The sequence below is a fragment of the Spiroplasma cantharicola genome (assembly GCF_001281045.1).
Classification (GTDB): Bacteria; Bacillota_I; Bacilli_A; order Mycoplasmatales; family Mycoplasmataceae; genus Spiroplasma_A; species Spiroplasma_A cantharicola.
This window is the reverse complement of record NZ_CP012622.1, coordinates 461,374-519,044: the sequence shown is the minus strand read 5'-3', so window position 1 is coordinate 519,044 and position 57,671 is coordinate 461,374. Positions and strand designations below refer to the sequence as shown.

The following is a 57,671-nucleotide window of genomic DNA, read 5'->3' as shown; positions in this document are numbered from 1 at the left end:
TAATTGTATTAATATCATTTTCAATATATATTTTATAAGTTTCCAAAAAATTATTTTTATTATATTTTTTTTGAGAATATAATCCAAAAATTTTTTTTGTAATTTCAAAATCATACATTTTTAAATAAGTTATTTTACTTTTATAATTTCCAAATAATTCATTTTTTGAGCAGATAATAGTGTTAATAATAACTTCTGTTGATGATTCATTGACATTTATAAATTCAACAATATTTATATTTAAAACCTTTTTAATTTCATCTAATGACATTATTTTATTGAAAGTTATTTTTTTATTTAATAATAAAAAGTTATCATCTTTATCTAAAGATATATTACAGAATTTAATACTAAATGAAAGATCATTAAAACTTATTTTAAATTCATTATTTATTTCAATGGCCTTAATTTTCTTACTTAATAATAATTTACAAAATAAATAATCTGTTAAATATAATTTATTTAATTTGATTTCTTCTATTATAAATTGATTATTATTATAAATTTCAAATAATTTTGTTCAATTTATTTTTTTTATTTTATTAGAGTGTTTATTCATTATCATTATATTATATTTATCTATAATTATTTTTATTAAATATGGAAAAAATAGCAGAAAAATTAATAATAAAGTTCCATTTCCAAAGTCAATTAATTGGAGATAATAATTATCACTTAAAGCAAATAAAATTATTATAGTTACAGCAGCAATTACTACTATAGCAAAAAATATTATATATAATCAAAAATTATTTCTTTTATCTTGAATATTATTTTTATATTTTTTTGGAATTTTTTTGGAATTTAATTCATCTTCTAATTTATACATCTCTTTTTTCATTTTATATCCCCTATTACATCTAAATTAAAATCTATAAAAATTATTAACTGTCTATTCCAAAATATTATTTATTAATAATTTTATATTCAAAATTTGATTAGCATATTTTTTATAAAAAAATTAAATCTCTATTTATTTTTTTAAAGTAATTCAATATATTTTTTTAACTTTTCAATTATTTATCTAAAAATGGACACTTACTTCTTTGATAATTTTTTTATACATTAAATGATACTGCACATCTTTATTAAGGCTAAAAATTTAAAAATCTTAGGTACCTCTGATTCTAATTGATAAAAATAATTTGCCTATCAATTGGAATATAAATTGTATTTCTCAAAAAAATGTAAATAATTTATTTAAAAATTAAAAGCAATATACTCACATAATTCTGATTGTCTTGTTGAACAATAATTAGAAGGAACTGTAAAACTAGATAATTGACTATGATAGTATTTTCTATTGATTTTCAAATAATAGTGAATTTTATAATTTTTGCACTTTATTCCATTGTTGCATCTCTTTTTATAAAGTTATCCTTTTGACCACTTGAATAAAAGTTCATTTCACTTTTTTCTATTTTCTTATAAGTATATGTAAATTGCACTTCTCCTGTAAGAGTTGGTTGATCGCGACCTTCCATAACTCTGATAGTGCACAATTTAATTGTTGGTTCATTAACAAACAAAATATCTTCTATTGGTACTGCTCATCCTCAATCCACAACATTTTCATGTGCCTTTGTAATTGCATTATATATAATTTCAATACTTGGAATATCTTCATTTCCCGATATTGTTCCTAAATCAAATATTACAAATTCATCTTTAAAAGTATGATCAATGATTGGTCTTGTATCAAAACATGATACAACAGATGATGATGAAGAAATAACTAGGGAAATTTCTCCTAATAAACTTAATATTTTTCTCAATTGTTTTACCTCCTTTTTATAGATTATCTACTAAAAATATTTTATCATTTTAAAAATATTTTTTTAAATAAAAAATATATTAAAACTGTCATCCTTACAAATAAAATTTGAAAAAACAAATTGATTTGTCGCAAGTTTTTCATTAATTTAACAATTTCAGTAAAGTTAATAATGAGATTTTTTATATGTCAAATGGTTTTAATAATCCAAATTTAACTTTTTAGAGATTAGATTTTTTAAAATAAAAACTAATTTCATTTATTAATTAGTAATAAGTGAAATTAGATATTATTTTATTAAAAATAAAAATATAGCTTAGATTACTATTTTATATAATAAGAATCAAATAATATATCTCCATTATTTATTTTAAAAACATAATTTTCATACTGTGCTTTAGGTGAAAGCTGTTTAAAAGTCATAGACTTATTTACATCAGAATAATAAGTCATTTTATGATTTTCTCCAACTGATAATTCAATCCTATAACCTTCTTTATAGTCCATTCCATTTTTTCAAAAATTTGTTGATTGATATTTAGTAATTGATTCATTTCCTTTAATAACTTCATTTTTAAATAATTTTCCCTTTTCATCATAAATATTAATCTCATAATATTTTTTATTATTATATCCGTCATTAACTCATTTTCCAGAACCATTTCCTAGTAAAAATAATTTTTTATCGATTGTATTTAAATACATTTCTCCATATTTATTTGTTCCAATTCCATAAAATTCTATTTTTGTTTTAATATCTTTAAACTCAGTATTAATATAATATTTTTCAGGTAAAAAACCATCTTTATTTAATACAAACTCAACTACACCATAATTTATTTTATTTACCCTTATATTTTTTGAGTTTCATTTATTATTTACAAGTGAATTATAATTTGATGAAGTTGGTGAATAAAAATACTTTTCAACATCTTTAGCAGATAAAAATGTTGTTCCAAATTCTGGAGTTAAATTACTTCTTTGATAAATCTCAATTTCTTTTTGTTTCTCATATTTTTTTGAAATATCTTCTTGAACAATTTTAATATTAGGCTCAGTGTGATTTAATCAAATTTTTTTATCAAGAGGTTTAAATTTTGAAATTGCTTCTCTGGTTTCTGAAGTCATTTTCAATCCTCACTCATCAAAAAATTTAGAAAGATTATAGCCACTTACAAATGAAGTCATATAAATGTATTTATTGATTTTATCAAAGTCTTTTTCAACTAAGAATTGTGCCCTATAAAATTGTGACAAGTATGGATAAAATTTAGGTCCAAATGAAGTTTGCAATTGATAAAACATTGTTAATGATTGTGTTAAATCTCTAATACTTTGAAAGTCCTTTTCTTCATTAGGTTTGCTCAAATACTCCTTTACTCTCTTTTGGTTAGAAGCATTATCAATTGATAATCCAATACCTAAATTTTCTTGAATATAAAGTGCTGATAAATTTACAGTAACTTCTAACATTCCACTTCATATATAATCTGGAGTTTGGTAAGTATGACCTAACTCATGATATAAACCTCATAAATTATCCACTTGTCTTTCAAATAAATATTTTACATTACTTTTACCTCAAAAACCTAGATATTGATTTGCTGCAAAAGCTGCACCTGGACCTGTATCTGGATTTGCAAGATGAACATAATTATTATATTTTTTATTTATTCCATTTGAGTTTTGATCTAATCCATAAAATTGATTTGATCATTTTCAAAAATTATCGAAATAGGTTAAACTTTTTTCTAGATTAATTTTATTGCGATCTACTTCTTTAAATCATCTTGTTTGAATTGTTGAAATAGTATTTTCACTAATAAATTCAATAAATTTTGACTCTGTTTGATCTACTTCTCAAAGGAATTCATTTAAATTAGTTTTCCCTAAAATATAAGTTGGTATTTTAATAAAATTATTTCCGCTAATAGTTTTTAACGAATAAGTTCTATTGCCTAAATTATCATAAATATATAATACTCCATCTCTATCAGCAACAAATTCTATTTCATCACTTTCTTTATCAATAAGAAAATGTTGAAAACCCGAAACTAAATTTGAATTATCATATCTACCATTTTGTCCAATACTAATTCCAATGTTATCACTCTCTGATACTTTTTTATTTAACTTTATTTTATATTTTTCTCCACTTTTTAAAAAGTAACCTGTTGGCACTAAATATGAATGTGACATTTTTAAGTTTTCTTCTATATGATTTTCTAAAACTTTTGAATTATTAGTAAGATATTCATTTTTACTTGAATAAATATTTTCATTTTCTATACAAACATTATTCACACTAGTTAATACTGGATTTGATAAAAGCAATAAATTCAATAAACTTATTTTTAACATTGTGTATCCTTTCTTAAAAATTAAATAATTTAATTTAATTTTTTTACCTTTCTTAATTAAATTTCTCCTTTCAATTAAATCTATACCTTCATAATAATGAAGAAATGAAAAAAAATATTTTAATCTTTAAGTATTGAAAATATTAGTTGTGTCTTAAAAAAGTTAATTTAAGAAACTATTAAAGTGTTTTATTTTATTGTAAGCTAGTATTTAAGGGATATTTTTTTTATGAATTGAACATAGTTAATATAAAAATATTTTTATCAATAAAAAAATAATTAAAAAAAATGAATAAGTTGTATTTATATTTAATAATAATTTATTTTTTCACTTATTAGGTTTTATACAAAATAAATTTTATATATTTAGAAAGGTTTGTTTGTTTGTTTGTTTTTTTTTTTTTTTTTAAAAAAAAAAAAAAAAAACAAGACTCTTTACTATTCTTGTTTTTTAAGTTTATAAATTTTCACCATTACTCTTAATTACTTTCTCATATCAATAAGAACTTTTTTTTCTAATTCTTCTTGCTGTTTTAATATCTTTTTCTTCACGATCAATATAAATTAAACCGTACCTTTTTGAAATTCCTTCATGAACTGAAATTAAATCAAAAGCACTCCAACAATTATAACCAAATACTTGTGATCCCTCATTAACAGCTTCTTTAATAGCTTCAATATGGGACTTTAAATAATTAATTCTATAATCATCATTAATTTTTCCCTCTTCTAATTTATCATAAGCACCAATTCCATTTTCGGTAATAATTACTGGTAAATTGTATCTCTCTTGTAATTCTAGTAAAGTAACTTTTAACCCCTTTGGATCAATTTCTCATCCAAATTGAGTTTTTGCCAAATTTGCATTTGAAACTGTTTGACCAAATCCTGGAAAACCAAAAACACGCTCTTGATCTGGTAATTTATAATTATCAATTTTTTCATTCATTTTAACTGTTGTTGTCGTGTAATAGTTAAAAGCAATAAAATCTGGATTTGCCTTTTTTATTATTTCCATATCTCCTTGTCTAATTTCAAACATAGCATTTTGCTCTTCTAAAAGGGCTAATAAAATACGATTATAAATACCTTTTACAATAATATCAAGATAAAATCAATTTCTTAAAACAGCAATATTTTTTGAAGCAACAATATCTTCTGGTTTACAACTAGCAGGATAAATTGACGAAATATTTGGGGCTGTTCCAATTTTAACTTTACTATCAAATCTTTTATGACATTCTTCCATCACAAGAGCTTGTGCTACTGTAATATTGTGATTCATCTGAAAAACATGTTTTAAAACATTACAATTTTGAGGTCTTTTAATTCCCACAATAGGTCCTTGTAATAGTAAAACATTTTGTTCATTTATTGTAATTCAATATTTAATACGGTCACCAAAATTATCAAATAAAACATTTGCATAATTAACATAAGCAGTGATCACTTTGCGATTTGCTCATCCCCCAATTTTTTCAAGTTCATTTGGCATATCAAAGTGAAACATTGTTACTACTGGTTCAATTTTATGTTTTAATAACTCATCAATTAAATTACTATAAAATTCCACTCCCTTTTTATTGATTTCACCAATTCCATTAGGAATTATTCTTGTTCATGAAATTGAAAAACGATAAGATTTAAACCCCATCTGAGCCATTAAAGTCACATCTTCTTTTCAATGGTTGTAGTGATCTGAAGCAACTTTAAAATCTGAGGTTTCTTTATTTAAAATTTCCTTTACATCTTGAATTGATAAACCTTTACCATCACTATCAAAACCTCCCTCGAATTGATATGCACTTGTTGATGCACCTCATAAAAAATCTTTACCTATTTTTTTCATATTTTCTCCTTTTATTTTCTAAATACATACAATAATTTATTTTTAAAATTTAAATTAGTAACTTCCAAATGACTTTCCATTTTTTCTCTATTATTATAAATATTAAATAATGAGTTTAAACTATTTAAATAATCGTTTCTTAAAATAAGAAGTTCATTATTCTTAGACACGTAAGAAATCTCTGTTAAATAATTATCAATTACTTTTATCATTTTTTTGTTAAAATCATTAATCACAATTTCTTGCTCTTTTAAATTAACCTTAATATCATTTATTTTATTTTCAAAATTTTTATTATTAATCTTTCCAGCTGCACTATTTTCAAGCTTTTGTTTTAATTTAATTTCTTCCAATTTTAGTTTTTCATATTTATAATATTCTTTTTTGTTATTATTAAGGTCAACTATTATATTTTTTTCTTTATCATTCAATAATAAATTATACTCCTTTTTAGAAACTCTATTATTTATAACTAAATATTTTTTAATTGATCAATTTAATGTTTTCACTTGTTTTAATTCAGTTTTTCTCTCACTAAAGAATGTTAAAGTTAAAAGGCAAGCAATTGTAATTGTTATAAGCAATACCATTAAATAAAGAATCATTTCTAATATGCTATCTGTAAATCACATTATTTGCAAAAAACCACCACCACCAATTACATCAGCATCTAATTTTAAAATTCCTGATAACATACCTCCAAAAAAAGCCGCAATTGATCCACAAACAAATGGTCTAATTTTTGGTAGATTAACTCCAAAAATTGTAGGTTCACTAATACCAAAAATTATTGAAGGCATTGCTCCTACTGCAGCTTGCTTCAGTTTTTGATCACGAGTTCTTAAGAATACCCCAATACAAGCTCCAAATTGAGCCAAGATGGCAATTCCAAATCCAGCAGCTAACATTGATGAACCTTGATTTGCCATAATTGGAAATTTTACAGCATTAGCAACTGCAATATGAACACCTGTCAAAACCAAAATTTGTCAAAACCCGCAAAATATTGCAACACCTAAACCAATTGGTAAATCTCCAATTGCAATAACACTTTGACCGAGTAATTGTTCAATTATTCCTGTAATTGGACCTATTATAAATAGTGTTGCTACAAATGCTGTCATAAAGACAATTGCTGGTCTAAATACAATGTCAACTGCGCCTGGCATTCATTTTTTAACAAACTTATCAACATAAAATAAGAAAATACCACCAGTTATTAAAGGAATAATACTTGATTCATAGCCTTTAATATAAATTTTATTACCAAATAATTGAAATAAATAATATCCCTTACCATCATGTTGTCAATTTAAAGCCCCCTCACCAAAACCAGAACCTAAGAAGTGTCTTGTGGTTAAAGCAATTCCTAAAAAGATTCCCATTATTGGATCTCCACCAAGATACTTGACAGTATTATAACAAAAAACAATTCCTATCATTTCCAAACCAACTTTTGAACCAATAAATAAAAGCATTGAAAATAAGTTTAACTGTGTTTCAGGTAGTTCAGCACTTGGAACTTGAACTCAACCAAATTGAGCAAATAAAGCTTGAATTCCTGCAATAATACCAGTTGCCATTAAAACTGGTAGTGCTGGTATCATTACATTTGAAATAAACTGAGTTATTGTTCTTCAAGCACCTTTTTTCTCTGTTTTAATATTCTTTGATTTTAAAATAAAATCAAATTCATCTTTTACTTTATAAGCATCTCCACCAATAATAATTTGAAGCTCATTGCCACTTCAATTGATTCCTTTAACCTTAGCAAGATTTTTTAATGTATCTTCATCTACTAACTGTTTATCATTAATTTTTATCCTTAATCTTGTCATACAATTGTAATAGGAATTAAAATTATTATTTCCCCCAACATTCTTTAAAATATCTTCACTAATATCTTTTCAAAGATTACTTTTTTCTGTTTTTATTGGACTTTTTTTAACTTCCAAATAACCTATTAATTGTCCTTGTTTAATTTGATTCTTTGATATTTTTAAATGTAATATTGATTCACCCTTTTCTGAATCAATTGCAACTATAATTGCTTTATTTAAGTTTCTTTTTTCCAAAAGCTCAAAATCTATTGACGTTAAAATATCATTTTTTTTAATTTTTTGATTTAGTGTAACCGCTGTTTTAAATCCATCACCATTTAAAGCAACTGTATCAATTCCAATATGAATTAATAATCTTGTTTTTTTATTTTCAATATAAAAAGCATGTTGGGTTTCAAAAATCAAACTTACTGTTGCACTTTCAAGTGGTGAGCAAATAGTATTAGTTATTGGTTCGATAAAAAAGCCATCACCTAAAGCTTTTTGCGAAAATACACCATCATTTAAATCTTCAATCGGATGTATTATTCCATCACAAGGTGCATATAAATTAATTTTCATATCCTTTTTCCTTCTCCTTCATTAACTATTTAATAGTGAAATACGATAATTACAATAAAAAAAATACTACTTTAAATTAATGCAAAAACATTAAAGTAGTTTAAAAAACTAAATATTTATTAAAATAAAATTTAATAAATAATAAATATATGAAGAACGAGCAGTCTCATAAATTTCGTGCTTTTCAATATTTTGAATAACTATTAAAGAATCAGGTTCTTTAAATTTATATGCTTGACTATTAGAAACAACTACAATTCTTTTGCAATTATTTTTAAATAATCTTTCATAATAATTAACTAAGCTATTATTATCTAATCCAGATACTAAAAAAAAGGCAGCATCTTCTTCTGTTAACTCATTAACATAATAACCATTAGTTTTTCGGTATTTAGAAAAATGTACATCTTTCCCTTGTATTTGCATAATATTAAACAAAGATTCTGCATTATTAACTTGATCATAACTACTCAAAATAAATATTCTTTTAGCATTTTTAAGAAAGTCAATGGTTTTTATTATTTCTAAATTTTGAGCATCAATTGAACTCAAAGTTTTTTCAAACTCTTGTCGATAATTTCCAATTGAGTTATCTTCTAATTTAATTGGATTATCCATATTATATAAATCACGCTCCAATTTTAAACGAGATACTAACTCACGATAGCCTGTATAATTCATCTTCTTGGCAAAATATGTAATTAATGATTCTGAAACAAAACATTTATTTGCAAGCTCTTTTTGACTTAAAAAAATATAATTATCATAATTTTTTATAATTTCTTTTGAAATTATAGTTGATGAATCATTAACATTTGACTGACTTATTTTAATTAATTCCTCTCTTATACTTTTTATCATTGCTTACCTCATTACATCTTATATATATTATAGACTTTCAATAGCTTTAATTGTTAAAAATAAAAATATACTAGCAATTGCTAGTATTCCATAAAATAATTTTACAAAGAGATTAATTTAAATAAGAATTATTTAAATTTCAAATTACTTTTTATAAAAAAAGTGAATAAATTTCTAAATATTTTTACTTTTAGATTTTTCATTTTTATTAAATTTAATGCTCTAGGTTTATAATAAAATTTCTAATTCTTTTTCTGATATAAAATTGAACTTTTCTATATATATTGTATTTTAGCAATTTATATAAAGTCTTTTAATTTAATTAATTAGTATAAACTTATAGTTGTTTTCATTAAATTTATATAAATAAACTTTTTAAAAATCTTGACTTTTTTATAATATAGCAATTCAATTAATTATTTTGATAATTTTCTGTAAACAATATAAATGTTTATAATAATTTTTATAAACTATACTCAGTAGATTTCATTATTTTACAAGAGTTAATTAATGAAGTTTAAACCTACTAAAAGTAGTGCAATAAATAATATTAAAAATTCAATAAGTTATGATAAATATACATTACAAATAATATATATTTATCAATTATTAAATTTGTAAATATTTTTTAAATAATTTAAATGAGATTAATAACAGTGAAAATGATATTATATAACACAAAATAAAATTAATTATTATTAGAAAACTCAAATTCTTTACATCAATTTTTTTAACCATTGACTCATTTGGAAAATTTGTATCTTGTAAATTATCTTTTAGAACAAAGTGATAATAAGTATAATTTTCTGATGGAAAAGCAGAAGAGTTAGATAATAATATATTTTGTTGATATTTATTATTAAAATAATTAAATGTTTGGATTTCATTAAGAACAAAGAATGGATTTATAAAACTTTTTCAATACAATTTTTTTGTTTGAGAAATGGCAAATTCATTATTATTTTCGTTTATTTCATGGCTATAGTTTTTATTTACATTATAGTAAGCATTAATTATATCTAATAATCCCTTTTCAAAGATCATAACTCCTGGATTCATATTTGTATCAATAACAGTTTTAACTAATGATTCACCATAAAGAAATTCTCTATCCCCTAGTTCTAAAAAAGAAAGATCTCTATTTACACTTAAAACATTTATACAATAAAAATTAACTAAACTAATAATTTCTAATTTTTCTTGATCATTTTTGTAAAAAACTTTAAGTTTTTTAATTAATTCATTAAAATTATATTTTCCATCTAAAACTATATTTTCTTTAGAATTAATTGAATAGTAACTATCAGCTCATATTTCTTCAATACTTTCAGAAGAATTGTTAATTGGTTTTACAGATTCAAGCTCAAATAATTTATTACTTTGTTCAATAAATTGAAAAATTAAGTTATTTTTAAACTCTTCTTCATTGAAATTATAAAATCTATTATAAGGAAATTTTTCTTTATAGAGTGAGAAAAAATAGAATGCTCCCTTATCTGCTAAAAATTGAGCATAATCTTCTTCGGAGTCTATTATTATATAAGTTTGTGATTCATTATTAAGTTTTAAATAACTTGGTAAACTAGAATATTGGTCAACTAAAAGTTTGAAATTGGAATTAGATTTATATAATTCATGACTTCTTTTTGTAGTTTCGTATTTAATATTATTTTCAGCTGTGACATAACTTTCATTTGAGAGATTAGTTAAAAGATTTATGAAACTATTAAACGGCAAAACTAAAATAAAAACTCCAGCTATAACACCAAATGTTACTTGTTTTTTAAATTGAGAAACTATAATAAAAATTGAAGAAACAAAAATATCAACTGATATAATCCCTATTAAGACAATAATTTGATTTAATAAATTAATTTGAAAATAAATATTTTTTACAAACGAGAAAAATAAAACATTTATGAAATAAAAAGATAATAACATTGTCAATAAAATTAATTTATTTGAAATAAATCTTATTCAAAATATTTTATTAATAGATATATCATTACGATATTCAATATTTAATATTCCATTACTTTTATCCTTCATTCAAAACCTATTTGCAAAAAAGATTTCAAATAATAATATAAAAAAAGTAAGAGTTGCATAAATAATATAATTATAGGCAACAACTTTATCTGGTTGTGATTGCGTTCCCTTAATTTTTATTAAAAAAAGAATATCAATAATAAAAGTAGTGAATATTAAAGTACAAAATGTAATTCAAAAAAACTTTGACTTCATTGTATGTTTCATTATTCTTGAAGATATTGGGTTAAAAATTGTCATTATTTTTTTATCTCCTTTAGTTTATCAAATACCATATTCTCATTTTCAGCGCCTAAATGTTTATGATATAAATCAATTAAAGATTCCTTTGATTTGTCAAAATTATTTTCATAACAAATTTTACCATTCTTTAAAAAAATAATTTTATTAATGTAATCTTCAAGTTCATTAATATTATGTGAAGTTATTAATATCATAATTTTAAATTCTATTGCTAAATATTTAATAAGTTTTAGAAACTCCAATCTTGAATTAACATCCAGATTTTCTGTAGGTTCATCCAAAATAATAAGCCTTGGCTCCGTTAATAATAAGGGAATTAGAAGTGCTCTTTTTTGCATTCCTGATGATAATTTTTCAAATGTATTATTTATATACTCTTCTAATCCAAGCATACTAACTAAATTTTCAAATTTAGTTTTAATATCTTTAATTTTTATTTTTTTTAAATCTAGAATATATTCACAATAATCATAAATCTTTTCTGACTTTGGAAAATTATTTTGATCAGGAAAATATCCAATTAATAATCTAAAATTTTTATTTTTCTCAAAAAAAATTATTTCTCCTTCGTCTAATTTATAATCTCCCATTATAGATTTAATTAAAGTTGTTTTTCCTGCTCCATTATCCCCAATTAGTCCTGTTAAATCACCATCTTTAATTGAAAATGAAACATTAAATATTCCCTTATTTTTTTTAAAAATTTTAGATATATTTTTTATTTCTATCATTTTATTATCTCCTTAATTAAATATTAATAATGGACAATTATTTTAATTGTCCATTATTAATATTTGGTTACTAAAATAATCTATTTAAATTAATTTTGTAACGCAACTATTTGCTACTTCTGCTGTTCTTGCATAAATTTAATAATCAACTTTAATTGAAATAGTACTATAATAAGTATTTTTTGCTACAACTGTTAATTTAATTCTTGAAGTATTACGTGATTCATCCTATCCTGTTGATAATTCAACTATTGTATGACTTTCTACTTGCTTTTATTCAAGCTAATTTTCTTTATATTTAATATTAAATTATCCTTTTCATACAATTTTTATAAATACCATACTTGAAATTATCATAATCAATAATATTTGAAGTATCTTTGAAGTCACTCTCTCAATTAGTATTAGAAATAATAATTGAAACAGTTTCATTTTTATTTTTGACTTAGGTTCCTATTACTTTTGTTATAAACTCACCATTTACACTTAATGATACAATAGCAAAATACGTATTTACTTAGAAATTTTCTTAACCATTTTCAAACAAATGATTATTTAAGATATTTACATTACTTATTAAAAGTGTTTAATTAAACCTATACAGATAATAATTTTGATGTTTCTTTTTTTCTTTTATATAACATTTTTAAATAATATAATATATTTAAAAATGTTATATTATTTACGAGAATTAAAAATAACTTTTTAAATTTAATTACTATATTTAATTATTTGAAATATATTAAAAACATCTATCTATTTAAAAATGCTGGATTTATATTACAAATAAATACTATCATAAAATATTTAATAAATAGTAAAATATTTTACTATTTATTAAATATTTATATCATCTTTCCCTTTTATAAATTCCTTTTATAAAAGGTAATACATTAAAAATTTTGTACTAACTAAGCTATATTTTTAAAATTTAAATAATCTATATTAATTTTTTTAAATATAAAAAATAGAGAATTAAATCTCTATCAATTTAAGCTACTATAATAAGAAATTATATATAAGTTGCTAATCCAACAAATAAAACAAGTATTCCTGAACAAAATAATGTTATGGGTAGAAATTTAATAAATGATTTATTTTTGCTTTCAGCTTTAAAATTAATATTTTTTTTATTTTTATTTATAAAAATAAGAATAAGTGAAATTGCAAATAGAATAAGAGCTACAGTAATGAATATAATTAAACTAATCAACATAATCAAAAACTTCCTTTATTTCACTATTCATGTAATATTTTTTAATATTTCGTATTTGTTTAAAAATTAGATTTAAATTGTCTTCTAACTCTTTTGTAATTTCCTTAACATTATTAATTTTAATATTGTTATCTTGTCCAGTACTAAAATTTCTACAAGAAACATTATTTATTTTTACACCCTTTCATATCTGTTTTAATAATTCTTTTGTTTTCTTTGTATTTAAAGTTGAATTATGATTTAAATAAAAATATCTATTTATTAAATTTAATATTTTTTGTTTTCCTAAATTAAATTTAAATAATTTATTTAATTTTTTATTATAAATATTTAACTCAGAATATTTTAAATCTATAAATCCCATCTCATTTGAGATATTAGAATAAAATTTTAAAATATCAATAGTTTTTAAATTATTTTTTTCAAAAAAATAATTATTGTTATATCTATTTACTATAATTGGAAAATTAAGTAATTGATACTTATCTTTAAAATAATTTATGAATAAAATAAAATTGTCTTCTGATAAAATTTTAGAATTTTCTGTAAAATTTATTGCAATAAAGTTTCCCTCACTTTTTGAATGTTTAATTGCATCTTCTCCAATAAAAAGTAGTTGATAATTTTTTAAATCTCGAAGTATTAAAGAGCTTTCTCTAAAAATTTCTATAAAATTTTGGTCATAAGCAATTACATTATTTCAATCGAAGTCTATATAACTAATATTCAATTAAATCACCTCATGTCATTTTAGAAATTTTTTCAACGTTTGTGTATGGAAAATTATTTTTTAGATATTTATATATTCCATAATTAACTTTAATATATGGATAAAACTTTTTTATATACTCATTTAAAGCTACTTCAAAATTATTTTGATTTAAAATTTTACAAATAACTAAATATATAAATATTGTTGACGCACTTCTACTAACACCAAGCTGACAGTGTGTATAAATTAAATTATCCTTAATATTTTCATTAATAAATTTAATTGCTAATGCAAACTTATAATCATTAAAATCATCTGGATCATGAGAATCTAATAAATTGAGAGCTAATTTATTTTTTGTTTTTACAAAATAATCATTGTAAAAAACATTAGATTCATTTGAATAATTTTTTTTAAAAATATCATAATACATATTACTTATTTTTAATTCCATATTTGGTTGGTCAAGTTTATTTGAAAATTGATCTCCTAAATATAAATTTTTTGTTATTTGTGCAAAAGGCATCTAGTCTTCAACTCCTAAATATTCTCTAACTTTCGTTGCAATATTAGTAACTCTGGGTCCATAAATTATTTGTTTTTGATCACCCATATCTTTTATACCATAGCAATTTGTTTTATTAATTATTTCAGCATTAAATTTATCTTTATCAACTAAAGTAACTCTCAATCTTGTAATGCAATTGGCCATTATTTTAATATTTTCCTTACCACCACAACCATTAATAATATTCAAAATAAATTCCTCATCATATTGCTCTTTTTTATTAGATTTTGCTTTGTCTTTTAAATCTTTATTTTCTAAATTTTCTTGATCTTTAATTGGATTATTTTTTGTAATCATTACTGCAATTTCACCATCTCTTCCTGGTGTATTGTAATTGAATTTTTTTATTAAATAATAAAATGATCCAAAATAAATTGCTCCAGCAATAGGACCTACAATAAATAATCCCCAAACATTTTGTATGTTTTTAAAGTTCATGGCATCCACTGCAAGTCAAGTAATAATTCCACTTCCCCTTGTAGAAACTTGTGCAAAACCGCATATATACATTGTCATATAAGTTAATCCTGTAAATATAATATGTAAACCATATAATACAGGAGCTGTAAATAAAAATGTGAATTCAATTGGTTCAGTAGTTCCTGCTAATGCAGATGCTAACATAGCTGAAATAATAGCTCCCCCAGCTACTTTTCGATTTTCTTTTGGAATACACATATACATAGCCAATGAAGCTCCTCCTAAACTAAAAATATTTGTAGGAAATGTTCCATTAACAATTCAAGTATCTTTTGCAGTAATAAAGACACCTTCTCCTAATTTTGCAATAGCAACATTATAAATTCCTTCAATTACAACTCCTTCTCCATTTACTCAAGTAGCTCCAACTGATGTATAGTATAAAAAATAATTAATTACTTGATGTAAACCAAATGGAATTAAAGCTCTGTTGGCAATTCCATATAGTAAAGGTGCTCCTGCTCCCATATGTTGTCAAGATTCACCAACTGATTTTAATCCTTGATTAATATATATTCAAACAACACCTATTGGCATACCTATAATTCATGCTACTAATGTAGATGCTACTGGTGAAAATCTTGGTCCACCAAAAAATGATAAAAATTCTGGAAATTTTAATTTATAAGTATATTTGTGAATATAATACCCTATAAGTCCTGCAACCATTCCTCCAAAAGCACTATATTGAAATGAAATAACTCCAAATCTTGTAATTAAACCATATTCTTTAGCATTTTTTAACATTTCTGGGTATACAACTTGAAGCATTAAGTTTGCTGCAAAATGTAATGCTGCATAAGCCATAATTCCCGATAAAGCTGCAGATACTTTTTCAGATTTTGCAAGTCCTGCTGCTAATCCAATTGCTACTAAGAAGTCTATATTAGTAATAGCTATCATACCAATGTTTTTAATAGCATCAAGTGCGATTTTTGTTCCCCCACTATATGTTCCAACTTCAGTTGCAATAGCTTGACCAGCATAACCAATTGAACCAATTAAAGCTAAAAGTGGAATAACTGTTACTGGAACTAAAATAGCTCTTCCAAATTGTTCTAGTCCACTTCTCAGAGTGGTAAGAAATTTTTTGAATTTTGTTTTTTTAATCTCTTTCTTCATAATTACCTCCTAAATAAATTTTATTCATTTAAAGGTAATTTATATTTTTAATTAATTTATATTTTTTACACAAAATATAAATTAATTAAATTATTCTTTATTTTTAGTTGAGATTTTTTCTCTCATTTCTAAATTCTTGACACTTGATTTTGAAATAATCATTAATAAAAGTGCATCACATATTAATTGAATTGTATATTTTTCAATTAATGGAGTTGATCTACTATTATCTGTAAAAAAACTTTTTACAGTTCCAAAAATATGATCATCTAATAAGTCATTTGCAAAACTCTCATTTGTGCTTATTCCTATTATTTTTAAAGCGTTTTTTTCTTTAATTAAATTTAAATACCTAAAGACCTTTGAATTATTTCCAGAAATAGTAAAAATAATTATCAACTTATTTTTAACATCATATATTTCATGATTATATAGAGAAGTTTCCAATTTTACTTTAAAATTTAATTCTAATAAATTGAAAAAGAAAGGTTCAATAATTTTTGCTGTTTTACCTGTTGCAAAAAAAATTATTTCTGGATTAATAGATGTAATTAGATTTGATAATTTTATTATTGAATCACTATTAAATGATTTTTTAAAAGAATTAATATTTTCAATTAATTTACTAAAATAAATATCAATATTTTTCTTTTCAATGAGTTTATCATCAATTGAATAATATGAATCCTCAAGTAAGAGTTTTAATTTTTTAAACCCTCCAATTCCTATTTTTGATAATGATTTAGTTATGACACTTTCTTGAACGTTTAATTGTTTAGATATATTTTTTATTGATATATTATTAAAATTATTTAGGTTATCTTTTATAAAAAATATAACTTTCCTCTCTTGTGGAGATAATTCATTCTCATTTTCTTTTATTAAATCAATTATATTCATAGCTAAAATTTCCCCTAAATAAACTAGATTAAGTTTACTTCTTACTTTTCAATAGTTAGAAAGTATAAATAATAATTAATATAAAATGGTTATAAATTTAATGATACTTTTTTATACTTATATAATACTATAAAAATTACGCAATAAATATTATAGCATTATATAATTTTAGAAATTACTAATTAAAAGTCTATTTAATCTTAATAATTCTAGAATATGTTTGTCATTTCCAAAAATATATTCTTTATAGTTTCATTGATCAATTCTTTTTTAACAGATATTATTGTCTTTAAATAATGAATTAAATTATATATATAAAAAAAGTAACATCTCAAATGATATTACTTTTAATATTATGTAAAATTCTTACTTTATTTTTTATTTGATTTAATTACTGGAACTACAATTGATATTGCAGTAATTAAAAATGTTGACAAAACAAATATTGGAATAGTGATTCATAGTCACATAAGTTCAGTTATAATTTTTTTATCAATTGTTATTATTATAAATAATGAAGGTATATAAGAAAAAAGTGTTGTTATTATGCATAGTAAAATTGATTGTTTAACTATATGTCAAATAATATTTGATGTTCTATATCCCATTATCATAAGTGATAGATACGTATTCTTGTTTTCAAGTATAAAAATAGCAGTACTAGATATTGACATGGCAAAAGAATAAACACCAACAACTATAAAAATTATTTTTCCCAAGAATGCTAAGCCATTTGCATAAATTTCATTTGGATCAATCTCCAAATATGCAATTGGTCTTTCACTTTTAAAGTTCAAAAATGAAAAGGAATAAGAGGCAAAAAATGCTGTTATTATATACATTATTGAAATATTTAGTAATTTGTTTTTTGAATGTTCAAACTCCTTTAAACAAAATACTGTTGTTTTATTCTTACAAAAAACTATATTTAAAAAGTAAATAATTAATTTACATAAGGGTTTAATAATCACTGCAATAGACGCAATGAGAAATAACCCACCAAATAAATATGTTGCCCCATCAATTGTTGGTCCTGATATATAAATCCCTATAGAAGATGCCAATAGAAATAGTGAAATTATAGTAGAAATTATTATTGAAATAATTTCTTTTTTTCTTGTAATTATTTTTTTGGTATTAATAATATTTATTTTTTTAGTTGATATAAATAATAGTAGTAATACAAATAAAGTTGCTAATAAAATATAAATTATAATTTGAATTGGATTTATAATAAGTTTAAAAGATTCACTAAAGATTGCATCTCTTTTTAATTGCTCAATAAATAACATTGATAAAGGATATGAAATAATATATGACAATATCATAAATGGTAAAATAAATATAATGTTTTCATAAAATATTATTTTTCTTATTTGACTATTTTTAAATCCTAAAATTCTAAGATCATAATATTGATCTCTCTTTAACTCAAAATTCATGTTAGTAGTTATTTTTACCATTATCACAGATATTAATAAAACCATTGAGAAATAAATTACAGCAAATCCTGCAGTATTAAACTCATCTTCTGTTTGACCCAATGTTGATAAAAAAATATTTAAAAATGTAGAAATAAAAGTTGAAGAAATAAAAATTATAAAGAATGTAGATAATGAAATTTTTCAATTTCTTTTTACTTGTTGAACAGCTGTTCTAAACATTTTTAAAAAGTGATTCCATTTTTAATTCAATATCATTAACATTCATTCTTTCATTTATTGATTCAATCTTATGATCATCAATAAAGATAACCTTTTCCATTCATTTTGCTACCATGGGGTCATGAGTTACAACTACTAAAGTTTTATTAAATACTTTAGAGTTTTCAATTAATTCCTTTATTATTACATCTCTAGTCATCATATCTAAAGCTCCTGTTGGTTCGTCTGCAAAAATAAAATCATTATCACCAATTAAAGCTCTAGCAATTGCCACTCTCTGCTTTTGACCACCTGAAAGTTGACTTACTTTTTTATCTAATAAATTTGTAATATTTAATTTTTTACAAATATTATCAAATTTGTTTTTATTTATTTTAATTTTATTTATATCTTGTATTAATGTAATATTTTCATTTATAGATAAATATTCAATCAATTTATAATCTTGAAAAATATACGAGATATTTTTTGATCTAAATTCTGTTAAACGTGGTTCTTTTATCAAGTTTATTGTTGTGCCGTTAATAATTATTGTTCCTGAATCAGGAGTATCTAGTCCAGACATTAAATTCAATAACGTTGTTTTACCTGAACCACTATAACCCATTATTGCTACTGTTTGTCCTTTAATAATTGATATGTTAATATCATTTAATATTTTGTTTTTAATTACATTTTTTAATAAAATGTTTGAATCGTTTTTCATTTTTCTCTTCTCCTAAGTTATTTTTCCTAATTTATTTTAATTTTAAATAGTTAACTTTGGAGGAGAAACCACCTTGTTTATTGTCAATTTATTCTTTTGATTTATTTTTGAAATAATTATTAAATAATTATTATAAAGCCAATTTTTTAAACTAAATATTTCTGTACTCAGATTCTCTTGCTTAATAAAAAATTGATTAATTATGAATTTGAAAATTTTATAAATTACTTTAAAAGATAAAAACATTAAAAAAATAATATATATAAAGGCTATTATATTTAACAATACTATTGATATTGAAACACAAATTAATATTAATCACCACAATATAAAAATTATTGGCGAAAATATTATTAAGAGACTGTATTTAATTATATTGTCAACTGCTTTTCTTGATGGTTTAAATAAAATAATTTTATAAATAATAAATAATGGAATCAAAATTGAAATACTGAAATTCAAAATTGAAAGAATTAATATAAGAATTAATATTTTATTAATATTTTTTTTATCATATTTTAAGTTCATAACTTACCTCAATATAATTAACTTACTAAAATAAATTTTATATAACAAGTTGTGTTCTATATAAAGCAAAAGTTGATTTAGCTAATATTTTTTTATTTTGAACTTGTTAAATTATTTATCATTATAAATTTTTAATATTTATTTTCTTTAAACTGTTTTAAATAACTTTGAATTAAACTAATATATAAAGTCATTATAATACTATGAAATAAAAGATATTATTCAAATATAAACGAAAATAAATTATATTTAATTTTTAAATAGAAAGCACTCAGACTAGATTAACCTGATAACCTGATAACCTGATAACCTGATAACCTGATAACCTGATAACCTGATAACCTGATAAGCAGATAAGCAGATAAGCAGATAAGCAGATAAGCAGATAAGCAGATAAGCAGATAAGCAGATAAGCAGATAAGCAGATAAGCAGATAAGCAGATAAGCAGATAATCTGAATAAGTACTCACTAAAAAAATTAAGCATAATTTATTTTAGTTTTATTATTATATCATATCTCTATATTTAAATAGTTAATATAGTAAATTTTACAAAAATATACAATAAAATTAAACAAATTATGAAGTAATTTGATTAATTTTTTGAAAAAAACATATTGTTTTTCAACTGGTTATTTTTAAAGTTTATCGTGAAAAATTATTTGTAAAATTTATTTCATGAAATACATAGAAAAGAGTTATTAATAATGTGAACTAGAGTAGATTAAAAAAACTAATAAGCAAACAGTATTTTATTTCTTATGATTATAAGCTAACCTATTTATTAAACTATTTTCTTCTTAACCAATATCATATTCTATTTTGAAAAAATACAACTAGTACAATATCATATTATTACAAAGCAATTTATAATACTAAACAAATTGAAACAGAAAAAGTATTATTTCTCTCAAATTTCATCTTCTTCATTAAAATATTTGACAGGATTTTGAAAATGCATAAGCAATTTTTTATTTAAATAATGATTGTCTCTTTCTTCATTTAAATCAGTGACTGTAAAATGAATTTTAGATTTTGTTTGATTAGAGCAATTACACAATAATCATTCTTTTGGTTTAAATACACATACAACTTTTTTATTTGCAACAACTAATACTAAATTAACATCACTAATTATTTGCATTTTAGCAGTTCAGCACCCTTTTGCAATATTATAGACTTCATCTCTACTCATTGAATCATTATACGTTTTTGAGCAATTTAAAATAACAGCTTTCATATTTTTTTTACCTCTTTGTTCTATTTAATAATATCTTATATGATATTTTGCAATAATTAAAGATTTCATTTATTTGAGTGCAAATAATTAAGTTACTCTATCCTTCAGGAAAACTATCAAAAAAATTAAAGTTTTTCAAGTTTAAGCAATCTCTTTTAACAATATCTATCATTTTCTTATGCAAATTCTTATTTGACATTTTTCTCATGGAAAAAAGACCAGGGATAATAGAGATTGTATTTACAAAGTTAAACTGATCTACATATTTGCTATTCAAGTTTTCTAGGTCATTATACCTATTAATATTTTTATAAAAAGTAATAATTATATTATCATTATTTTTTTCTAATTTATATTTATTTTTTTTATCAAAGAAATTTTGAAAATCATTAAACTCAATATTTTTTGAATCTGCATTAAAGAATTTTATTTTTATTTTACAATAAATTTTATTTGTTTTTTCATCTAAAAATATTTCATTAAATATAATTTCTATTTGTTGTTTTTTAATTTTAAAATTTATAATATTATTTATTTTAAATCTATTTATAAAATGTTCTTCATTCATCATATCCTCTAAAATATTAAAACCATCATTAAATATTAAGTCATTTTTTACAAATAGTTTTTCCATTGGTACAAAAAAAGTTTTAATATCAACATTGAGAATCTCAATGTTTTCTATTGAATTATTTTTATAAAATGTAGATCAATCAAATAATCTTAATTTTTGATAATTTCTATTTATTTTTTTCTTTCTATACTCTTTAATAAATTTTTTAGTGACAAAGAATAGTATTATAAAAGGTATTCAAAATGATGTTAGAGCAATTAAGTAGATGAAATTAATATTTAAAAAATTAATAATAGCTAAAGAAATAATTAATATAATTAGCGAAATGAATCCAGAAATAGATATGACTCAAAAAAAATCATACTCATAATTTAATTTAAAATTTTTTGAATTAACTGATTGATCTTTGTTTTTCATAAATATTTTCTTTCTATTAGAATTTAATAATGAATTTAAATACTATTATTAAAATAATGTTTAATTTACAAAAATGAATTTTAGCAAAAATTTTATTAATTTTTTTACAATATTTTTTATTAGGTAATATTATAAAACAAAAACATTATAATATTGATTAATGTAATATTATATAACTTTTATCCTTTGAACCTTAGAATAATTTTTATTAAAATATTAATTAACTTATAATGTACTTCTTTATTAATTATAAACTACTTTTTTTATTATTGAAATTTTTAAAAAAATTTGAATTTACTAATATTTAAAGAAAATTAGTAAATGTGTATTATAAAACCAGTAAATAAATACTGGCTTTATAATACACATCTATTCGTAAAATAAATTATCAAAATGGTATATAAAAATATTTTCGCTTAGTTTTAAAAAACTTCCAAAAAAGAATTTATAAGTAAAGTCTGTAATTGAAGGTTCCAATATACCTAAATAATCAGAGTTTAAATTTACATTAATGTACATGTCAATATTATTATTCTTAGATGATATTTTGTGGTTAATTAATTTATTTTTAATAGTTTCAAATTGACCACAATAATGAAACTTATCTACTTCTGGGTTTTCAGATGCAGTTATTTCACAAAATCCTTTATTTGGATTTTTCTTATAAAAATTTTTGAAATTATATTTACTATTATATGGTGTAATATCTATAAAACTATTACTTAGATTTTTATAAATAAGGCTTTTTGATTTTTTCATTTCTCAATATCAATTACCAAAAATATCTTCAGTTTTCTCAATAAAATCAAATTGAGCTTGTAAGCTGTAATCCTCAGGTTCTAATCCCAAAAAATTTGGTATTGTATATTGATAGTTCTTTTTAAAGATAAATTCAACTTGTTGTTTATTAAAAGAGTTATGAGTATCTCAAAGTTTCAAAATGCTTTTTTTATCAATTCAATAATTTTTAACAGGATAAACTATATTTTTGGTATAAGTAAACTCATCACTTAATTTGGAAAATATAATTATAGAAAAATTCCCCAGATGATAATCTCCTATTTTTATTTTATTTTCATCTAAACTGTAAATATTATTAAATGCACATTGCTTTCCATCAAGTGTTAAACAATTATAATTTTCCTCTTTTTTAACTACTTCAAAATAAATATCATCTGCTTTATATTTAACATTTTGTAAAAATTTTCTCTTATTTATTTCAAAAAAATAATTAAGCTTGTTAACTGTATTTTTTATTATTTGCTTATTTTCTATATGATATTCAAAAGAATAAAAATCAAGTTTGGGATTAATATCATTCCCATATTCTCCAATTAAAAAATTTTCAAAATCTTTTATTGTATTTCTATAAACTTGTTCAACAATTTTTGAAGGAATAGCAATAAATTCAGGTTCTATTATAATATTTGGAGCACAACTTATTGCTAAAGTACTTGGAATAATTGCTGTAATAATTGAATAAAAAATGGCTTGTTTTTTCATAATTAACTAAACCTAATTTCTAATATCGCCATACTTGCTTCTGCTCTAGCCCAATAAGCATTTCAAGCTGTTGCTCAAACCCAAGTATTTACATTTAATCTTATTTCAAATTTAAAATCACTTAATCATCTAGTAGTCAATGTTCCAAAAGTTTTTTCTTGATTTACATTTTTATACATTAATTCAAAAGTATTAATGGTTGTGTTTTCATTGAGATTTATTCTTTTATATTTTGGTTTAACATGATTAGTATTTTTATACGCCTCATATTTTGGATCAATTTGTGTTTGATTTATAGTATAATTGAATCTTCCCATTCCCTGAGTATAATAATTAGCATTTAAACTATAATCCATATATGTATAAGAATTTAGAAAATTATTTTTTCCTAAATCAATATCCAATTCTATTGCACTAGTTTTAAAATTTGACTGTTCTGAATTATATGCATCAGATTGTGCTAATTCTGTTGCAGTATTTTTGATATTTTTAAAAATATCATCAAAAGTTATAATTACAAATCCACTATAATGTGAAATTTCAGTTGCCTTAGCAATAGCACTTTCATAAGTTATTGTCTGTATTGAAAAATAAGTTTCTTTTAAACCATATTTAATATTTTTCTGTAGAATATTTTCTTCTAAAATTTCTTTATTTAATTTTGAGATATTGTTAATATCTGTGTCTCTTATTATATTGCTTAATTCATATTTTGTGTTTTTATTTTTATTTATTAAAGATATATTTTCAATATTTAATATTCCCACAATGTCATTATTCTCCCCTAAATATAACATAGATAAATTTCCAGTTGTTTTGCTTCCTTCAATTAAAGGCAATTGGGGCAGAGTTATTAATCAATCTTCAAAGTTTTTTACAATAGATTTTATAAGTTCAGTAATTTCTTGTTCTTTATCTTTGTTATCATTATTTTTAATTAATTCTACTAATAAAAACATTGTCACTTCTTTTTCATCATCTAATTTATTTCTAATTGTATATAAATTTACTTCTCCAATTTTTAAATTTAGCTCATCTAAATTTATAGTTGCATACTTCGAATAAAGATGATCTTTTTCTTTTTCATCTAAAATTAGTTGATTGTTTTCCAAAGCTAATGTGGGAATAGAAGTAATTAATAAACTTATACTAGATAAAATACTTAATAGTTTATTCATATTTTTTTCCTTCCAATACAATTTGTATAAACTCATATCTTAATTACTTTATTTTTAAAAAATTAAAAAGATAACAAAATTTAAAAAATTGAAATAATTAATAAAAATTTATTATTATAAATTAAAAGATTCATAAATTTTAAATAGCACAATAGATAAAACAATAGTAAAGATATTAGTTTATAATATTTTTACTATTCTACTAGTCATTAACAGAATAATATTTATACTTATTCTTTTCAAGAAATTTAATTTTACCAAAATACATTTTAAAACTAGATTTCATATTTTCAGGCTTTAGTATACCCAAATATTTCTTATTTAATGGTACATTAAATGATATTTCAATTTCATTATTTTCTGAATTTAAGCTATTTAATTCACTTTTAATTTTTTCTAACTGAGCGCAGTAATGAAAACTATCCTCATCCAAATTTACTTTAGGATTTATTTTACAGAAATTTACTTTAGGATTTTTCTGATAAAAATTTCTTGCATTATATCTGGATGTAATAGGAACAATATTTCTAAGTCTATCACTAAACATGCTATATATAAAACTACTTGTTTTTTTAATATCTCAATATCAATTTCCAAAAATGTCTTCAATATGTGTAATGAAATCAAATTGATCTTTTAAATGTAATCCTTCTGGTTCCATTTTTTCAAAATTTGGAATTGTAAAGTAGTCATCCTTACTAGAAATATTTTGAATTTTGATTTCATTAGTTGAATTATGTCTTTCTCAAAGATCTGTAAAATTCTTTTTATCAATTCAGTAATTTCTAATAGGAAAAATTAAATTTTTTTTATAAAAATAAAATTTTGTTTTGGAAGATGTAATCTTTATATTAAAATTTCCAAAATCATATTCTCCAACTTTAAATAATTTATCATCAATTTTGAAAAAGTTTCAATTGAAACATTCCCCACTTTCAATTATTTCGCAGTGATTTTTGATTTCTTTTTGTTTTAGAAACACCTTTATGTCATCTTTGGGATATTTTTTTCTATCTAAAAACTTATTTTTATTTATTTTATATATAGTTTCAAGTTTATTAAACAAATAATTAAACATATTGTTTTCTTTTACATCATCTTCAAAATCATAAAAATTTTTTTTTGGGTTTTCATTACTTCCATAGGTTTCTAATAAATATGTTTCAAATTCTTGAACAGTAGTATTAATTACTTTTTCAATAAGCTCCTGAGAAATTCACGAAATATTTTCTTCGGGTTTAACTACAAATGTTGGGCCGCACCCTACAATCAAACTTGTTGGAATGATTGCAGATATTAAATATGAAAGTAATAATTTTTTTTTCATATTTAACTGAATTTAATGTCCGATAACGACAGTCTTGCTTCTGCTCTAGCCCAAGTTGTATTTCAAGCTGATGCTCAAACTCAGGTATTTACATTTAATCTTATTTCCAATTTAAAATCGCTTAATCATGTAGTTATTAAAGACCCTTGATCTTTTTCCCAATTTACATTTTTATAAGTTAATTCAAAAACATTAATAGTAGTATTTTCTATTAATTCAATTATTTCATAACTTGGTTTAAGATGACTTTTATCTTTATATTCATATTCTATTGTTTCTGGATTATTCTTATTAACTATATATTCAAATCTTCCCATTCCCTGAGTATAATAATTTGCACCTAAATTATAGTCAATATATTTAAATTTTTCTAAAAGCTTTTCTTTTCCTAAATCGATATCTATTTCTACAGCACTAGTTTTAAAATCTGATTGCTCTGAATTATACACATCAGATCTAGCTAAATTTGCTTCAACTCTTACAATATCCTCAAGTACACTTTCATATGTAATTTCTACTTGCCAACTATATTTCGATTCTTTAGTAACTGTAACTATTGCATATTCATAATTTATTGTATCAATTGAAAAATCTCTTGTTTCTAATCCATATTGAAGATTTTGAAATAAAATTTTACTTTCCAAATTTTCTTTAGTTAGCTTTTTAATTTTGTTTATGCGAGTTTCTTTAATAACACTTGTAAGACTTAGTTTTACTGCTACACTTTCATTTGATAATAAAAGATTATCAAGCATCAGTATTCCCTTAAATTGATTACTTTCTCAGATATATGTAAGTGAAAATAATCCTACTGTTTTTTTATTTTCAAGAGGCAATTCAGGTATGATCACAATTCAATCTTCAAAGTTTTTTGCAACTGATTTTATAATTAGTGAAAATTCCTTATTTTCTTTATTTGAGTTTGATAAATCCATTAAAAGTTTTAGTGTAACTTTTTTTTCATTGTCTAATTTATTTCTAATTGCATATAAATTTACTTCACCAGTTTTTAAATTTAGCTCATCTAAATTTATAGTTGCATATTCAGAATTAAGGTAATTATTATTTTTTTCTAAAGTAATTTGATTTTTTTCAAAAACTAATACTGGAACGGCAGCTATTAATAAACTAATACTAGATAAGATACCTAAGAGTTTATTCATTTTTTTCCTTTCGTGTATGATTACTCATACACTTATATTTTACTTACCATTTTTAAATATATTTAAAAAATATGATTAAAATTCACAAAAAATGAACTTTTTAAAAAAAATATTTCATTTTATTTCTTTATACTTTTCAATGCAAGAAAAATACAAATTGGAGATAAGATTATTCAGAAACATAATGAAATAATGGCAAAAAGAATTTGAATAGATGATAAAGAAATTGAATTAATGACTTTATTATATAGCATAAATAAAGAACCAAAAGGAGTTAAAACTTCTAGATAATAGTAATGTTTTCACATTATTTGCAAAGGTAATGTAATTCCAGAAATAAAAATTATAGTTCAAAATACAAGCATTGATAATGGAATAATACCATTAATTGAATTAATAATACTTCCTAAAATAATTGCGATGATAAAGCCAAACGTATAGGAAATAAGTGGAAATGTCAAAAACATTAAAATGACTTTATAATCTACATTAATTTTAAAAAATATGAATGAAAGTAAAAAAATTATTAAAGAGACTAATTCAAATATAATTAAATTAACAATATATAAAGCACTAATATATTTTTTCATTGCTTTATTAATAATAAAATAATGTTTTATTCTTTTTTCTACTTTATCAGAGCAAAGATTAATACTAATTGGCATTATTGTACATGTTAAAGAAACAATTAAAATTATTGCCATATATCCATACTCAATTGATTCCCTTTCTAATAAAAAACCAAAAATAAGTAATAAAGCAATTGGAAAAATTAAACTAAATACTCAATTAATTGGAGTTTTAATAAATCTCATTATTTCAACTTTATACACTTTCTTTCATCAACCTTTCAATATCTTTCTGTCTTTGTTTGTATGAACCTTTCAAATTAATATCAATAATTATTTTTCCTGTTTTCATAAAAAGAACCCTGTTGCAAATACTTGCAATCTCTTTTGGATCATGAGAAATAAGTAGTAAAATTATTTCTTTTTTAATTTCCAAATATTGATTAATAATATCAACAATTTTATTTCTTCATATATAATCAAGCGAGGTTGATATTTCATCTAGAACCAATAAAGTTGGATCATTTAAAAGCGAAATTAAAAATTTAAATTTTTGTTGTTGCCCACCTGATATATTTTTGAATTTATTATTTTCAACATCAAGTAAATTAAATTTTTGAAAATATTTAAAATGACTTTTTTTTATTGAATACAGATTACAATATAAATAAAAAATTTCTCTTAGATTTATATCTGAAATAAAATTTGAATCTTGAAAAACAGCATTTGATATATAGTTCCTATCAAAAATTACTTCTCCCTCATAAGGTTTTTTTAATTTTAAAATAATTTCTACAAGAGTAGTTTTTCCTGCCCCATTAAGCCCAACTATAGCAATTTTTTCTCCTTGTTTAATTATTAATTTGCTAATATCTACTACTTTTCTATTTTTGTAAAGATAAACTAAATTTGAAATCTTTATCATTCTTTATTCCCTTCTCTGATAACATTCTACTAAATTCATTGTATATTTTTTTTAAAAGATAGAGATAAAAGATAAAAATTAAAAATGTTTTATCTAAAAAAATATAACTTAAAATTCTGAATAAATTAAAAATGTTGCACAAAGTGCAACATTTTTAAAATTAATTTGAGTCTAATTATTCTATTCGTGAATGACTTCTTTTTTTGCTCATTTTTGAATTTCTAATATATAATCTTTTGTATTATTATTTAAAGTTTCATCTTTTTGTCGATAACCAACAAAGTCATCAAAAATAGAGAGATTATATATGATATAAGTCTGTTCAGGTATTTTTTTAGACTCTAAATAGTCATATCCTAATTGTGTCATTTTATAAGATAAAAAAGCTAAAATAAATGCTTCATAGATTGAATTTCTTTGTCAAGCTTCACTTTTCAATTTTATTGCATTTTGTTCATCTTCACTACAATATTTACATTCCTCAAGTTCCTTTGATCAAATCCCTCTCGTGCGCTCTTGCTCAATAAAATAATTATCTAAACTATTTACAATATCTTCTCCATTTTTTGGTTGATCTGGTAAATAAAATCCCTTTTCCGTTTCACAAGAAATAACAGAAAGCGAGGTTGAAGCAAATAATGTAAATGCTGTAAATAAAGTTAATATTTTTTTCATAATTTTCTCCTTTAAAAATAAATTAATAAATATTTGATGATTCAATTTCTATAATCTTATTTATAGCTGACATAATATCATTGTCATAAACTAATAACGGTATAGTAAACCTAAACTTGTTTGATAATTATATAAATATGTTTTATAAACTTGTACATTTATATTACTCTTTTGTTTAGCACTTTTTTTAACAGCTTCAATCACTAGATCTTGACTTTGATAATAAATAAAGTTTGAACTATAAGTTACATCCTTAATTGGATAAAATGCGCTACAACTTTTTTGAATGTCTTGAAAAAATATTTCTTTGATATTTTTCTTGATTTAAAATTTTTAAATATTTATGACTTTTATTCCTTTTTATATCTATAATTTTTGTTTCCTTTTCTTTATGACTATTCATACACTTATATTTTACTTACTTTATTTAAATTTATTTAAGAAATATGAAGAAAATTCTTAAAAAATGAACTTTTCAAAAAAATATTTCATTTTGTTAAATAAAGTACAAATAGAAGATATAGATTGTTCAGAAACATAATGAAATAATGAAAAAAAATAATTTGAATAGATAATAAGCAAATTAACTTAATGACTTTATTATACAGCAGAAATAAAGATCAAAAAGAGTTAAAACTTCTAGATAATAGTAATGTTTTCACATTATTTGCAAATGTAACATAATTCCAAAAATAAAAATTATAATTCGAAATGAAAGCATTGATAATAGAATAATACCATTAATTGAATTATTAGTACTTTCTAAAATAATTGCGATTATAAAGCCAAATGTATAGAAAATAAGTGGAAATGTCAAAACATTAAAATTACTTTATAATCTACATTAATTCCAAAAAATATGAATGAAAGTAAAAAAATATTAAAGAAACTAATTCAAGTATAATTAAATTAACAACATATAAAACATTAATATATTTTTTCATTCACTTACCAATAATAAAATAATCTTTTATTCTTTTTCTACTTTATCAGAGCAAAGATTAATACTAATTGGCACTACTGTAAATGTTAAATAAGCAATTAAAAATTATTGCCATATAACCATACTCATTTGATTCCCTTTTTAATAAAAATAGCTCTGCTGCAAATACTTGCTATTTCCTTTGGGTTATGAGAAACAAGTAGCGAAATTATTGCTTTTCTAAATTTCAAATATTGATTAATAACATCAATAATTTTATTTTTTCATTTATAATCAAGCGAAGTTGGTATTTCATCTAGAACCAATAAAGTTGGATCATTTAAAAGCGAAATTAAAAATTTAAAATGACTTTTTTTTATTGAATACAGATTACAATATAAATAAAAAATTTCTCTTAGATTTATATCTGAAATAAAATTTGAATCTTGAAAAACAGCATTTGATATATAGTTCCTATCAAAAATAACTTCTCCCTCATAAGTTTTTTCAATTTTAAAATAATTTCTACAAGAGTAGTTTTTCCTGCCCCATTAAGCCCAACTATAGCAATTTTTTCTCCTTGTTTAATTATTAATTTGCTAATATCTACTACTTTTCTATTTTTATAAAGATAAACTAAATTTGAAATCTTTATCATTCTTTATTCCCTTCTCTGATAACATTCTACTAAATTCATTGTATATTTTTTTTAAAAGATAGAGATAAAAGATAAAAATTAAAAATGTTTTATCTAAAAAAATATAACTTAAAATTCTGAATAAATTAAAAATGTTGCACAAAGTGCAACATTTTTAAAATTAATTTGAGTCTAATTATTTTATTCGTGAATGGCTTCTTTTTTTGCTCATTTTTGAATCTCCAATATATACTCTTTTGTATTATTATTTAAAGTTTCATCTTTTTGTCGATAACCAACAAAGTCATCAAAAATAGAGAGAGTAATTATGATATAAGTCTCTTCAGGTATTTTTTTAGACTCTAAATAGTCATATTCTAATTGTGTCATTTTATAAGATAAAAAAGCTAAAATAAATGCTTCATAGATTCAACTTCTTTGTCAAGCTTCACTTTTCAATTTTATTGTATTTTGTTCATCTTTACTACAATATTTACATTCATCAAGTTCCTTTCCTGAAATCACTTCCATGCGCTCTTGCTCAATATGGTAATTATCTAAACTATTTACAATATCTTCTCCATTTTTTGGTTGATCTGGTAAATAAAATCCCTTTTCCGTTTCACAAGAAATAACAGAAAGCGAGGTTGAAGCAAATAATGTAAATGCTGTAAATAAAGTTAATATTTTTTTCATAATTTTCTCCTTTAAAAATAAATTAATAAATATTTGATGATTCAATTTCTATAATCTTTTTTATAGCTGACATAATATCATTGTCATAAACTAATAACGGTATAGTAAACCTAAACTTGTTTGATAATTATATAAATATGTTTTATAAACTTGTACATTTATATTACTCTTTTGTTTAGCACTTTTTTTAACAGCTTCAAGTGCCAAATCTTGACTTTGATAATAAATAAAGTTAGATGTATCATTTATATCCTTAATTCGATAAACTACATATCTAACATCTGAAATAATTTTACTACTTATTTCTCATAATTCAAGGGAAATAAGAAGTATTTGCAACAGAGTTCTTTTATGAAAAGAGGAAAAATAATTATTGATATTAATTTGGAAGGCTCATATAAAAAGAAACAGAGAGATATTGACAGGATGATGAAAGAAAGTGTATAAAGTTGAAATAATGACATTTATTAAAACTCCAATTAATTGAGTATTTAGTTTAATTTTTCCAATTTCTTTAATACTTATTTTTGGTTTTTATTAAAAAAGGAATTAATTGAGTATGACTATATGACAATAATTATAATTCTTTCTTTAACATGTACAATAATGTCAATTAATATTAATCCTTGCCTTTGACAATAATGTGAAAACTCTACTATTATTTAGACGTTTTAACTCCTTTTAGATCTTTATTTATACTTGATAAGTATATTAAAATTTTTAGTGTGACCTCCCTTTAATCATCTAATTTATTTCTAATTGTATATAAATTTACCTAACCAGTCTTTAAATTTATCTCATCTAAATTTATAGTTAATATTCAGAATTAAGGTAATTATTACTTTTTTCTAAAGTAATTTGATTTCCTTCAAAAAACTAATCTTTGAACAGCAACTATTGATAAACTAATACTAGATAAAATAACTAAAAGTTTCTTCTTTTTTTCATTTTGTGTATAATTAATTATACACTTATATTTTTATTTACTTTATTTAATAAATATGAAGAAAATCCACAAAAATAAAATTTTTAATTTATAACTTTAAAATAAAAAAGCTATAAATAAAATTAAATTTATTTATAGCTTTATTTTTTGAAAGATAATCAAGTATATAAATATTTATTAAGTTATTTATAAAAATTCATTTTATAGAATACATAGGAAAGAACTATTAATAATGTGCAATAAAGTAAAATTAAAAAAACTAACAAGGCAGTATTTGGACCTCTATAATTATAATCTTTAATTATGAATCTTTCAATTGAACTTTCATCTTCTTGATAAATATCATAATCCAATTTTAAAAAATTATTTGTTTGAATAAAATGTGAACTATTAATCGTACTTATATTATCAAATTTCTTTTCAACAAAACCAAATTTTGCAAAAAATTCTAATCATAAAAATGGACTTGTATAATAATTAGACATTTTATAGAAATTTGGTATATAGTCATTTGGTTTTTGAACTTTATTTGTATATAACTTATCACCCTTATAATTATTAATTATATAAAAAAGAATTGATTGATGAACAGATTTTCCATTTGATATATCTTGCAATTCAAAAACTTTTTGTCTTTTTTCTATTGGACTTAGTGATATAAAATCTTCTCTAAAAATATTATAATCGTCTTTTGATACTTGACCTATAGAATTACTTAAAAAATACAATTCATTTTTAAAATAGAAACCCTTTTCGTACATGTCTAAAATAACATTATTTATTTTTTTTAAATCACTATAGTAGTAATTTAACTCCTGATTATTTTTAAAATATTTTTCTAAATTTTTAATATAAAATTTTAATTCTATAAGAATATTAGAACTATTTATTAAATAGTTATTTTTTTCAAATAAATCATATTTAGATTTTTCAATATCAAAGTTATATAATTCCTTAAATAAAATATTTTTTTCTATTAGATCCTCATTAAATTTTAATTCTCTATAGTTTGCAAAATTTACTAGAAATTCTTTGTTAAATTTATTAAAGAGATCAATATCATAGAAAAGACCCCCGCTTCTATAAAATGAATTATAACTTAAAAAATATCTATAATATTTTTTAACATCACAAGTAAGTTCATTTTTTTCTAATTCATTGCACTCAAGATTTTCTTCTCCATCATAATATAATAACTCTTTTAAATTTAAATTTTCACTATTATATTCTTCTAAATCCAGCAATAATTTATTTTCGCTCTTATTATTTTTTTTATAATCTAAAATGTAGTAATTGAAATAAATATCATAATTGGATATTTCAACATTGTTAGAACCAGCAGCTTCTGGATTATAGCTCTCAAAGTCATACACAGCAGCATTAAAAAAATGAAATAAACTAAGTAAGCCTAGAAAAAAACTTGAAAATATTAAAGTAAGTTTTTGCATATTAAGACATAAAATTATTAAATTTAAGCTAAATATAAAGAAAGGAACAAGAAAAATTAAATACAAATTAACAAAAATTAATTTTGTAACATAAATATTTTCACTAAAAATAATTAAATTCTCTATTACAACAATAGTTGAGATACAAAACGATACTAAAAATATCATTAATATTATAGCAACTAACTTTGAAAAAAATATTTGTCAAATTTTCATTCCATTTTTGACCTCTATTGTTTTAATTCCATTTCTCTTTTGATTATAGAAGAAATCATTTGAAAATAAGAGCGAAAGAACTGTTATTTGAATCATAATTATAATAATATTGATATATTCTAGTAAAAATAACTGTGCCATTTCGCTTTGTGAAATTCTTATAAACAATCCAAAAGATAAGTTTAATAAAATAATTAATAATAAAAATATAGAATTAATTGCTATAAAAGTTTTTGATTTAATAATACTTAAAATTGAAAATTTAAAAGATGTATAAAAAAACATAACTAATTATTTCACTCCAATAATTTATCAAAAGACTTACTTTCATCTTGTCCCTTTATAATACTAAAATATAGTGTCTCTAAATTTTCTTTATTTTTATCATATTTCTTATCTAAAACTATTTTTCCAGAATCAATAATTATAACTCTATCTATTATATTTTGAAGTTCATCCAAAATGTGGCTTGTGATAACTATTGTTTTATTTTTATCTTTCATATTTTTAATTAGATTAATTAACTCTTTCCTAGAATTAATATCTAAGTTTGCAGTTGGCTCATCAAAAAAAATAAATTCAGGATCATTTATTAAAGTCGCTGCAAGCATTGCTCTTTTTTGCATACCTGCAGATAAAGATTTAAAAGATTTATTTTTATATTTTTCTAAATCTAATATTTTTAGTAAATGTTCCAATCTTTTTTTTGCATCTTTAGATTTAATTCCAGATAACTGTGCATTATACATACAAAAGTAATTTAGAGAAACATTTTTTGGAAAAAGAGAATGATCTGTAAAGAAACTAAATTTTTTTAAATCTTCATTTCCAATATTATAAATTATTTCACCACTATCCTTTTTGTACTCTCTAAAAATTAATTTTAATAGCGTAGACTTTCCTGCACCATTTGGTCCAAGAATGGCAGTTATTTCACCAGAATTTAACTTTATATTTATATCATGTAGACCTATTCCATTTTTAAAAATTTTAGTTAAATTTTTTATTTCTATCATATTCTTATCCTTTCAATATTATTTTATTAAAATAAATAATATATAAGTAATTTCAAATAAAATTACTTATTTACTATAAAAAACATTTTTAAGCTAAAATAGCCTCATTAAATTTAAATGCTGTATATGCAGCATGTCAATTTGTTGAACCTTTGTTATAATCCAATGATGCTTGAGAGCTAAAAGTTATTTCATATTTATATTAACCTACTCAATGTCCTTTTAGATACATTTTAATTCTATGTTTAGAACTAGATGAATAATTTTATTCCTCATCCATGATAGCTAAGTTCATACTATTATTAGTTAAGTTAAAATGCTTTTAATTTCTCCTTACAGGGCTCTCATTTTTGATATATTAAATTTTGTACTTGCCCTTTATATTGATTAAATCAATTGTTTTTTTAATTTTTCATTAAAAATATTTATTTATTTTTCATCATTAAAATCTGATGACTCTCCAACTTTTTTTGGATTTCTTGGCAAAATATTTCTTTGATATTTTTCTTGGTTTGAATTTTTAAATATTTATGACTTTTATATCTATAATTTCTACTTCCTTTTGTTTATGACTATTAATACACTTATATTGTACTTGATTTATTTAAATTTATTTAAGAAATATGAAAAAAATTCATAAAAAATATTTCATTTTGTTAAATAAAGATAGAAGATATAGATTGTTCAGGAATATAATGAAATAATGGCACAAAGAATTTGAATAGATGATAAGAAAATTAAATTAATGTCTTTATTATATAACATAAATAAAGAGCTAAAAGGAGTTAAAACTTCTAGATAATAATAATGCTTTCACATTATTTACAAAGGTAATGTAATTCCAGAAATAAAAATTATAGTTCAAAATACAAGCATTGATAATGGAGTAATACCATTAATTGAATTAGTAATACTTCCTAAAATAATTGCGATGATAAAGCCAAACGTATAGGAAATAAGTCGAAATGTCAAAAACATTAAAATCACTTTATAATCTACATTAATTTTAAAAAATATGAGTGCAAGTAAAAAAATTATTAAAGAGACTACTTCAAATATAATTAGATTAACAACATATAAAGCACTAATATATTTTTTCATTGCCTTATCAATAATAAAATAATGTTTTATTCTTTTTTCTAGTTTATCAGTGCAAAGATTAATATTAATTGGAATTATTGTACATGTTAAAGAAGCAATTAAAATTATTGCCATATAGCTATAATCAATTGATTCCCTTTTTTAATAAAAAACCAAAAATACGTAATAAAACAATTGGAAAAATTAAACTAAAAACTCAATTAATTTGAGTTTAAATAAATCTCGTTATTTCAATTTTATATACTTTCTTTCATCAACCCTTCAATATCTTTCTGTCTTTGTTTGTATGAACCTTTTAAATTAATATCAATAATTATTTTTTCTCTTTTCATAAAAAGAACCCTGTTGCAAATACTTGCAATCTCTTTTGGATCATGAGAAATAAGTAGTAAAATTATTTCTTTTTTAATTTCCAAATATTGATTAATAACATCAACAATTTTATTTCTTCATATATAATCAAGCGAGGTTGATATTTCATCTAGAATCAATAAAGTTGGATCATTTAAAAGCGAAATTAAAAATTTAAATTTTTGTTGTTGCCCACCTGATATATTTTTGAATTTATTATTTTCAACATCAAGTAAATTAAATTTTTGAAAATATTTAAAATGACTTTTTTTTATTGAATACAGATTACAATATAAATAAAAAATTTCTCTTAGATTTATATCTGAAATAAAATTTGAATCTTGAAAAACAGCATTTGATATATAGTTCCTATCAAAAATAACTTCTCCCTCATAAGTTTTTTCAATTTTAAAATAATTTCTACAAGAGTAGTTTTCCTGCCCCATTAAGCCCAACTATAGCAATTTTTTCTCCTTGTTTAATTATTAATTTGCTAATATCTACTACTTTTCTATTTTTATAAACATAAACTAAATTTGAAATCTTTATCATTCTTTATTCCCTTCTCTGATAACACTCTACTAAATTCATTGTATATTTTTTTTAAAAGATAGACATAAAAGATAAAAATTAAAAATGTTTTATCTAAAAAAATATAACTTAAAATTTTGAATAAATTAAAAATGTTGCACAAAGTGCAACATTTTTAAAATTAATTTTAGTCTAATTATTTTATTCGTGAATGGCTTCTTTTTTTGCTCATTTTTGAATCTCTAACATATACTCTTTTGTATTACTATTTAAAGTTTCATCTTTTTGTCAAGAATCAACAAAGTCATCAAAAATAGAGAGAGGAATTGACATATAAGCCTCCCCAGGTCATTTATTAGACTTTAAATAGTCATATCCTAATTGTGTCATTTTATAGGCTGAAAAAGCTCTAATAAATGTTTCACAGATTCAATATCTTTGTCAAGCTTCACTTTTCAATTTTATTGCATCTTGTTCATCTTTACTACAATATTGACATTCTTCCTGTTCCTTTGATCAAATCCCTTGCATGCGCTCTTGCTCAAAAATATAATTATCTAAACTATTTACAATATCCTCTCCATTTTTTGGTTGATCTGGGAAATAAAATCCCTTTTCTGTTTCACAAGAAATAACAGAAAGTGAGGTTGAAGCAAATAATGTAAATGCTGTAAATGCTGTTAATATCTTTTTCATAATTTTCTCCTTTTAAAATAAATTAATAAATATTTGATGATTCAATTTCTATAATCTTATTTATAGCTGACATAATATCATTGTCATAAGCTAATAACGGTATAGTTAAACCTAAACTTGTTTGATAATTATATAAATATGTTTTATAAACTTGTACATTTATATTACTATTTTGTTTAGCACTTTTTTTAACAGCTTCAATCACTAGATCTTGACTTTCATAATAAATAAAGTTTGAACTATAAGTTACATCCTTAATTCAAAGCATTGCATATTTAATATCATTAATAATTTTAACATATTGCAATTTAAATTATACATTTTATGTTTTATTTCTTCTTAACGAACATATTTTTAATAATTAATTTAGTAAAGCAATTGTTTTTTATTTTATTCCTCATTTGAAAATAAACAAAATTTAAATACTTTATAATAGTATTATTCGTTGCATTTTTCTATGATTCTTATTGAATTTGCAAACATAAAATTTAAATTATTAAATATATATATTCTATTAAAAAATTTATATCAATTTTAATAATAGTAAAGTAACTCTTATATTCTCTATTAATATATGCATTTTCTTTTGAATCATTTGATTTAAATTCAATATCTGCTCTATTTGTTAAAATAAAAGGGTTCAGTCTTAAGAAAGTACCTAATATGTTTTATTTGAGTTTCAATCAATTTCTCTTAAATTTTTTGCAATGTTTTAAGTATAATTCATTTTACTAAACTCTTATGCAATGTAAATTAAAGCCATGTTCTAGCTTTTCAATAATACTATAGTTTCATTCTACTCTATTACTTTTTCTTTTTACTTTAACAACTTCAATTTTAAATATTTTGTCCTTCATTAAAATTTCTTGGTGTTAATTAGTAAATTTAATAAATTATTCAAAATACATTTCAAATAATTTATTTACTTCTTTATGCTTTTAAGGTGCTTTGCATATAAAAATTTATAAAATATTTATATCTACTATGGTCCATTTTACTTCTTTTATAGTCTTTATTAAATCTAAAAAAAAGATATAAAATTTTGTAGATAATTTTTTGCTAAGTTTAAAAAGTTAACAGAGTTCAATTGTAAATTATTATGTAACTTATTTTGACTATTGAAAAAATAATGTTTTATAGAGATAAAATAAAAAAAATTTATCTCTATAAAAAGATAAATTTAAAATATGTAACTATGCAAATTCTGATACTCAAGCATATATTACAAATATAGCTCCAACTGCAGCAAGAGCTGCAGGAACAGCTCATGATGATGCTGTTACTGTGGTCTCTGTCATAATTAATACTGGGTATACAATTTCTTTAAAAGCTGAAGCAAGTGTTCTAATATTAATCGACCATGCTACTGCACTAAGTAAATTTGGATTTAAATTATGTTTTTGTCTATAAAATCCTATTGAAGCCGAGGCTACACCAAGTGAAGCTCCAACAGCAGTAGCAGCTACTGCTCATGGAATGCTAATACCAAATCATCAAGCAGCTGCTCAAAAACCAGCTGCAGCAATTCCAGCTACTACTGCTAATGTTGATAGTGTATTTTGAGCAATAGCAAGATCTTTTGAAAATTTAGATAATGAAGCCTTTGCATCTTCATAATTTTCAACTTTTTTTGAGTTTGAAAAATAATTTGAATAATTAAAAAAATCAATATTTACTTTATTTGTACTAGTATCTACCCTAGTAATTTCATTTTTATATTGGTTCTCATATTTTTTTGACATTTCTGTTAAATTACTATTAATTTTATCAAGAGATAAATTATTATTTTTCACATTATCATAATATTTTAAAGACTCTTCACGAGCTTTTAATAACATTTCCTTATTTTCATTTGATTCATCTAATATCCCATCAAACATTGTCAATAAATTTTCTTCCAATTTATTTCAATTAATTTGATTACCAAGAACTTCATTTGCATTATTTCTATATTGGTTTGCTACAACAACAGAGTTTACTCCTGTTACTCCAAGTGTCAAAACTGACAACATACTAATTATTTTTTTCATTTTTTTATCCTTTCTTACATTTTGAAAATTAAATTATACTTATTCATATCCCTCTTTTCTATTACTAAAATTATTATAAAAACTATAAGTGCAAAAAAATAAATTATTTTGTACTAAATAAGTGTTTATAAAAATAAAAATATATTAAAAATAATATTGAAAATACAAAAATTTTTTCATACTCCAGTAAACGCTTGTTTATAAAAATGGGAATATGAAAAAATAATTTTTTGTATAAAACTAATTTTATACAAATTTTGAAATATAAAATTAATTTGGTGATTAAAAATTTCTACTAATAATTATTTTTCTTAATAAAAATTGAATATGATCCAAAAATTAAAAGTAGTGAGATTAGTGTATAAAACACATACAATATTTCAATATTTAAATACCTTTTAGTTTTTATAGTAACTTGTGAGTCATTAGAATATATTTTTATGTTATTTAGACTAGAAAATAACATTTGACTTGCTCCAATTTGATTAATTAAAACTTCATTTTGATAATCTATTGATTGAAACATTAAAGTAATATGTCTAAGCGGATTAAATATATTCTTTATATTCTCAAGATTTTGTGCAGCAATGATATCATCAGTTGTTATCATGCTAATTCTCATCTTTTCAAATAATCTATCTGAAGTTTTATAATATAGCTTATTCATAAGTGCTCTTGTAAATAAGTACTCATCAGGATTATAATTATTCTTAATTTTTTCTTCTAATTCTGGATTAGTATTTAATTTTTCAGGTTTATAAGCTAAATCCAATTCTTGATAATAAAAATAATTGACAATATCTTTATTAACAAAATTATAAACTGATTTATACTTTGAATCACTCTTAGTTTTAATAGCCTTTTTTGCTAATTTAGCTAGTTGCTCAAAATTATTATTATAGTCATCAGTGAATTCATATACATTTTCTCATGAATTAATATTTGAATTTTCAAAAATCTCTTTTATTTCAAAAGATAATTCTTTAAATACTAAAGCGCTTTGTTGAATTTCTAAATCTCAAGTATTATAACCTGCCATTACCTCTTGCATACTCATAGACATGAATTCTGATTCTTGTAAAGCAAGATACAAGTTTAAAATTTCATCATCTTTTTGAATTTCTTGATATTGATGATTTGAATAACTAAAATTAATAGCAATATTATTTAATTGCTTGATTCTTGATGAAGAATTAAGAGTTGAAATCATACCTAAAGAACTAACTATTACTAGTAATATTACTGAGAACAGAGTTGCAATAGTTCCGATAGTTGATTCTTTTTTCAATAACATAGAAATTAAAATAGTAACTGAAAATACTAGCAAAATAAAAATTGTGTATCAAGCATATACAGAAATATAGATTCTATATACTAAAATATCTGCTTTATGATTTATAGCAAAAAATAAGTAAAAGCAAATTGATTTTATTAAACTAATAAATAAAAATGAAAATAAAATTGTCAATATAAATATAACTCTAGTAAAAAAAATATTTCTTTTACTAATTCCATACCTTAATTCCAATTTATAAGTATTGTCTAAGATTTGATTAAACAATATCGTTAAACTGTAATAAATTGTAATAAATAAAATTACTATTGAATTTACTATCATAATTAAATTAATTGCTAAATAAGTACTTTGAACATTTTTATTTGTAGTAAAAATAATTGATGAAATAAGTTCAGAGATAAAAATAATAAACAGTGAACTTATATATATTAATCAATTTACTTTTTGATTTTTAAAAATAATTATTTGATTCATAAATGGTATTTTAAATATATTCTTTTTATTTTTCATTCAGATATTCCTCTAAACTATTCTTTACATCATCAGATAGACCTGAACTATATTTACTAAATATTTCATTAATATCGTCATTCTTTTTAAAATTTGAGTCGTAAGTTATTTGTCCATTATCCATCATTAATATGTGATCAATCAATTCTTGAACTTCTAAAATTAAATGAGTAATTATTACGATAATGGTATTTTCAGATTTTAATTTTTTAATTACATTTAAAATTATTTCCTTATTCTTAATATCTAAATTTGCAGTTGGTTCATCAAAGAAAATTATTTTAGGTTTTAAGAGCATACAAGCATATAAAGATAATAATTTTTTTTGACCCGCAGATAAATTTTTTATTTTAATTTTTCAAAACTTTTTAGCATCAAAAATACTACTTAAGTATTCCATTCGATTTTTATATTCATCTTTTGAAAGAGAATTTAAATTCACTAATAGTTCAATAAAATTTTGAACACTAATATCATTTGGTAATTCATTATTCTCTGTAAAAAAATATCATTCTTTAAAGTCAATATTTTTTTGTTCTATATTATCTAAATAAATTTCACCTGAGGTTCTATTAAGTTCATTAAAAATAATTTTTGTTAAAGTTGTTTTGCCTACTCCATTATTTCCAAAAAGTCCATAACATTTACCTTTCTCTAGAGAGAAAGAAATATCCCTGAGAACTTCTTTGTTCTTAAATTTTTTATTTACTCTATCTATTTTTAACATTTTTATTTTTCCTAACTATATTCCTTTTAAATTTTAATTATAAATAACTATTAATAGCTAAAATTTTTCATTTGAATATAATGAAAAAAATTATTTATAGTTATTGTTTTATTATTATTAATATTTATTTTAATTAACTTTTTATATCATAACTAATATCTTATAAAATTTATTTCTTTTCTAATTAATACACAATTATTAATAAATTAATACTAACGAGCACTTTAATTTTTTTGTGTATAAATTTTATTCATACACTTATATTATACTCCATAAAATTTTATTAAATTAAAAAAATTTATAGAGTATAAGAAGTGAATTTTACTTGATTTTTTTTTTTTTTTTAAAAAAAAAAAAAAAAAACATACTCTATCAAATATAGAATATGTTTTTTAAATACTGTATAAAGTTTTTTATTTATACTAAGCTATAAACTATTTATTTCCTCAAGTTTCCTTGAATCAAGCTTCAAACATTCAGTCTGCAACTGCATCATAATTAATAGCTCATGTCATTAATCCACGAATATAAATATTGTCATTTTCTAATAGAACATATGATTTATAAATTGATTCTCTTGTTGCTGCTCCTCTACCTGCAGGTTCATTAGTTGCAGCTCCTAAAACAAATTTGTTTGTTGGAATCTTTTCAAAGAAATCATTTTGTGCACTATATTTTGTTGTTAAGTATTTTGTTACTAAGTAGTAGAATTCTCCTCTATACTCAGCGTCATCATTTGAAATGTATGAAGTATTAACTCCTAAGTAATTTTTTTCTTCTTGGTCAATAAATGGTCCAAATGCTCAACCATTATAGTATTGAGGATTTATAAAATCATAAAGACCATCAAGTCCTTTTAAGAACGGAATATAACTTGCTTGATTACCATGTTCTGTATTGTATTTTAAATATGGTAATTCTGGAGCCATTGTAATCATAAATTCTTTACCTTTTGAGTTTTGAATTTTTTTAGTTTCTTTTAATGCTGCAATTGTTGTATGTTGACTTTGTCTATCTCCAAGTGCTGCACCTTCTCAATCGATATCAATTCCATCAAAACCATATTCATCAATATATTTAATAAATGTAGCAGTTAATTGATCAGTTTGATCTTCTCTAAATCTCATCTCACCACCAGTGGCACCACCCATTGATAAAATAACTTTTTTACCAGCAGCTTGTAATGATTTAATTCCTCTTTGAATTTCAGCTTTACTTCCTGGATTAAATGGTTCAAAAGTAGGCATTGCATAAGGTTCTCATGTGTATAAGAAAGAGATATCAATTACATTATATGCAGAGTTTAATAATTCCTCACTGTTTAATAATTTCACTGGTTCATTATGTTGATTAGCTCCTCCTCATTCATATCAATATCCTACTAAAAGAGCATCATTAGAAGGTTTTGGTTTTTCACCATTTTCTTTTAAACTATACTCTATTGTAACTTGTGAATCTTGATAAAATTCAGAATTGAATTTTGATTTAATTGTAGCTCCAGTTGTAGTAATATTTTTAACTTCAACTTCACCTTTTTGAACTTTTGAATTTTTTGAATAAACTGCTTCTAAGATAGTTGAATCTTTAGCATCCTTAATTTCTCCTAATTTTAAAGTTGTTAGATCTTCAGATAAAAGTTTTTTCTCTGAAGGTTTTTCTATTTCTTTAACTACAAAATTAACTGAAACTGAACCACTATAAACTTTACTATTATCAATAGCTTTAATAATAGCACTAGTTGCTGATTTACTTTCAACTTTTAAATTACCAAAATCTAAATTTTTATTTTTATTTTTTTCTGCTAAAGCATTAAAAATTGCTGCATCGGTATTATCACTAATTTCACCTAATTGAGTAGTTTCAATAACTCCGCTTAATTCATCAGGATTTGTTATTAAAACTAATGTATAGAAATTAATGTTAACAGTTCCTTTATAACTATATGAATTTTCTTTTGCTTTAACTACTGCTGAATAGTTTGTATATTCTTCAGTTATTCCTTTAGTTGAAACTTCTTTTATATTTGAAATTTCAACTTGTTCTAAATCCAATCCACCATTTGAATTACTAATTAATTCCTTTATTTTTCCTTCATTTAATTGGTTATTATCTGTTAAATGAATTGATGAACTCTTACTTTTTTCAAAGTTTGTTTTTGAAATAACTTGACTTAATTCTTTCTTTTCAACAGGTTTTGTATTTTCTGAAACACTGTATGAAAGTCAAACTTCATCTTTATAAGTTGTTTTACCTTCTTCATTAGGAATTAAAATTGAGTTATAATCATTAGTATTTTTCAATGTTAATTTAGTAATATCTAAATTTGGATTATTTAATTTAACAGCTTGTAAAATTGTTGATTCATTTGTATCTGAAATATTTCCTAATCAAGTAGTTTTAACTTCATTATAAAGTGAACTTGCTACTCCAGTACCAGGACCTGAACCTCCTGTATTTCCATTTAAAGTAAAACTTATATAACATTCATCTTTATAAACTTCTGAACCTGCTTTAGCACCAACTTGTGCTCCTCATTCAGTAATTGATTTAACTTCTAATTCATTAATATTAACTTCACTATTTTTTGATTTAATTTGATTTAATATATTTTGTTTTGTTTCTTGTTCAGAAGAACCCGCTTGAATTTCTCCTAATCAAGTAGTTTTAACTGCAGAATAAAGAGAGATTGCTGAAGTATCTCCACCTTCAATTACATTATAAGAAACTGAAGTTTGTCCTTTATAAAGAGTTGAATCGCTTTTAGCTTCAATTGTTGCTCCTCAACTGTTTTGTCCTTTTACAACTAATTGATCTGTTTCAATTAATGGGTTAACTCCCTTTAATTCTTTTAAAATCTCTGATGGGTCATTTTTATTGATTGTTCCTAATCAAGTATTGCTAATAGCTTCTCATAAATATTGAGATTCTGCTTTTCTATTACCAAAATCAAATTTAACTTTGGCTTGCCCATCATAATCAATAGCCTTGTTTTTTGGAACAAAAGTAGCACTTCCATTGAATAAATCAACATCTTTTAATGCTAATTTATCTGTGTCTACCTTAGGATTGTTTTGCTTAAGTGCATTTTTTAAAATGTTTTCACTTACATTGCTAATTTTTCCTAAGTCTTTGTTTTTAATGATTTTATCAATGTCCTTTACTTTATCCACTTTTGTATTACAACTAACAACAGCTGATGATGTTGAAGCAGTAAATGCAATTGTAGATAAAATTGATAATAATTTTTTCATATTTCCCCCATTACCTAGATATTCCAAGCATATTTTAATTATATTATATATTTAAATAAAAAAGTTATTATTTTCTAAATAATAACTTTTAAAATTTTTCTAATATATTTCTATATTAATATGCATATCCACCTTTTGGTCATATTAAGTATAATACTCCAGGTATAATTGCCAATATTAATAATAAAATCAATGTAATCAATTTATGTTGTGGATGTAATAATCAATAAACTACTCCAGGTATAATTGCCAATATTAATAAAATTATTAATAATAATGCGCTTTTGTCTTTCATATATTTTTCTCCTAAGAATAATTATAAGTACTTATTCCTCAGAATTATAAAAAAATTAATATAAATTCAGTTATTTTAGCAATATTTAAAGAATTATAAAAAATTCTACACTTTTAATGTTTCATGTAGAATTTAGTTAAAAATATAAATATTGATTAAATAGCGATATACTTTTTAATTATCTTTATTAAGAGAAAATTCAAATAAAGCTAAACCTAAATATTTATCATTATTGTTTGGAGCAAGACTAAAATATTCATTTACTACAGACTCATGATTTATGTATCAAGATCTAAAACTAGTGTTTTCTATAGTTATATCTTTATTTTTACTTAAATCAACTCCTGCTTTAAGAGCTTCATCCTCATCTTCACTTTCAAGTTCAATTTTAGTTGAATTGAACTGATCATTAAACGCTAATAAATTTCTTCCAGATAATCATCATTTTCGAATTTCTTTTACATTATTAATCATTTCTTTAATCCCTATTACTGACTCTGGAAATAATGAAATATCTGTGTTTATTATTCCATCTACTGTTTCACTAAAATAGTAATTTTCATCAAATTTTGGTGAGAGATATAAATATTCTCCTACTGTAATTTCCTTTTCTAAAAAAACATTATTTTCGTCATAATCTCAAATTTTAATTTTAGTATCCTTACCTTCAGTATTTACAATTTTAAAAACTGATACAAATAAAATTACTTCATTTTCTGAATAATTATTTTTATTCGCAAATTTAATATCCCAATTCATTCATCATCCATTTGTTCAATTTCTAACTCAGTAATTGCTTGTTTTTTAGAAAAATCCAACAAAATTTTTTTCGCTTCCTCTACATTAGTTGGAAATTTTTGAATTTGAAACTCATTATTTTGCTTTGGATTGCATGATGCAACTGCTACACTTGTTGAAGCAACTAAACCTGTTGCTCCATATTTTTCTCATTTTCTTTTCTTTCTCCTATTATTTGCAAAAAAATTATATTCTTATTGATAAATAAAATTCAACTCAAATATAACTCTTTCTAGTTAATAATATCAAAAAATAAAAAAATTACTTTTATTATGTAAAAGTAATTTTTTAGATTTGATTAATATATAAAATATTAACTTGAGTATCCACCACTTGGTCATACTAGATATAATACACCAGGTATAATTGCCAATATTAATAATATAATTAAAGCTATCAATTTATTTTGTGGATGGAATAATAAGTAAACTATTCCAGGTATAATTCCTAAAATTAATAATATTACTAATAATACTATATTTTTATCTTTCATATGTTTTTCTCCTTTATATAATTATAATAAATTTCAATTAATAATTCAATAAAATAGACTTTTTTGCTACTAATAAGTTTATTTTATAATTAATAGTAAATAACTTAAAATATTTTAAAATTTTAATTGAGATTATCTCTATTCAATTTCTTCAAGACCTTCTCTTGCTCACTGTTGAATTTCTTTCATAAATTTTTTTGTATTTTTACTTAAATTGTTATAATCTTGACTTTTTTTAATATATTCATCAAAACTATTAGTAGATTCTCTTTTATATTTTATTTGTGAAGTTTTTGATTCTAACTCTTCACAATCAAATATTAACATTTTATAGCTTTTATATGCCTTAATAAAAGTTTCATAAACAACACTTCATTGTCTAGCTTCACCACTGTTTAATAAAATTTGATTTTTTTGATTTTCATTACAATTAGAACAGGCTACAAGTTCACTATTAATTATTTCATCTACTTTTGCTTTTTCATCAATGTAATAATCTAAAGCATCAACTATATCTTCTTCTGATTGTGGCTGTTCAGGTAATACAAAATTAATTACCTTTTCTTTTTCACATGAAATTACCATATTTGATGTTGAAACAAATAAACTAGTTACTGAAAATAAAGTTAACAGTTTTTTCATAAATTATTTTTCCCCTTTAAAATGTCAATGTAAATTAATAAGAATTTATTAAAAATACATGCTACTTATATGTTATATACTTAAAAATAAAGAATTGCAACTTTTCCTAAAATCTCTTGACAAATTATTTTCAAATTAAATATTTTAAACTTATCATTAAGACAATGAATGGCAATCAATATAATCAAAATATGAAATGACAAAAAATAATCAGAATCAACTAAAGAAATTCCCCACTAATAAACTTAATAATTTTTTTATTTCTTTTCCCTTTTAATATATTAAATTTATCAAAATTAGCTATTTTATTTAAAAACAGAGAAAATATTTGTTTTTAAATAGAGATTTAATAGTATTTTTAATATAAATAATTAAAAAATTTATTCTTATCTTTCCTATATTTCTTTATAAATTCAAGAAATTAAACTAAAAAAACTTACATAGTAAGTTTTTTTTATAATTATTCAACTTTTTCAATGTTTTTCTTAGAACTTTTTTTTCTTAGAACAACATAAGTTATTATTAAAACAGCTGCAGTTGTACTACCTGCAAGAATTATTACTAATATACTTCAAGTATTATCTTGTGCAACATATTCTCCAAAAACATCTCCTTTATAAAATTCTTTATAGTCTAAGGTTTTTGAATAATTATTATTTCTATACATATTTAGTTTACTTCCAAAACCATCTAAGGCATGACCAATTTCATGAACAACTACACTGAATTTATATGGAGTACTTCAAAATCCTTGTTTATATTGACTATTAAATTCTTTAAAAGTTAAACTTGGCCCTGTAATAACGATATAAGAATAAGCCGTACTTACAAAATTATTTTGTTTATCTATATAATAACTTGTACTTGTGTATCCCATTGTTCCTTCATTCATTTCTGATCCATCATTATTTTTTAAAGGAAAGTCAGGACTTAATATCAATGCCACTAATATATTACTTACTCAAATATCATTTTTTATAATGTTATAAAGTGAATTATAAGTTTTTAAAGTAATTTCTTTTAATTTTTCAGTGTCATTAGTTGATCATTTTTCATAATCAACTCCTAAACTATTTGGCGTCTTTTTAAGATATACCTCTTCTAAATTATTAAAAATATGTGATAGTCAAACTCCACTATAATTATTTTTATCTTTTGATGCAGCTGCCAAAGTTTTATCTAAATTATCAAATGATTGATAATAATTTTCATTAAAACTATTAAATTCCTCAATTGAAGTTTGACTTGCTGGTGTATAAGAATCATTCATTCATGAAGACGCTAAATTTCGCAATACATCTTTTTGGTTTTGATTTAAATAAATAAGACTTCCAGTCTCTAATCTAAGTTGTGAAAGAAAATAATCCAAAGTTTGTTGATTATTTTCTCAAATAATCGAACTATTTGAATATTTTAAATTTAAACTATTAGTTGGCTTTGAATCTAAAGTTGTATCATAAAAAATTTTATTTTGTGAATTTTCAACTAGACTAATAAATTTTTGTGATATTGTAAATGAATCCTCATAAGTTCCATTAATAGTTCCACCTTGTTTTATAATTTCTGGAAGTAAATTAATATAAAAATTATTTGTAACTTCTCAGCTTTTATTTTTTAAAATATCTTCTGTATTTAATCATTTACTAAAACTTTCTGCAAAAAACTCAGCATCACTTGAAGCTCCATAAATACTTGGCATAATAGTAGATGCTAACATATTTTGAATAAATAGCGATTCATAAATAGTAGTTTGAATTCCATTTAGTTTTAAAGTATTTTTAATTATTTCAATATCACTGTCTGATATTTTGATACTATTTGCATAATAATACTTTAAAAAACGTCCATAATACATATAATTACTTTTTGATTCTATTAAACTTTTATATGATATTTGCTCACTTTCATTAAGTTTTTTAATTGATTTTAAATAGTTGTTATTAGTAATATTATTTTTTACAAATTCAGAGGTAGAAACTGTAAAAGAAAAAAATAATGAAATTAATAACGTTCATAGCATAATAATTCTTTTCATATATATTCATTCCTTTTAACGATTTAGATAGATTTGATTTTTAGAACTTATTCAAGATTTAAATTAAATTTATTATATATGAAAACTAATAAATAAAACTTTTTTTTATAACTTTATAGTGTTAAAAAGACACTTTTGAAAAGGAAAGCTAGGTTACAGATTAATTCTGCAAAGCATTTTCTTCTTTAATTTGTATTGCCAATACAGACAATATTGATATATTTATTAAAATACTAAATTCGTTTCAATATTTTTGAGAACTAACTTCTAAAATATTATGAACTTTTTCATCATTTAGTGAATCATACTCAATCATATTTATTATTCTTTCTGATAAATTTTCAATAATGTTAAAATCATTTGCATTTTTTATATCATCTAGAGTTTTAATAAACTTTTTGTTAAAATTTTGTTTAATTAAAGTATTACAATAATTAATAATTAAGTTTTTAATTTCAGTGAAACAATCAAATAAACTTATTACTTCTTTGTCTTTTTTCATATTATCATAGCTTTTCCCTATTCAGTGATCTAATAGCTGTGAAACTTGTTTAATTGAAACTAAGTTAGGTCAATATCTATGACGATCTACAATTTCATCCTTATTTAAGAGAATTAATTTATTTAAAAAATCATAATAAAAAAAATCAAACATATCTTTAAATTCCTTAAACTGATCAAGATATTTGATATTCTTAAAATAATTGAATAATTTGTCAAAGTCATTGCTTATAATATTATCTTGTTTTAATTGACTCTTCTGTTCATTTAATAATGTTAATACTATCTGCAAGACGGGATTATAAAATTTAAATATTTTTTCAGCATTTTCTTGATTAAAATCATATTTACCTAACATAAATTATTCTCTCTTCTCTTTATACTATTAATATATAATAAAAATAACAACTTATAGAAAGTTTGATAAAATGATAAATACTTTTAAACCCTATAAAATAACATCAAAAGATAAGGAAAATTTAAAGAATTTAAGTCCTTATTGGGAAAAAGATGTTAAAAAAAATATTAAGAAGCTATTGAAATGAATAATAAAATTCAATAAAAATCCAAAAGATTTTAATATTGAATATACAAATGATTTTGAAAAATATGATATTTTGTTTCAGCAAATTGATAATTATTCTAACTTCTATAATCAAAAATTTAAATTGATTAATAATAATTCAAGATTGCTTTCTAAATTCCATAAACTAATTGTAGATTATGTCTTTATTTTAGGTTGAGTTAAATCTATAGAATTAATTTGTGTATTTTTTGATGATATTCAAAAAAAAGACATTGCTAGTAAATCTCTATATGCAATTGAACTTGTTAATAACTGTTTAATTTCATACTTTGAAGTATACAAAAAGCAAGTAATTAACATATTAAAAAAAGATGAATATATAGATTTAATATCTGAAAGAATCTTTTCAAGTAAAAATACCATAACAAAAGTTGATCTAATTGCAAGAGAAATAATGAGTTACTCAAAAATGTTAAAAAAGAAAAGTAAAATTAGCGAGGATAAACTTATTAAAATAAATATTTTATCAATAGAATTAATTGTCTTTTCAAATTCAATCTTATATTTTTACACAAGATTTTTAAGAAATGTATATTAAAAATAAACTTGCAAAAAGAACAACTTTAAATTTTATTTTAATTGTTTAATCAATAGATTATTTTTTATTTAAAATTGATTCAAAAGTATCAACTAACTTTTCAACTTCTAATATTAAATCTTTGTAGGACTCTTGGTTTTTACAATCAAAATTATACTTTTTAAATAACTCTGTAACTTTCAAACTTCCCCCATCTTTTAGAAAATTAATTATTTGAGTTTCATCTCCTGTCCTTTTGAAATCAGAATAAAGTTTGAACGAAACAGCAATGGATACAGCATATTTATAAATATAAAAAGGTTGCTCAAAAATATGAGATATTGCAATTCAACTATATTTACCAACTTCATTATCATACTTATCAAAAACAGAATTACCCAATACTTTTTTATTTGCCTTTCTTAATATCTCAGATATTTTTCCTAAAGTAAGAACTTCTCCTTTTTCACTTAATTTATAGCACTGATATTCAAATTCTGCATCTGCAATAGCTGAAAAGAAATTAGAAAAAATAAATTCAATTCTATTTTGAATAAGAATTAATTTTCTTTTTTCATCTTTTTCTTTTTCTAATAAATAATCAAATAATAAATGCTCATTAAAAGTTGAAGCAACTTCTGCAATCATATTTGAAAAACTATTTAAAGGCCTTGGTTGACTTTGCTTAGCAAATAAGTTATGAACTGCATGACCTAATTCGTGTGTTAATGTTGAAATTGAATCTATATCATTTGTATAATTTAAAGAAATCAATGAATCATAAGTATAACTACCAATAGTAAAGGCTCCTGTTGATTTGTTTTTATCTTCATAATAATCTACTCTATTATTTGATAAACAATATTCTAAATTTGAAATGTATTTTTCACCCATTGGTTTTAAAGAGTTTTTAATTATTTCTTGTGCCTCTTCAATACTATAATTTTTTCTTTCCAATTTAAAAAGTTCTAAACTTGAATCAGTACCATAAAATTTTTCTAAATTTAAGTATCTTTTAATAATTTCATAATATTTATAATAAGCTCTAGAATTTTTAGAAGTAAAATTTATTAAATTTAAAAAATTTGTAATTGAAAAATCATCTCTTTCAAAAAAATTATTTTTAAAGCTTTTCATACCTACAAGTTTTGCAGATTCAATTTCTTCTTTTACAATAGACTCATACAATTTTGCATAAGTATGTTGCTTATATTTGAGTTCTTCTTTAAATTTTAAACTTGCTTGAATTCTTAATTGTTGGTCATTAACAGGATCTGAATAAGTCAAAATATCTGAGATAAATTTTTGATTTATAATATATTCCTTATTATTATAAATTAGTTTCTTTTCTTCATTATCTTTAAATCTCATCACTTCATACATTTCATAGATAATTGAACTAGAATTTGATACTTTTGAAATTAATTCTCTATGTCTTTGTGGTAAAAGATATCTTATATTTTTAAAAAAATCTTTATAGCTTTCTGAATAATGAACAAGCTGATTGTCCTCTGATAATCATTTTAATATTTTTCTTTTTCCAACATTTTTTATTTCCTCACTAACTCATGAAAATTTACCATCAAACTCTTGCAATTTATTATTAAAAATTGATTCCAGATTTAATAGTCTTGAATTATTTTGTTCAATGTATAAATGCTTTAGAAAATGATTAATTTTAGAAATACTTTGATCTACCAAAATTGATTCTCTTAAAAAATTTAAAAAATCAATTTTATTATTTAATTTATTTTTGTATTTTAAAAGTTCTCTATTTTTTTCAATATATAATTCTAAATCTACTAAAAAATCGTTGTCGTTTTTATATAGAGAAATTAAATCTCATTTATATTTATTATGCGCATCTATTCTCTTCATCATTTACCAAAAAAATTTATTCAAAAATTTACCTTCTATTAATTTTATTTTTTTATATTATTGCTAAAAATAGAAATTTATAAGTTATAAAAAAATATTATTTTTTATTTACTATAACTTTATTTAACTTAAATAATCTTACATCAATTATTATAAAAATACCATTTATGTATGTTAAAAATAAAAATAACATCGTCAAGATGTTATTTTTTTTCTTTATTATGAGTTTCATTATATCATGACTCAAAACTTCATTTTTTAAAATAAATTTGTTGACCATTACTTTCAATCATACCTTCATAAGCATCATAATTTATGGCTCAAGTCATAAGACCTTTTGTATAAATTCCATCTTCTGAAAGAAGTTTATACGACCCTTTTATAGATTGTTCAGTAGCAGCTCCTCTACCAGCTGGTTCATTTGTAGAAGCTCCTAAAACAAATCTATCAGGATCAATTAAATAAAAGTCATTTAATCTACTATATTTTGTTGTTAAATACTTTGTCATTAAATAATAGAATTCAGCTCTAAGAGCAACGTCATCATTTGTTATAAGATCCACAGATAAATTCAATCTTTGTTTTTCTTCAGCTTCAACATATGGTCCAAATGCTCATCCATTATAAAATTGTGGGTTAATTCAATTATAATATTTGTCTAATTGTTTAAGAAATGGAATATAACTTCCACCAGATGACTCTGTATTATTTTTTAAATAAGTCATTTCTGGAGCCATTGTTATTATAAATTCTGGATTTTCATCTTTAATTTCCTTTAAAGCATCAATTGTAACTTGTTGACTTTCTCTATCAGCAAGACAACTTCCCTCTCAGTCAATATCAAGACCATCAAAACCATATTCATTTACTACGTTTAGAATTGTTTGTTTTAATTCATTTTTTTGATTACTTCTAAATCGCATTTCACTTCCAGTAGCTCCACCCATTGAAATAAGCACCTTTTTGCCTTTAGATTGCAATAATTTAATTCCTTGTTTCATATCACTTGGATTTCAAGGTTCAAAAACAGGCATAGTATAAGGTGTTGGTGAATATAAAAATGATATATCAATTACATTGTAATTAGTATTAGCCATTTCTTCAAAGCTTGGTTTTACTTGAGCTGGACCTCCCCATTCATAGTAATAACCCACTAGAACTTTATCAATTGATTCAATTGGATCCTTTTCTAATGAAAAACTAACTTCTAAATTTCCTTTATAAACTCCATCCCCATTTGACGAAACTAAAGCTTTAGTTTCTGTAATATTAGAAAGTTTAATCGAATCAATTTTTAATTGAGAATTAAGTTCTTTTAATTTATTTATTATTGCTACTTCTTGATTGTTTTCAATCTCACCCAAATTAGTGATTCTAATATCATCTTCTAGTTCTTTAATTTCATCTTTTTTATCTTTACTAAAAAGACCGCATGAAACAACTGAAGTTGAAGTTGAAGAAATTAGAAAAACTGAAGGAATTAAATATAATAATTTTTTCATAATTTTTACCGTCCATTTTTCATATAATATCATTGATTTATAAAAAATTATTTTAGAGATGATAAAAGTAGTTTTATAATATTTAAATTTTTACTTATTATAAGTCTGATTATATCAAGACTCAAAACTTCATTTTTTATTATATATTTGTTGACCATCAACATTAACAGTTCCCTCAAATGCATCATAATTGATTGCTCATGACATAAGACCTTTTGTATAAATTTTATCCTTTTTAAGAAGTCTATATGATCTTTTAATTGAATCTTTACTTGCAGCTCCGCTAGCAGCTATTTCATTAGCAGCTGCTCCTAAAACAAATTTATCTGGATCAATTAAATAATAATCATTTTGTTTACTATATACAGTTGTTAGATATTTAGTCATTAGATAATAAAACTCTGCTCTATATTTTTCATTGTCATTTGCTATATAATCTTCTTTTATTTTCAACTTTTTCTTTTCTTGTGACTCTATATATGGTCCAAAACCTCTTCCATTATACAGTTGAGGATTTACTCAATTGTAATAATCTTCTAACCCTTTTAAAAAAGTTATGTAACTACCCTTATCTGAGTTTTCAGATTTATTTGTTAAATAAGGCATTTCTGGAGCCATTGTTATTATAAATTCCGGATTTTCATCTTTGATTTCTTTTAAAGCATCAACAGTTGTTTGTTGACTTCTTGAATCAGTTAAAGCTTTTTGAGCTCAATTTATATCAAGTCCATCAAAACCATATTCATCAACAATATCTAAAATTGTTTGTTTTAACTCATTTTTTTGATTAGCTCTAAATTTCATTTCACTAGAAGGTGCCCCACCCATTGAGATAAGTACTTTTTTACCTTTAGATTGCAATAACTTAATTCCAGCTTTTACTCCTTCTGGATTTTGTGGCGAATATTTAGGCATTTCAAAATTTTTTTTAGAATAAAGAAAAGAGACATTAATTACATTATAATTTGTTTTTACCAACTCTTCAAAAGTTGGAATTGTTTGTCCTTCACCATTTCAATCAAAATAGTATCCTACAAGAACTCTATCTTCTAATCTAACTTGATCACCTTTTAAATTAAATTTTATTTGTAATTGCCCACTATAAATTCCATCTTCTGTTCCAGAAATAACTGCTATTCTATTCTTAATATTTGTAATAGCAATTGATTCCATCTTTAAATCAGAATTCAATTCCTTTATTTTTAATTTAATTATTTCTTCATCTTCGCTCTCAATAAAACCTAAATTTGTTTTTGATACATGATGCACTAAGTGATTTTTAAGAGTTACATCTCCCATATTAAAACCGCAAGAAACAACAGCAATTGGTGCTGCAAGCACTATTGAAAAGGATGACAGTAGACTTAATATTTTTTTCATATTTTACCCCTAATTTATAAACATACTCTTTTATTCAAGATTTTATAATTTTAATATTTTTGATTTACTTTCTCACAAAAACCAGTAGTTAAACTACTGGTAAAGAGAATTATTTTTAGAAAATTTGAAATTAAATAAACTTATACTATTTTTTTTGTTCTCAATAAATTTCCTTATATCAATCTGAAAAACTTCATTTTTTTCAATTAATTACATTAGAACCTTCCTTGATTTCACCATCAAACGCATCATTATTTATTCTTCACGCCATAAGACCTTTTGTATAAATTCCATCTTTTTTAAGTAAATCATAAGATTTTTGAAGTGCTTCTTGAGAAGCTGCTCCTTTTCCTTCATCCACAAATTCATGTGTAGAAACCCCTAAAACAAATTTATCTGGATCAATTATAAAGTAGTCATTTTTTTTACTATACTTTACAGTAGCATATTTTGTTAGTAAATAATAAAACTCTGCTCTATATTTTTCATTATCATTTGTAATACTACATTTAAGTTCTCCACTTTGTTCAACTTTACAAGTATCATCATCGTCTTCTCAATTTAGTATTTGTTTTTCTCTATCTTCAATAGTAATATCATATCCAAATTGATTATATGCTTTTGGAGTAACTCAATTATAATAACCCTCTAGACCTTTGAAAAATGGAATATAACTCGGAGCTTGACCAATTTCAGTTGCAAGTCTTAAATTATCAGGAGTTGCTGATAAAGCAATAATAAATTGTTCTCTTTCATCTTTAATTTCTTTTAAAACATCAATCATTACTTGTTGACTTTCTCTATTAGAAAGACTTGTATTTTCTCAATCGATACTTATTCCATCAAAGTTATACTCATCAATTATGCCTAAAATTGCTGTCTTTAAATCATCTTTTTGTTCAGTTGAAAATTTCATTTTTGTTGATAATGGACC

General features: G+C 22.1%; 50 protein-coding genes (2 of these 50 only partly in view). 1 reads left to right on the top strand and 49 read right to left on the bottom strand.

All coding sequences use genetic code 4. The features are described 5' to 3' along the window. The 45 genes from SCANT_RS02290 to SCANT_RS02075 form a co-directional block, all read right to left on the bottom strand. Positions 1-841: the 5' portion of a hypothetical protein gene (locus tag SCANT_RS02290; RefSeq protein WP_053946110.1), read on the bottom strand. 38 nt of this gene lie to the left of the window's left edge; only the first 841 of its 879 coding nucleotides appear in the window; its start codon is at positions 839-841; its stop codon lies off the left edge, out of view. 502 nt (positions 842-1,343) lie between these two features. Then, on the bottom strand, positions 1,344-1,775 hold the full coding sequence (locus tag SCANT_RS02285; RefSeq protein ID WP_053946109.1) for a lipoprotein: 432 nt from the start codon (positions 1,773-1,775) through the stop codon (positions 1,344-1,346). 323 nt (positions 1,776-2,098) lie between these two features. After that, positions 2,099-4,135 (bottom strand): M60 family metallopeptidase, encoded by a 2,037-nt coding sequence (locus SCANT_RS02280; RefSeq protein ID WP_053946108.1) that lies wholly within the window; start codon positions 4,133-4,135, stop codon positions 2,099-2,101. A 456-nt stretch (positions 4,136-4,591) separates the two neighbouring features. Further along, positions 4,592-5,983 carry a glycoside hydrolase family 1 protein gene (locus SCANT_RS02275; RefSeq protein WP_053946107.1) on the bottom strand — a complete coding sequence of 464 codons (1,392 nt, stop codon included), beginning with the start codon at positions 5,981-5,983 and terminating at the stop codon, positions 4,592-4,594. Between the two features lie 11 nt (positions 5,984-5,994). Next, positions 5,995-8,385: a glucose PTS transporter subunit IIA gene (locus SCANT_RS02270; protein ID WP_053946106.1), complete on the bottom strand. Its 2,391-nt coding sequence runs from the start codon at positions 8,383-8,385 to the stop codon at positions 5,995-5,997. A gap of 108 nt (positions 8,386-8,493) precedes the next feature. Next, the gene (locus SCANT_RS02265) at positions 8,494-9,246 is read right to left on the bottom strand and encodes a MurR/RpiR family transcriptional regulator (protein ID WP_053946105.1); all 753 of its coding nucleotides are present in this window, start codon (positions 9,244-9,246) and stop codon (positions 8,494-8,496) included. 609 nt (positions 9,247-9,855) lie between these two features. After that, on the bottom strand, positions 9,856-11,535 hold the full coding sequence (locus SCANT_RS02260; protein ID WP_053946104.1) for an ABC transporter permease: 1,680 nt from the start codon (positions 11,533-11,535) through the stop codon (positions 9,856-9,858). Beyond that, entirely contained in the window at positions 11,535-12,269 is a 735-nt protein-coding gene (locus SCANT_RS02255; protein WP_053946103.1) for an ATP-binding cassette domain-containing protein, read from the bottom strand. Before SCANT_RS02255 ends, SCANT_RS02260 begins: the two co-directional genes overlap by 1 nt. Positions 12,270-13,281: 1,012 nt before the next feature. Continuing rightward, on the bottom strand, positions 13,282-13,485 hold the full coding sequence (locus tag SCANT_RS02250) for a hypothetical protein (RefSeq protein ID WP_053946102.1): 204 nt from the start codon (positions 13,483-13,485) through the stop codon (positions 13,282-13,284). After that, positions 13,475-14,215 carry a hypothetical protein gene (locus SCANT_RS02245; protein ID WP_053946101.1) on the bottom strand — a complete coding sequence of 247 codons (741 nt, stop codon included), beginning with the start codon at positions 14,213-14,215 and terminating at the stop codon, positions 13,475-13,477. Before SCANT_RS02245 ends, SCANT_RS02250 begins: the two co-directional genes overlap by 11 nt. Next, positions 14,205-14,723 carry a protein-tyrosine phosphatase family protein gene (locus SCANT_RS02240; RefSeq protein ID WP_053946100.1) on the bottom strand — a complete coding sequence of 173 codons (519 nt, stop codon included), beginning with the start codon at positions 14,721-14,723 and terminating at the stop codon, positions 14,205-14,207. The genes SCANT_RS02245 and SCANT_RS02240 overlap by 11 nt, the downstream gene beginning before the upstream one ends. Beyond that, entirely contained in the window at positions 14,724-16,367 is a 1,644-nt protein-coding gene (locus tag SCANT_RS02235; RefSeq protein ID WP_053946099.1) for a PTS transporter subunit EIIC, read from the bottom strand. It abuts the gene before it with no gap. Between the two features lie 90 nt (positions 16,368-16,457). Further along, positions 16,458-17,267, bottom strand: a complete 810-nt coding sequence (locus SCANT_RS02230; protein WP_053946098.1) for a MurR/RpiR family transcriptional regulator — start codon at positions 17,265-17,267, stop codon at positions 16,458-16,460. Between the two features lie 371 nt (positions 17,268-17,638). Beyond that, positions 17,639-18,931 (bottom strand): FtsX-like permease family protein, encoded by a 1,293-nt coding sequence (locus tag SCANT_RS02225; protein WP_053946097.1) that lies wholly within the window; start codon positions 18,929-18,931, stop codon positions 17,639-17,641. Further along, positions 18,924-19,637: an ABC transporter ATP-binding protein gene (locus SCANT_RS02220; RefSeq protein ID WP_053946096.1), complete on the bottom strand. Its 714-nt coding sequence runs from the start codon at positions 19,635-19,637 to the stop codon at positions 18,924-18,926. Before SCANT_RS02220 ends, SCANT_RS02225 begins: the two co-directional genes overlap by 8 nt. 1,428 nt (positions 19,638-21,065) lie before the next feature. Continuing rightward, positions 21,066-21,404, bottom strand: coding sequence for a hypothetical protein (locus SCANT_RS02210; protein WP_053946094.1), 339 nt, complete (start codon positions 21,402-21,404; stop codon positions 21,066-21,068). A gap of 97 nt (positions 21,405-21,501) precedes the next feature. Beyond that, positions 21,502-22,395, bottom strand: a complete 894-nt coding sequence (locus tag SCANT_RS02205; RefSeq protein WP_053946093.1) for a hypothetical protein — start codon at positions 22,393-22,395, stop codon at positions 21,502-21,504. 369 nt (positions 22,396-22,764) lie between these two features. Then, a complete protein-coding gene (locus tag SCANT_RS02200) occupies positions 22,765-23,898 on the bottom strand; it encodes a hypothetical protein (protein WP_053946092.1) in 1,134 nt (377 codons plus the stop codon). A 2-nt stretch (positions 23,899-23,900) separates the two neighbouring features. Further along, complete coding sequence (locus tag SCANT_RS02195; RefSeq protein WP_053946091.1) at positions 23,901-25,076, bottom strand: hypothetical protein; 1,176 nt, start codon at positions 25,074-25,076, stop codon at positions 23,901-23,903. Positions 25,077-25,278: 202 nt separating this feature from the next. Further along, entirely contained in the window at positions 25,279-26,403 is a 1,125-nt protein-coding gene (locus SCANT_RS02190; RefSeq protein WP_053946090.1) for a hypothetical protein, read from the bottom strand. Between the two features lie 2 nt (positions 26,404-26,405). After that, positions 26,406-27,566: a hypothetical protein gene (locus SCANT_RS02185; RefSeq protein ID WP_053946089.1), complete on the bottom strand. Its 1,161-nt coding sequence runs from the start codon at positions 27,564-27,566 to the stop codon at positions 26,406-26,408. Between the two features lie 119 nt (positions 27,567-27,685). Continuing rightward, entirely contained in the window at positions 27,686-28,381 is a 696-nt protein-coding gene (locus SCANT_RS02180; RefSeq protein ID WP_144416874.1) for a hypothetical protein, read from the bottom strand. A 10-nt stretch (positions 28,382-28,391) separates the two neighbouring features. Beyond that, positions 28,392-29,060: an ATP-binding cassette domain-containing protein gene (locus tag SCANT_RS02175; RefSeq protein WP_053946087.1), complete on the bottom strand. Its 669-nt coding sequence runs from the start codon at positions 29,058-29,060 to the stop codon at positions 28,392-28,394. A gap of 180 nt (positions 29,061-29,240) precedes the next feature. Continuing rightward, positions 29,241-29,735 carry a lipoprotein gene (locus SCANT_RS02170; RefSeq protein ID WP_053946086.1) on the bottom strand — a complete coding sequence of 165 codons (495 nt, stop codon included), beginning with the start codon at positions 29,733-29,735 and terminating at the stop codon, positions 29,241-29,243. Positions 29,736-31,078: 1,343 nt separating this feature from the next. Next, positions 31,079-31,315, bottom strand: a complete 237-nt coding sequence (locus SCANT_RS05585; protein WP_053946085.1) for an ATP-binding cassette domain-containing protein — start codon at positions 31,313-31,315, stop codon at positions 31,079-31,081. 180 nt (positions 31,316-31,495) lie between these two features. Further along, on the bottom strand, positions 31,496-31,990 hold the full coding sequence (locus SCANT_RS02160; protein ID WP_053946084.1) for a lipoprotein: 495 nt from the start codon (positions 31,988-31,990) through the stop codon (positions 31,496-31,498). A gap of 90 nt (positions 31,991-32,080) precedes the next feature. Then, positions 32,081-32,329, bottom strand: a complete 249-nt coding sequence (locus tag SCANT_RS02155) for a hypothetical protein (protein WP_053946083.1) — start codon at positions 32,327-32,329, stop codon at positions 32,081-32,083. Positions 32,330-33,118: 789 nt separating this feature from the next. Beyond that, positions 33,119-34,885: an ABC transporter permease gene (locus SCANT_RS02150; protein WP_053946082.1), complete on the bottom strand. Its 1,767-nt coding sequence runs from the start codon at positions 34,883-34,885 to the stop codon at positions 33,119-33,121. A 2-nt stretch (positions 34,886-34,887) separates the two neighbouring features. Beyond that, positions 34,888-35,616 (bottom strand): ABC transporter ATP-binding protein, encoded by a 729-nt coding sequence (locus tag SCANT_RS02145; protein ID WP_053946081.1) that lies wholly within the window; start codon positions 35,614-35,616, stop codon positions 34,888-34,890. 822 nt (positions 35,617-36,438) lie between these two features. Beyond that, positions 36,439-36,831, bottom strand: a complete 393-nt coding sequence (locus tag SCANT_RS02140) for a hypothetical protein (RefSeq protein ID WP_053946080.1) — start codon at positions 36,829-36,831, stop codon at positions 36,439-36,441. A 122-nt stretch (positions 36,832-36,953) separates the two neighbouring features. Next, positions 36,954-37,514 carry an ATP-binding cassette domain-containing protein gene (locus tag SCANT_RS02135; protein WP_053946079.1) on the bottom strand — a complete coding sequence of 187 codons (561 nt, stop codon included), beginning with the start codon at positions 37,512-37,514 and terminating at the stop codon, positions 36,954-36,956. Beyond that, positions 37,489-37,620 (bottom strand): P-loop NTPase family protein, encoded by a 132-nt coding sequence (locus SCANT_RS05560; RefSeq protein ID WP_268794792.1) that lies wholly within the window; start codon positions 37,618-37,620, stop codon positions 37,489-37,491. Before SCANT_RS05560 ends, SCANT_RS02135 begins: the two co-directional genes overlap by 26 nt. A 180-nt stretch (positions 37,621-37,800) precedes the next feature. Further along, positions 37,801-38,295, bottom strand: a complete 495-nt coding sequence (locus SCANT_RS02130; RefSeq protein ID WP_053946078.1) for a lipoprotein — start codon at positions 38,293-38,295, stop codon at positions 37,801-37,803. Between the two features lie 22 nt (positions 38,296-38,317). After that, positions 38,318-38,563, bottom strand: coding sequence for a hypothetical protein (locus SCANT_RS02125; RefSeq protein ID WP_144416873.1), 246 nt, complete (start codon positions 38,561-38,563; stop codon positions 38,318-38,320). A 463-nt stretch (positions 38,564-39,026) separates the two neighbouring features. Further along, positions 39,027-39,152 carry a hypothetical protein gene (locus SCANT_RS05555; protein WP_268794791.1) on the bottom strand — a complete coding sequence of 42 codons (126 nt, stop codon included), beginning with the start codon at positions 39,150-39,152 and terminating at the stop codon, positions 39,027-39,029. 336 nt (positions 39,153-39,488) lie between these two features. Further along, a complete protein-coding gene (locus tag SCANT_RS02120; RefSeq protein ID WP_053946076.1) occupies positions 39,489-40,325 on the bottom strand; it encodes a hypothetical protein in 837 nt (278 codons plus the stop codon). Positions 40,326-40,620: 295 nt separating this feature from the next. Next, the gene (locus SCANT_RS02115) at positions 40,621-42,132 is read right to left on the bottom strand and encodes an ABC-2 transporter permease (protein ID WP_053946075.1); all 1,512 of its coding nucleotides are present in this window, start codon (positions 42,130-42,132) and stop codon (positions 40,621-40,623) included. Next, the gene (locus tag SCANT_RS02110; RefSeq protein ID WP_053946074.1) at positions 42,122-42,859 is read right to left on the bottom strand and encodes an ATP-binding cassette domain-containing protein; all 738 of its coding nucleotides are present in this window, start codon (positions 42,857-42,859) and stop codon (positions 42,122-42,124) included. The genes SCANT_RS02115 and SCANT_RS02110 overlap by 11 nt, the downstream gene beginning before the upstream one ends. Positions 42,860-43,293: 434 nt before the next feature. Then, positions 43,294-46,110, bottom strand: coding sequence for a glycosyl hydrolase family 18 protein (locus tag SCANT_RS02105; protein WP_053946073.1), 2,817 nt, complete (start codon positions 46,108-46,110; stop codon positions 43,294-43,296). 115 nt (positions 46,111-46,225) lie between these two features. Beyond that, positions 46,226-46,405 carry a hypothetical protein gene (locus SCANT_RS02100; protein WP_053946072.1) on the bottom strand — a complete coding sequence of 60 codons (180 nt, stop codon included), beginning with the start codon at positions 46,403-46,405 and terminating at the stop codon, positions 46,226-46,228. Positions 46,406-46,579: 174 nt separating this feature from the next. Next, on the bottom strand, positions 46,580-47,164 hold the full coding sequence (locus SCANT_RS02095; RefSeq protein ID WP_053946071.1) for a hypothetical protein: 585 nt from the start codon (positions 47,162-47,164) through the stop codon (positions 46,580-46,582). Positions 47,165-47,516: 352 nt separating this feature from the next. Continuing rightward, positions 47,517-47,696 carry a hypothetical protein gene (locus SCANT_RS02090; RefSeq protein ID WP_053946070.1) on the bottom strand — a complete coding sequence of 60 codons (180 nt, stop codon included), beginning with the start codon at positions 47,694-47,696 and terminating at the stop codon, positions 47,517-47,519. A gap of 138 nt (positions 47,697-47,834) precedes the next feature. Beyond that, a complete protein-coding gene (locus SCANT_RS02085) occupies positions 47,835-48,338 on the bottom strand; it encodes a lipoprotein (RefSeq protein WP_053946069.1) in 504 nt (167 codons plus the stop codon). A gap of 460 nt (positions 48,339-48,798) precedes the next feature. After that, positions 48,799-50,373 (bottom strand): hypothetical protein, encoded by a 1,575-nt coding sequence (locus tag SCANT_RS02080; RefSeq protein ID WP_053946068.1) that lies wholly within the window; start codon positions 50,371-50,373, stop codon positions 48,799-48,801. A gap of 160 nt (positions 50,374-50,533) precedes the next feature. Further along, positions 50,534-51,232: a hypothetical protein gene (locus SCANT_RS02075; RefSeq protein ID WP_053946067.1), complete on the bottom strand. Its 699-nt coding sequence runs from the start codon at positions 51,230-51,232 to the stop codon at positions 50,534-50,536. 70 nt (positions 51,233-51,302) lie between these two features. Between SCANT_RS02075 and SCANT_RS02070 the strand changes: the two genes are divergently transcribed. After that, a complete protein-coding gene (locus SCANT_RS02070; protein WP_053946066.1) occupies positions 51,303-51,998 on the top strand; it encodes a hypothetical protein in 696 nt (231 codons plus the stop codon). Positions 51,999-52,055: 57 nt separating this feature from the next. Here the strand turns inward: SCANT_RS02070 and SCANT_RS02065 are convergent, their stop codons facing one another. The 4 genes from SCANT_RS02065 to SCANT_RS02050 all read right to left on the bottom strand — a co-directional run. Beyond that, a complete protein-coding gene (locus SCANT_RS02065) occupies positions 52,056-53,855 on the bottom strand; it encodes a M3 family metallopeptidase (RefSeq protein WP_158500849.1) in 1,800 nt (599 codons plus the stop codon). A 203-nt stretch (positions 53,856-54,058) separates the two neighbouring features. Next, positions 54,059-55,357: a glycosyl hydrolase family 18 protein gene (locus SCANT_RS02060; protein ID WP_053946064.1), complete on the bottom strand. Its 1,299-nt coding sequence runs from the start codon at positions 55,355-55,357 to the stop codon at positions 54,059-54,061. Positions 55,358-55,447: 90 nt separating this feature from the next. Further along, on the bottom strand, positions 55,448-56,737 hold the full coding sequence (locus tag SCANT_RS02055; protein ID WP_053946063.1) for a glycosyl hydrolase family 18 protein: 1,290 nt from the start codon (positions 56,735-56,737) through the stop codon (positions 55,448-55,450). Positions 56,738-56,882: 145 nt separating this feature from the next. Then, positions 56,883-57,671, bottom strand: the 3' portion of a protein-coding gene (locus SCANT_RS02050) for a lipoprotein (protein WP_053946062.1). It continues 570 nt past the right edge of the window; the window shows 789 of its 1,359 coding nt (coding positions 571-1,359); the start codon falls outside the window, past its right edge — the gene reads right to left on this strand; it ends in the stop codon at positions 56,883-56,885.